The sequence below is a fragment of the Streptomyces sp. P9-A4 genome (genome assembly GCF_036634195.1).
Taxonomy (GTDB): Bacteria; Actinomycetota; Actinomycetes; order Streptomycetales; family Streptomycetaceae; genus Streptomyces.
Genome location: NZ_JAZIFY010000001.1, coordinates 6,802,371 through 6,842,853, shown reverse-complemented (window position 1 = coordinate 6,842,853; position 40,483 = coordinate 6,802,371). Strand labels below are relative to the sequence as shown.

General features: G+C 72.7%; 39 protein-coding genes and 1 pseudogene (1 of these 40 running past the window's edge). 17 read left to right on the top strand and 23 right to left on the bottom strand.

Features of this window, described 5'->3' with window-relative positions; genetic code table 11:
- Positions 1 to 38: 38 nt before the first annotated feature.
- On the bottom strand, positions 39 to 1,331 hold the full coding sequence (locus V4Y03_RS30685) for an IS256 family transposase (RefSeq protein ID WP_332437073.1): 1,293 nt from the start codon (positions 1,329 to 1,331) through the stop codon (positions 39 to 41).
- 436 nt (positions 1,332 to 1,767) lie between these two features.
- Positions 1,768 to 2,733: a pirin family protein gene (locus V4Y03_RS30680; protein WP_332437072.1), complete on the bottom strand. Its 966-nt coding sequence runs from the start codon at positions 2,731 to 2,733 to the stop codon at positions 1,768 to 1,770.
- Positions 2,734 to 2,809: 76 nt separating this feature from the next.
- Between V4Y03_RS30680 and V4Y03_RS30675 the strand changes: the two genes are divergently transcribed.
- From V4Y03_RS30675 to V4Y03_RS30660, 4 genes are all read left to right on the top strand, one after another.
- On the top strand, positions 2,810 to 3,184 hold the full coding sequence (locus tag V4Y03_RS30675) for a tetratricopeptide repeat protein (protein WP_442809480.1): 375 nt from the start codon (positions 2,810 to 2,812) through the stop codon (positions 3,182 to 3,184).
- A 51-nt stretch (positions 3,185 to 3,235) separates the two neighbouring features.
- Positions 3,236 to 3,727 carry a hypothetical protein gene (locus V4Y03_RS30670; protein ID WP_332437071.1) on the top strand — a complete coding sequence of 164 codons (492 nt, stop codon included), beginning with the start codon at positions 3,236 to 3,238 and terminating at the stop codon, positions 3,725 to 3,727.
- 93 nt (positions 3,728 to 3,820) lie between these two features.
- Positions 3,821 to 4,513: a DUF305 domain-containing protein gene (locus tag V4Y03_RS30665; RefSeq protein WP_332437070.1), complete on the top strand. Its 693-nt coding sequence runs from the start codon at positions 3,821 to 3,823 to the stop codon at positions 4,511 to 4,513.
- Positions 4,514 to 4,620: 107 nt separating this feature from the next.
- Complete coding sequence (locus V4Y03_RS30660; protein WP_332437069.1) at positions 4,621 to 5,496, top strand: F510_1955 family glycosylhydrolase; 876 nt, start codon at positions 4,621 to 4,623, stop codon at positions 5,494 to 5,496.
- A gap of 10 nt (positions 5,497 to 5,506) precedes the next feature.
- Here the strand turns inward: V4Y03_RS30660 and V4Y03_RS30655 are convergent, their stop codons facing one another.
- Positions 5,507 to 7,183 carry an amidohydrolase gene (locus tag V4Y03_RS30655; RefSeq protein WP_332437068.1) on the bottom strand — a complete coding sequence of 559 codons (1,677 nt, stop codon included), beginning with the start codon at positions 7,181 to 7,183 and terminating at the stop codon, positions 5,507 to 5,509.
- Between the two features lie 177 nt (positions 7,184 to 7,360).
- Complete coding sequence (locus V4Y03_RS30650; protein WP_443079850.1) at positions 7,361 to 8,764, bottom strand: purine-cytosine permease family protein; 1,404 nt, start codon at positions 8,762 to 8,764, stop codon at positions 7,361 to 7,363.
- Positions 8,765 to 8,950: 186 nt separating this feature from the next.
- Here V4Y03_RS30650 and V4Y03_RS30645 point away from each other — a divergent pair.
- Positions 8,951 to 9,544, top strand: a pseudogene (locus V4Y03_RS30645) (TetR/AcrR family transcriptional regulator); the annotation flags it as partial.
- Between the two features lie 145 nt (positions 9,545 to 9,689).
- Here V4Y03_RS30645 and V4Y03_RS30640 read toward each other — a convergent pair.
- A complete protein-coding gene (locus V4Y03_RS30640; RefSeq protein ID WP_332437066.1) occupies positions 9,690 to 11,138 on the bottom strand; it encodes a dihydrolipoyl dehydrogenase family protein in 1,449 nt (482 codons plus the stop codon).
- A gap of 115 nt (positions 11,139 to 11,253) precedes the next feature.
- Between V4Y03_RS30640 and trxA the strand changes: the two genes are divergently transcribed.
- Positions 11,254 to 11,625, top strand: coding sequence for a thioredoxin (trxA, locus tag V4Y03_RS30635; protein WP_317875066.1), 372 nt, complete (start codon positions 11,254 to 11,256; stop codon positions 11,623 to 11,625).
- A 68-nt stretch (positions 11,626 to 11,693) separates the two neighbouring features.
- On the opposite strand, the gene V4Y03_RS30630 is transcribed toward trxA, so the two are convergent.
- The 3 genes from V4Y03_RS30630 to V4Y03_RS30620 form a co-directional block, all read right to left on the bottom strand.
- A complete protein-coding gene (locus V4Y03_RS30630) occupies positions 11,694 to 12,881 on the bottom strand; it encodes a thiolase family protein (RefSeq protein ID WP_317875067.1) in 1,188 nt (395 codons plus the stop codon).
- Positions 12,882 to 13,056: 175 nt separating this feature from the next.
- Positions 13,057 to 13,326 (bottom strand): hypothetical protein, encoded by a 270-nt coding sequence (locus V4Y03_RS30625; protein WP_317875068.1) that lies wholly within the window; start codon positions 13,324 to 13,326, stop codon positions 13,057 to 13,059.
- A gap of 17 nt (positions 13,327 to 13,343) precedes the next feature.
- The gene (locus V4Y03_RS30620; protein WP_317875069.1) at positions 13,344 to 14,378 is read right to left on the bottom strand and encodes a LacI family DNA-binding transcriptional regulator; all 1,035 of its coding nucleotides are present in this window, start codon (positions 14,376 to 14,378) and stop codon (positions 13,344 to 13,346) included.
- A gap of 156 nt (positions 14,379 to 14,534) precedes the next feature.
- On the opposite strand from V4Y03_RS30620, the gene V4Y03_RS30615 reads away from it, so the two are divergent.
- The 4 genes from V4Y03_RS30615 (at position 14,535) to V4Y03_RS30600 (ending at position 18,265) form a co-directional block, all read left to right on the top strand.
- Positions 14,535 to 15,773 (top strand): MFS transporter, encoded by a 1,239-nt coding sequence (locus V4Y03_RS30615; RefSeq protein ID WP_332437065.1) that lies wholly within the window; start codon positions 14,535 to 14,537, stop codon positions 15,771 to 15,773.
- 40 nt (positions 15,774 to 15,813) lie between these two features.
- Positions 15,814 to 16,521, top strand: a complete 708-nt coding sequence (locus tag V4Y03_RS30610; protein WP_317875071.1) for an alpha/beta fold hydrolase — start codon at positions 15,814 to 15,816, stop codon at positions 16,519 to 16,521.
- 14 nt (positions 16,522 to 16,535) lie between these two features.
- A complete protein-coding gene (locus V4Y03_RS30605; protein WP_056561854.1) occupies positions 16,536 to 16,766 on the top strand; it encodes a hypothetical protein in 231 nt (76 codons plus the stop codon).
- An 83-nt stretch (positions 16,767 to 16,849) separates the two neighbouring features.
- Positions 16,850 to 18,265, top strand: coding sequence for a flotillin family protein (locus tag V4Y03_RS30600; protein WP_332437064.1), 1,416 nt, complete (start codon positions 16,850 to 16,852; stop codon positions 18,263 to 18,265).
- 148 nt (positions 18,266 to 18,413) lie between these two features.
- Here V4Y03_RS30600 and V4Y03_RS30595 read toward each other — a convergent pair whose 3' ends face one another.
- Together V4Y03_RS30595 and V4Y03_RS30590 are read right to left on the bottom strand one after the other, a co-directional pair.
- Entirely contained in the window at positions 18,414 to 18,584 is a 171-nt protein-coding gene (locus tag V4Y03_RS30595; protein ID WP_317875073.1) for a hypothetical protein, read from the bottom strand.
- A gap of 77 nt (positions 18,585 to 18,661) precedes the next feature.
- Positions 18,662 to 19,492, bottom strand: coding sequence for a TIGR02452 family protein (locus V4Y03_RS30590; protein ID WP_332437063.1), 831 nt, complete (start codon positions 19,490 to 19,492; stop codon positions 18,662 to 18,664).
- A 216-nt stretch (positions 19,493 to 19,708) separates the two neighbouring features.
- On the opposite strand from V4Y03_RS30590, the gene egtA reads away from it, so the two are divergent.
- The 4 genes from egtA to egtD are packed head-to-tail and all read left to right on the top strand — an operon-like array spanning position 19,709 to position 24,004.
- A complete protein-coding gene (gene egtA, locus V4Y03_RS30585; RefSeq protein ID WP_332437062.1) occupies positions 19,709 to 20,968 on the top strand; it encodes an ergothioneine biosynthesis glutamate--cysteine ligase EgtA in 1,260 nt (419 codons plus the stop codon).
- On the top strand, positions 20,965 to 22,290 hold the full coding sequence (egtB, locus tag V4Y03_RS30580) for an ergothioneine biosynthesis protein EgtB (RefSeq protein ID WP_332437061.1): 1,326 nt from the start codon (positions 20,965 to 20,967) through the stop codon (positions 22,288 to 22,290). Before egtA ends, egtB begins: the two co-directional genes overlap by 4 nt.
- Positions 22,290 to 23,042 carry an ergothioneine biosynthesis protein EgtC gene (gene egtC, locus V4Y03_RS30575; RefSeq protein ID WP_332437060.1) on the top strand — a complete coding sequence of 251 codons (753 nt, stop codon included), beginning with the start codon at positions 22,290 to 22,292 and terminating at the stop codon, positions 23,040 to 23,042. Before egtB ends, egtC begins: the two co-directional genes overlap by 1 nt.
- Complete coding sequence (gene egtD / locus V4Y03_RS30570) at positions 23,039 to 24,004, top strand: L-histidine N(alpha)-methyltransferase (RefSeq protein WP_317878760.1); 966 nt, start codon at positions 23,039 to 23,041, stop codon at positions 24,002 to 24,004. The genes egtC and egtD overlap by 4 nt, the downstream gene beginning before the upstream one ends.
- On the opposite strand, the gene V4Y03_RS30565 is transcribed toward egtD, so the two are convergent.
- The 3 genes from V4Y03_RS30565 to V4Y03_RS30555 form a co-directional block, all read right to left on the bottom strand.
- Complete coding sequence (locus V4Y03_RS30565; RefSeq protein ID WP_332437059.1) at positions 23,899 to 24,876, bottom strand: lysophospholipid acyltransferase family protein; 978 nt, start codon at positions 24,874 to 24,876, stop codon at positions 23,899 to 23,901. The genes egtD and V4Y03_RS30565 overlap by 106 nt on opposite strands.
- The gene (locus V4Y03_RS30560) at positions 24,873 to 25,784 is read right to left on the bottom strand and encodes a GNAT family N-acetyltransferase (RefSeq protein ID WP_332437058.1); all 912 of its coding nucleotides are present in this window, start codon (positions 25,782 to 25,784) and stop codon (positions 24,873 to 24,875) included. The genes V4Y03_RS30565 and V4Y03_RS30560 overlap by 4 nt, the downstream gene beginning before the upstream one ends.
- Before the next feature lie 137 nt (positions 25,785 to 25,921).
- Positions 25,922 to 27,172 carry an extracellular solute-binding protein gene (locus tag V4Y03_RS30555; protein ID WP_332437057.1) on the bottom strand — a complete coding sequence of 417 codons (1,251 nt, stop codon included), beginning with the start codon at positions 27,170 to 27,172 and terminating at the stop codon, positions 25,922 to 25,924.
- 306 nt (positions 27,173 to 27,478) lie between these two features.
- Between V4Y03_RS30555 and V4Y03_RS30550 the strand changes: the two genes are divergently transcribed.
- Positions 27,479 to 27,694: a dodecin gene (locus tag V4Y03_RS30550; protein ID WP_317878835.1), complete on the top strand. Its 216-nt coding sequence runs from the start codon at positions 27,479 to 27,481 to the stop codon at positions 27,692 to 27,694.
- 162 nt (positions 27,695 to 27,856) lie between these two features.
- On the opposite strand, the gene V4Y03_RS30545 is transcribed toward V4Y03_RS30550, so the two are convergent.
- The 7 genes from V4Y03_RS30545 to V4Y03_RS30515 all read right to left on the bottom strand — a co-directional run bounded on the left by V4Y03_RS30545 (position 27,857) and on the right by V4Y03_RS30515 (position 37,002).
- The gene (locus V4Y03_RS30545) at positions 27,857 to 28,345 is read right to left on the bottom strand and encodes a phosphatase domain-containing protein (protein ID WP_332437056.1); all 489 of its coding nucleotides are present in this window, start codon (positions 28,343 to 28,345) and stop codon (positions 27,857 to 27,859) included.
- Positions 28,346 to 28,488: 143 nt separating this feature from the next.
- Positions 28,489 to 30,555, bottom strand: coding sequence for a M48 family metalloprotease (locus V4Y03_RS30540; protein WP_332437055.1), 2,067 nt, complete (start codon positions 30,553 to 30,555; stop codon positions 28,489 to 28,491).
- 68 nt (positions 30,556 to 30,623) lie between these two features.
- Positions 30,624 to 31,223 carry a hypothetical protein gene (locus tag V4Y03_RS30535; protein WP_332437054.1) on the bottom strand — a complete coding sequence of 200 codons (600 nt, stop codon included), beginning with the start codon at positions 31,221 to 31,223 and terminating at the stop codon, positions 30,624 to 30,626.
- A 98-nt stretch (positions 31,224 to 31,321) separates the two neighbouring features.
- Positions 31,322 to 32,089 (bottom strand): ABC transporter ATP-binding protein, encoded by a 768-nt coding sequence (locus V4Y03_RS30530; RefSeq protein ID WP_332437053.1) that lies wholly within the window; start codon positions 32,087 to 32,089, stop codon positions 31,322 to 31,324.
- Positions 32,086 to 34,977: an ABC transporter permease subunit gene (locus V4Y03_RS30525; protein WP_332437052.1), complete on the bottom strand. Its 2,892-nt coding sequence runs from the start codon at positions 34,975 to 34,977 to the stop codon at positions 32,086 to 32,088. The genes V4Y03_RS30530 and V4Y03_RS30525 overlap by 4 nt, the downstream gene beginning before the upstream one ends.
- Before the next feature lie 13 nt (positions 34,978 to 34,990).
- The gene (locus V4Y03_RS30520) at positions 34,991 to 36,238 is read right to left on the bottom strand and encodes an ABC transporter substrate-binding protein (RefSeq protein WP_317875045.1); all 1,248 of its coding nucleotides are present in this window, start codon (positions 36,236 to 36,238) and stop codon (positions 34,991 to 34,993) included.
- Between the two features lie 113 nt (positions 36,239 to 36,351).
- Positions 36,352 to 37,002: a class I SAM-dependent methyltransferase gene (locus V4Y03_RS30515; RefSeq protein ID WP_317875046.1), complete on the bottom strand. Its 651-nt coding sequence runs from the start codon at positions 37,000 to 37,002 to the stop codon at positions 36,352 to 36,354.
- Positions 37,003 to 37,227: 225 nt separating this feature from the next.
- Here V4Y03_RS30515 and V4Y03_RS30510 point away from each other — a divergent pair, with 225 nt between their 5' ends.
- Entirely contained in the window at positions 37,228 to 38,058 is an 831-nt protein-coding gene (locus tag V4Y03_RS30510; protein ID WP_332437050.1) for a glycoside hydrolase domain-containing protein, read from the top strand.
- Positions 38,059 to 38,158: 100 nt separating this feature from the next.
- Here V4Y03_RS30510 and V4Y03_RS30505 read toward each other — a convergent pair whose 3' ends face one another.
- The 3 genes from V4Y03_RS30505 to V4Y03_RS30495 form a co-directional block, all read right to left on the bottom strand.
- Positions 38,159 to 38,332 carry a hypothetical protein gene (locus V4Y03_RS30505; RefSeq protein ID WP_332437049.1) on the bottom strand — a complete coding sequence of 58 codons (174 nt, stop codon included), beginning with the start codon at positions 38,330 to 38,332 and terminating at the stop codon, positions 38,159 to 38,161.
- A 335-nt stretch (positions 38,333 to 38,667) separates the two neighbouring features.
- Positions 38,668 to 38,793, bottom strand: coding sequence for a hypothetical protein (locus tag V4Y03_RS30500; RefSeq protein WP_332437048.1), 126 nt, complete (start codon positions 38,791 to 38,793; stop codon positions 38,668 to 38,670).
- Between the two features lie 45 nt (positions 38,794 to 38,838).
- Complete coding sequence (locus V4Y03_RS30495) at positions 38,839 to 39,519, bottom strand: response regulator transcription factor (protein WP_332437047.1); 681 nt, start codon at positions 39,517 to 39,519, stop codon at positions 38,839 to 38,841.
- A 264-nt stretch (positions 39,520 to 39,783) separates the two neighbouring features.
- Here V4Y03_RS30495 and V4Y03_RS30490 point away from each other — a divergent pair, with 264 nt between their 5' ends.
- Positions 39,784 to 40,483, top strand: the 5' portion of a protein-coding gene (locus tag V4Y03_RS30490) for an ABC transporter ATP-binding protein (RefSeq protein ID WP_332437046.1). Its footprint extends 296 nt past the window's final position; the window shows 700 of its 996 coding nt (coding positions 1–700); it begins with the start codon at positions 39,784 to 39,786; the stop codon falls past the right edge of the window.

Here is a 40,483-nt window from a genome sequence, read left to right as displayed (position 1 = left end):
GGTCTGTCAATCGAACGGTGTAACGAGGGTGGTTGGGGTTACTGACGAGCTGCGGAGAGCCGGCCGTCGAAGGTGATGTCGAAGGCGTTCAGAGCGGTCTTCCAGCGCAGGGTCCAGCGGGCCTGCCCCTTGCCGGTCGGGTCGAGCGACATGATCGCCATGTAGACGCACTTCAACGCGGCCTGCTCGTTCGGGAAATGCCCGCGGGCCTTGACCGCCCGCCGGATCCTGGCGTTCACCGACTCGATCGCGTTGGTCGTGCAGACGATGCGGCGGATCTCGGTGTCGAACCGCAGGAACGGGGTGAACTCCTCCCAAGCGTTCTCCCAGAGCCTGATGATCGCCGGATACTTCCGGCCCCACGTGTCAGCGAACTCGGCGAACCGTTCGAGCGCGGCCTCCTCGGTCGCGGCGGTGTAGACAGGCCTGAGGACCTTGGCGATCTTGTCCCAGTCCTGGCGGGCCGCATAGCGGAAGGAGTTCCGCAGCAGGTGGACCACGCAGGTCTGCACGATCGTCTTCGGCCAGACGGTCTCGACCGCGTCGGGCAGGCCCTTCAGCCCGTCGCAGACCAGCATGAGGACGTCGTTCACGCCGCGGTTCTTGATCTCGGTGAGGATGTGCATCCAGTGTTTGGCGCCCTCGCCGCCGTCCCCGGCCCACAGCCCCAGGATCTCGCGCCGGCCCTCGACGGTGACGGCCAGGGCGACATAGATCGGCCGGTTGGCGACGGCGCCGTCGCGGATCTTCACGTGGATCGCGTCGATGAACACCACCGGATAGACCGGGTCGAGGGGCCGGTTCTGCCATTCGGCCATGCCCTCGAGGACCTTGTCGGTGATCGTGGAGATCGTCTGGCGCGAGACATCGGCGCCATAGACTTCGGCCAGGTGGGCCTGGACCTCGCCGGTGGTCAGGCCCTTCGCGGACAGCGAGATGACCATCTCGTCCACGCCGGTCAGACGCTTCTGCCGCTTCTTGACGATCTTCGGCTCGAACGATCCGTCGCGGTCACGCGGCACGGTTATCTCCACCGGGCCGACGTCGGTCAGCACGGTCTTCGCACGGGTGCCGTTGCGGGAGTTGCCGCCGTTCTTCCCGGCCGGATCATGCTTGTCATAGCCGAGATGGTCGGTGATCTCGCCCTCCAGGGCGGACTCCAGCAGCCACTTCGTCAGCTGCTGCAGCAGTCCACCCTCGCCTGTCAGCTGCAGGCCCTCGGCCTGGGCCCGGGAGACCAGCTCGTCGATCAGCCGATCGTCCACCGCCCTCGCCGGCTGAGGCTCTATCGCCTCGCTGATCTCGGCCTCGGTCACGTTCTCACTGGTCATCGGTGCATCCTCCATGATCGGGAGTTACACCGAACGATTTACAGTCCCTCTGTCGGCCCATGTGCCGACGCGAGAGAGGCCCTTGCCGAGCATGACGCATCCGATGCCGCCCAGGGCGCATAGCAGGAGGGGCTCATACAGGACCTGCGTCTACCACGACACCTCGCCAGCCCATGAACGGCGCGGGCTACGGTGCCGAGACCGGCCCGCCCTCACCCTGCGCCGCACCGACGAGGCACCTGACGACCTGTCAGTAAAAGGTCAGCATTCAGCTGACCAGACCTGCTCGCACACGAGCACACTCTGGATACGCACCCGTCGACTGCGGTGACTGCGGGAGGCTGCGATACGTCCCCTCCCGCAGTCACCACGACAGCCACAGGCAGGGGTCGGACATTCCCCGACCCTGCATCGAATCAACAGAGAAAACCCCAGTTCAGCGCACCCTACCCCGCGCCTTCAGCTGGGTCGCCGGGACCTCCGGCGCGTCCAGGCGGGCGCCGCCGTAGCCCTTGACCTCGCCGAAGCGGTCGGACGTCATCCACGCCTCCCTCGCCTCGCGGATCTCCTCGTCCGCGCGGCCCACGAAGTTCCACCACATGACGATCTCCTCCTCGAAGGGCTCTCCGCCGAGGAGCATCAGGCCCGCGTCCGAGGCCGCGCGCAGCGGGAGCTCAGTACGGCCGCAGCCCAGGTAGAGCATGGAGCCGGGCAGGACGGGGACGCCGTCGACGTGGACCTCGCCGGACATCGCGAGGACCGCGTACTCGAAGTCCGGGTCCAGCGGAAGGTCCGTCTCGGTGCCGGCGGTCAGCGCGAGGTCGGCGCCGACGAGCGGGGTGTACGTGGTGCCGGGCGAGGCGGCACCGTCGAGGGCGCCCAGGATGACGGTGGCCGTGAGGCCCGGCGCGGTGACGCGGGGCAGCTCGGCATGGTGCTGGAAGTGCGGCTCGACATGGCGGTGGGCGTCGGGGAGCGCGACCCAGAGCTGGGCGCCGTGCAGGTAGCGGGCGTGCGGCCGGGGGCTCTCCTCGGAGTGGGAGATGGCACGGCCCGAGGTCATGAGGCCCAGCTCGCGCGGGCGGATGGTCTGGAGGCTGCCGGTGGAGTCGCGGTGCAGCACCTCGCCCTCGTGGAGCCAGCTGACGGTCTGGAGCCCCATGTGCGGGTGCGGCGGGACCTGCATGCCGGGTTCGTCGGCGATGTCGTCGGGGCCGTAGTGGTCGACGAAGGTCCAGGCGCCCACCATCCGCCGGCCGAGGTTCGGGAGCAGCCGGCGGACCTCGGTCGACTCGCCGAGGCGGACGTGCCGGGGGCTGAGGAGTTCCCGTACCGGCTCGGCGACGACGAAGCCGCGGCCACCGCACACGGTCAGGGCGGCCTGACGATCAAGATTGCTCATGACGCTCAACCCATCGTTGTGGAATGTTCAACCATCCAGGCTTGTTGACCTGGTCGACCGCCACACAGGGTGGCAGATGCGGGCCGCTGGAGAGGAAGACCAAGTGAGCGACACGTACTACGAGTTCGGAACGGCCGCAGAACGCTGGGACCGCGCCCGTTTCTTCTTCGACGCGAAGGAGTACGGAACCGCCGTCCGCATCCTGCGCGGCCTGGTCGCCGAGCACCCGGACCAGACCGCCCAGCGCCTGCTCCTCGCCCGTGCCTACTACCACTCCGCCCAGCTCTCGCGGGCCGAGACCGAACTGCGCGCCGTCCTGGAGCGCGACCCGGTCGAGCACTACGCCCGGCTGATGCTCGGGCGCGCCCTGGAGCGCCAGGGCCGCCCGGACGAGGCCGCGCCGCACCTGCGGATGGCCGCGGCCATGGCGGGCGAAACCCCGCCGTCCTGACGCGGGTCCGATACCCCGGCACGGTATATTCGGCAGCCAGGAGGCCTGGCTGTGCGTACACACCGAGCGGAACGCGGCAGACGAGCGGAAGGTGCCCTCGCGCACCTTCTGCTCGTCGTCGTGCTCGCGCTCGGCGTGTTCCTGATGCACGCCGTCGGACACCCGGAGGGCTCCGGCGGCGACATGGCGACCGCTCCCGCGTCGTCCACATCGTCATCGTCGTCGGTCGTGTCCTCGGCGACGGTCGCCGGTCAGTCGGCTCATACGTCCTCGTCGGCGGCCGTGACCACCGCCCGCGCCGCCGTCCCCCACGGCGGTGACAGCTCCGACGCCCGGCACGAGCCGGGTTCCGGGATGGACATGACCACCCTCTGCGTGGCCGTCCTCGCCGGGTGGCTGTTCGCGGGGCTCGTCCGCGCCGCCCTGGCGCGCCGCCCCGACTGGCTCACCCTCCTTCTCGCGCGGCTCACCCCCGCGCTCGGGCCGCACGCCCCTCCGGCCAGGCCCCCCGACCTCACCCGACTGTCCGTCCTGCGGATCTAGGCCGTACCGCCACCGCGGGCGCCTCGTGCTGCCCGTGAACGCTTCGGCCTGCCCTTTTCCGTCTGTACGAACAGCACACGAGGTCTCACCCACATGCGTACCTTCACGAACCGCACCGCCCGGAAGACGTCCCGGAAGACCGTCCGGACCACCGCCCGGAAGCTCGCTCTCGCCGGTGCCGTCACCGCTACCGGTCTCCTGCTCGCCGCCTGCGGCACCGACGACGGCATGAGCGGAACTGACCACGGCGGTATGTCCGCCTCCGCCACCACCGGCGCGCCCGCGTCCCCGCCCGCCGACGGCGCCGCCGCCCCCGCCCCGGGCGACTTCAACGACGCGGACGTCATGTTCGCGCAGATGATGATCCCCCACCACCAGCAGGCCCTGGAGATGGCGGAGCTCGCCGACGGGAGGGCGGAGGACCCCGAGGTCAAGAAGCTGGTCGCCGCGATCGAGCGGGCGCAGGACCCGGAGATCCAGAAGATGAAGGCCTGGCTCAAGGGCTGGGGCAGGCCCGAGTCCGCGAGCCACGGCTCCGGCGGCGGGCACAGCATGGCCGGGATGATGTCCGAGCAGGACATGAAGGACCTGGCCGCCGTCAAGGGCAAGGCCTTCGACCGCAAGTTCGCCGAGTTGATGATCGCCCACCACAACGGCGCCGTCGACATGGCGAAGGAGGAGCAGAAGAGCGGGACGAACGCCACGGCGAAGGCGCTCGCCGACGACGTGGTGCGGACCCAGTCCGAAGAGGTCGCCGCGCTGCGGAAGATCCTCGACCGGATCTGACCGGCCCGGACCCCCTTCCGCGCACCCGCACGCACGCGACACGCGGCCCGTCCCCTCGGGGGCGGGCCGCCCCGCCGCCGTACCCACTCTCCTCAGGCGAAAGAACGATGACGAAGCACTACTCCGGCCGCACGGCCGCCGCCCTCGCCACGCTGTCCCTCGCCGTGGCCCTCACCGCCTGTTCGGCCGATGCCGACACCGGCGCCGCGACGGACCCCGGCGCCGCCCTCAGCCACATCCACGGGCTCGGCCTCCGCGGCGACACCCTCTACGTCGCCACCCACCAAGGGCTCCACACCCCCGGCGCCGACGGCCGGCCCACACCGGTCGGCGACCGCCGGGACGACTTCATGGGCTTCACGGTCACCCCCGACGGCACCTTCCTGGCGAGCGGACACCCCGCACCGGGCGCCGCCGGGCCCGCCGACCTCGGCCTCGTCGCGTCGACGGACGCCGGGATCACCTGGCGGGAGAAGTCGCTCGGCGGCGAGGTCGACTTCCACGCCCTCGACACCGCCTCCGACTCCACCGTCTACGGATACGACAGCGCGAACGGACTGCTGCGGGTCAGCACCGACGGCGTCACCTGGGAGGACCGCGCCACCCTGCCCGCCCTCGACATCGCCGTCTCCCCCACCGCACCCGGGACCGTCCTGGCCACCACCGAGTCCGGCGTGGTCCGCAGCACGGACGGCGGCAGGACGTTCGCCCCGGGCGCGGGCCGGGTCCTCGCGTACGTCTCCTGGGGCGCCCCCGGCGCCCTCTTCGGCGTCGGTCCGGACGGCGTCCTCTTCCGGGGGACGGCCGGGGGCACCGTCTGGACCCGGGTGTCGACCGTCCCGGGCGGCGCCCCGCAGGCGCTCACCGTCGTCGACGCGCGCCGGCTGCTCGTCGCCACCCAGGACGGGGTGTACGAGTCCCGGGACGCGGGAGTCCGCTTCGAGCGGCGCGTCGCGGTGACCACCGGGGAGGGCGGCCACTGACGGGGGCGGGTCAGCGTTCCACGACGACCTCTCCGCCCACCACGACGGTCTCCGCGACCGTGCCGGGGATGTCCTCCGGCGCGATGCGGAGGATGTCCCGGGAGAGGACGACGAAGTCGGCGAGCTTGCCGACGGTGAGTGAACCCCGTTCGTCCTCGAGGAAGTTGGCGTAGGCGGAGCCCATCGTGTAGCCCTCGACGGCGGTGGCGACATCGATCGTCTCACCCGCCGTCCAGGCCTCCCCGCCGCCGGGCGGGCGGCGGGTGACGGCGGCGTGGATGCCGACCATGGGGTCCATCTCGGCGACGTTCCAGTCGCTGGAGAGGGCGAGGACGGCGCCGGCGGCGTGCAGGCTGCGCAGCGGCCAGGCCTTGTGCCAGCGGTCGGGGCCGACGTTCTCGGCCCAGTCCTGGCCCGGTCCCGCGATGTCCGGGGCGGCGTGCCGGGGCTGCATGCACGCGACGACGCCGAGCGCGGCGAAGCGCGGGGTGTCGGCCGGGTCGAGGCATTCGACGTGGACGATCTGGTGGCGGGCGTCGCGCGGCCCGTTGGCCGCGCGGGCCCGCTCGACGGCGTCGAGGACCGTACGGATGCCCCGGTCGCCGGTGGCGTGGACGAAGCACTGGAAGCCGCGCGCGTCGAGGCGGGTGAGCAGTTCCGCGAACTCCTCGGGAGGGTAGAAGGTGTCGCCGCGGTGGTGGGAGCAGCCCGCGTACGGTTCCAGGAGCGCGGCCGTACGCGGTTCCACGACGTCGTCGATGTAGAGCTTGAGCGGTCCGACGCGAAGCCGGTCGTCCGCGAACTCCTCGGCAGCCGCCCGGAATTCGTCGAGGTCGTGGTCGGTGGTGCCGCGCGGGTGGAAGAGCGCGGCGACGATCCGGGAGCGCAGCCGGCCCTCGGTGCGGGCGCGCTCGAAGAGGGCGAGGTCGTCCAGGGAGTTCTGGGGTTCGACGACGGTGGTGATGCCGAAGCCGATGGCGTCGTCGAGGCTCTTGGCGAGCCGGCCGTACTGCCGGTCCGGCGCCGCCCAGGGCAGGCCGAGCTCGCGCAGGGCGCGGTGGCCCTCGCGGGAGAGCCCCTTGACGGCGAAGTCCTTGACGAATCCGGTGGGTTCGCCGGTGGTGGGGTCGGTGACGGCCCGCCCGAAGGGCAGGTCGGTGTGGTCGCGGTCGACGCCGAGGCGCCGCAGCGCGGCGGTGTTGAGCCAGGCGGTGTGGACGTCGTAGCTGAGGACGAGGGCGGGGGTGTCGCCGGTGGCCGGGTCGAGGTCGGCGGCGGTGGGCATGCGCCCTTCGGGGATCGCGGAGTAGTCGAAGGCCTCGGCCTCGATCCACTCGGCGGCGGGGTGCGCGGTGTGCCAGGCGCGGATCCGGGTGTGGATCGCGTCCAGGGTGCGGGCGCCCGCGAGTTGGACGCAGGCGTCGTCGGAGCCGAGGCGGACGTGGTTGTGGGCGTCGACGAAGCCGGGCAGGACGAGCCGGCCGCCGGCCCGGAGGACCCGGGTGCCGGGCCCGGTCCAGGGGCCGGCCTCGGCGTCGGAGCCGATCCAGACGATCCGTCCGGCGCGGACGGCGAGGGCCTGGGCCTCGGGCAGTGCGGGGTCGACGGTGTGGATCCGGGCCCCGGTGAGGAGGAGGTCGGCGGGAGCGACGGGGGCTTCGGGGGTGGTCGGGGTGGCGCCGTTCATACGGGGTGACTCCGTGACGTTCGTACGAGGGGGGTCGGTGCGGTTCGGGCGGGCCGGCGGGCGGGGTGCCGATGCGGTTCGGGCACGGGCACGGGTGCCGATGCGGTTCGGGCACGGGCACGGGTACCGATGCGGTTCAGGCACGGGTACCGGTGCGGTTCGGGCGGGACGCCGGTCTCAGGCGCGGATCGGCGTCACGGTCCGGCGGGCGAGGAGCACGTACACCAGGGCCGAGACCGCCGCGCCGAGCAGGGTGAGGTCCGCGCCGCCGAGCGGGGCGACGAGCGGGCCGGTCCACAGCTCGGAGTCGCAGGTGAGCGCGGAGAACAGCAGTCCTGAGACGAGCGCGATCACACCGGCCGGGTGCCAGCCGGAGCGGTACCAGTAGGGGCCACCGCCGCTCGCGTGCAGGCCGGCGGAGTCGTAGGTGCAGCGGCGGAGCACCATGTCGGCGAGGAAGACGCCGCCCCAGGGGGCGAAGACGATGATCAGGAGGGAGAGGAAGGAGAGCAGCGAGGTGGTGAAGTCGGTGAGGAAGAGCGCGCCGAGGGAGCCGAGCGCGGTGACGGCGGCGCTGATGACGATGGCGCGGGCGCGGCTCCAGGGGATGCCGAGGACCTGGAGGTTCAGGCTGGAGGAGTAGAGCGTGATGATCGAGTTGGTGACGGATCCGCCGAGGACGAGGGCGAGGAAGAGCGGCTGGAACCAGCCGGGCAGCAGGCTCTCGGTGCCCGCGACGGCGTCGGTCATGTCGACCTGCGTCGCGGCGGCCACCCCGGCCACTCCGAGGGCGACGGAGGAGACGAAGCCGCCGAGGGCTCCGCTCCAGGTCACGGCCTTGAGGGAGGTCGTACGCGGCAGGTAGCGGGTGTAGTCGGCGGGCATCGGGAGGTACGAGAAGGGGCCCGCGAGCATGACGACGAAGGCGAGGCTCCAGCCGGAGGCGCCGGGCGCGGCGGCGGGGGCGGTGGTGTCGGCGCCGGGGAGGACGAGGACGAGCAGGACGGCGAAGCCGGCGGCGAGGACGTAGGCCATCCAGCGTTCGGCGAACTGGACGGTGGCGTGGCCCCAGAGGGCCACGGCGAAGGTCAGCGCGAGGGTGACGGCGAGCGAGAGGGCGCGGACGGCGCCGCCGTGCCAGCCGAGGTCGGCGAAGAAGGCTTCGAGGGCGAGGGTGCCGACCACCGTGTTCACGATGGTGTAGCCGATGCTGACGATCCAGTTGAGCAGGCCGGCGGGCCAGTTGCCGCGCGGGCCGAACGCGGCGCGGGAGATGACGAGGGTGGCGGTGCCGGTGCGTACGCCGCTGAGTCCGGCGGCGCCGATGGCGAGGAAGGAGAGGCCGCCGAGCACGACGACGGCGGTGGCCTGCCAGAAGGAGAGCCCGAAGGCGACGGCGAGGGCGCCGTTGATGACATAGGTGAAGGTGAGGTTCGAGCCGAACCAGAGCCAGAAGACCTCTTTGGCGCCGCCGTGCCGTTCGGCGTCGGGTATGGGGTCGATGCCGTGCTCCTCGACCCGGAAGACCTCGTCGGTCGCCGTCGGGCCTTTGGTCACTTGCTCCGTCTCGTGTCCGAGCACACCGCACTCCTGTCTTGGATGCCGCTTTTGTCTGGGATGCCATCTTGAGTGGTTTCTTGAATGCCGTTCTAAGTTCTAGAACGGCATTCAAGATGTGCGATGAGTCCGGGCCACGTCAAGACCTTCGGAGGTTGCGGTTAAGGTCGATCCCGGACACGGCGGAGCGGATGGACGGGGGCGGCGGCGATGGCGGGCGCGGCACGACGGCGGGACGGACACGTCACCCAGGAGCGGATGCTGGAGGAGGCCATGACGGCGATCGCCGAGGACGGCCTCGCCTCCCTCACCATGTCGGCGCTCGCGGAGCGGCTCGGCACGAGCGGCGGCCACATCCTGTACTACTTCGGCAGCAAGGACCTGCTGCTGCTCGCCGCCCTCCGCTGGAGCGAGGCCGCGCTCGCCGAGGAGCGCGCCGCACTGCTGTCGCGGCGGACCACGGCCGAGCGCAAGCTCGACCACTTCCTGCGGCTCTACCTTCCGCGCGGCCCGCGCGACCCGCGCTGGACACTGTGGATCGAGCTGTGGGCCCGCACCCCCGGCAACAGCGCGCTCCGGGAGGCCCAGGACGAGCTGGACCGCGCCTGGCGGGAGGACCTGGAGTCGCTGCTCTCCGCCGGTGTGGCGCGACGGCGCTTCGCGCCCCTCGACGCCGCCGCTCGCGCCTCCGAACTCCTGGCCTTGCTCGACGGGTTGAGCACCCGCGTGGTCCTGGGCCAGGAGTCCGGCCGGGACGAACGCACCGCCCTGGAGGTGGCCCGCTCGGCGGCGCGCGCGCTGATCACCCCGTACGCACCGGAGGGCGGCGACCCCGCCGACGACCCGGAGGGCGGCGCCGCAACCCGGACCCCCGCCGGACCCCAGGAGGGCGCCGCAACCACCCCAACCCTCGGCAACTCTCCTTCGACGGCAAGAGTCTGACGAACCCTCAGCCCCGGTACGCCTCCAGGAGCCGCAGCCACACCTCGCTCAGCGTCGGGTACGACGGGACGGCGTGCCACAGCCGGGCGATCGGGACCTCGGCGACGACCGCGACCGTCGCCGCGTGGACGAGTTCCCCGATGCCGGGACCGACGAAGGTGACACCGAGGAGCACCTCGCGGTCGAGGTCGACGACCATCCGGGCATGCCCCCGGTAGCCCTGGGCGTACAGTCCGGCGCCCGCGACCTGCCGCATGTCGAGGTCGACCGCCCGCACCCGGAACCCGGCCCGCTCGGCCTCCGCGAGCGACAGGCCGACGGCGCCCGCCTCGGGGTCGCTGAACACCACCTGGGGGACGGCGGCGTGGTCGGCGGTGGCCGCGTGCGGGCCCCAGCCCGCCCCGTCGAAGGCCTTGCCGTCCTGGGCACGGGCGGCGATGGCCGCGCCGGCGATCCGCGCCTGGTACTTGCCCTGGTGCGTGAGGAGCGCGCGGTGGTTGACGTCCCCTACGGCGTACAGCCAGTCGCTGCCCGTGACCCGGAGGCTGTCGTCGACGTCGAACCAGGAGCCGGGCTTCAGGCCCACCGTGTCCAGGCCGATGTCCTCGGTGCGCGGGGACCGGCCGGTCGCGAACAGCACCTCGTCGGCCTCGACGTGGTCGCCGCCCTCCAGGACGACGGTGACCGGTCCCGTACCGCCGTCGCGCACGACCGCGCTGACGGAGACGCCGGTACGGATGTCGGCGCCGCGGGCGGTGAGCGCCTCGGCCACGTGATCGCCGACGAAGGGTTCCATCCGGGGGAGCAGGCCCCCGCCCCGTACGAGCATCGTCACCTGCGCGCCGAGGGCCTGCCAGGCGGTGGCCATCTCCACGCCGACCACTCCCCCGCCGACCACGGCCAGCCGCCGGGGCACCTCGCCGGAGCTGGTGGCCTCACGGCTCGTCCAGGGCCGCGCCCCGGCCAGTCCGGGCAGGTCGGGGAGGACGGCGCGGGTGCCGGTACAGACGGCGACCGCGTGCCGGGCGGTGAGGACATGGCGCTCGCCCTCGGGACCTGTGACCTCGACCCGGCGGGGGCCGTGGAGACGGCCGTGCCCCCGGAAGACCCGTACGCCGATCGAGTCCAGCCAGTCCACCTGGCCGTCGTCCTTCCAGTGGCCGACCACCTCGTCCCGGTGGGCGAAGACCTCCAGGGCGTCCAGGGGTCCGTAGACCGACTCGCGCAGCCCTGCGACCTTTCGGGCGTCGGAGCGGGCGAGTACCGGCCGGAGGAGCGCCTTGCTGGGCATGCAGGCCCAGTACGAGCACTCGCCGCCGAGCAGTTCGCTCTCGACGATCGCCGCGGTGAGGCCGGCGGCCCGCACACGGTCGACGACGTTCTCCCCCACCGGGCCGCCGCCCAGGACCACCACGTCGTACGCGTACTCGTGTTCTACTTCGACCGTTCGTGTCATGGGCCCCAGTCTGCTCCAGGCAGCCGGAATAGCACGGCTCGATACGCCGTTGTGCCGGTCGAGTCCCCAGGGGACCGTGAGGACACCGCCAGGAGACCCCCGAAAGGTAGGCAGCATGAGCACCGTAACGCTCACCAAGGACAACTTCGACGAGATCGTCAGCGGAAACGGGTTCGTCCTGATCGACTTCTGGGCTTCCTGGTGCGGTCCCTGCCGTCAGTTCGCGCCGGTCTTCGAGGCCGCGTCGGAGCGTCACCAGGATCTCGTCTTCGCGAAGGTCGACACCGAGGCGCAGCAGGAGCTCGCGGCGGCGTTCGAGATCCGCTCGATCCCGACGCTGATGATCGTGCGGGACAACGTGGCGGTCTTCGCGCAGCCGGGCGCGCTGCCCGAGGCGGCGCTGGAGGACGTGATCGGCCAGGCGCGGAAGCTGGACATGGACGAGGTCCGCAAGTCCGTGGCGGCAGCGGCGGCCGAGCAGAAGTGACCCACGGCGAGGGGGGTACGGGAGAGGCTCCCGTACCCCCCTCGCGCCGTGTGTGAGGCCCTGCCGGCTCAGCGCTCCAGGACCAGGGCGAGGCCCTGGCCGACGCCGATGCAGAGGGCGGCGAGGCCGGTGCCCGAGCCGGCCGCCGCCAGCTGGTGGGCCACCGATCCGGCGAGCCGGGCACCCGAGGCGCCGAGCGGATGGCCGAGGGCGACGGCCCCACCGCGAGGATTCACGATCTCGGGGTCCAGTTCCGGCCATTCGGCGAGGCAGCCGAGCGCCTGGGCGGCGAAGGCCTCGTTGAGCTCGAAGGTCCGCAGGTCGGCGAAGGAGCGGCCGGACTTCTCCAGGGCCCGGCGGACCGCCGCTACCGGGCCGAGTCCGAAGAGCTGGGGCTCGATGCCGGTGACCGCGGAGGCGCGGATGCGGGCCAGCGGCTCCCGTCCGGTCTCGCGCAGTCCGTCCTCGTCGACCAGCAGCAGGGCCGCCGCACCGTCGTTGAGCGGCGAGGAGTTGCCCGCGGTGACGGTGCCGCCCTCGGGGCGGAAGGCGGGCTTCAGCCTGGCGAGGGTCTCCATGGTGGAGCCCTCGCGGATGCACTCGTCGCGGGCGAGGTCCACGCCCGGGTAGGGCACGACCTCGTCGTCGTAGAGGCCCTTCGCCCAGGCCTCGGCGGCCTTGCGGTGGCTGTCGAGGGCGAAGGCGTCCTGCCGCTCGCGGGTGAGGCCGTGCCGGTCGGCGATCTGCTCGGCGCCCTCGCCGAGCGCCACCGTCCACTCGGCGGGCATGCGCGGGTTGGTCATGCGCCAGCCGAGGGTGGTCGAGTGGAGCTGCTGGTGGCCCGCGGGGAAGGCCCGCTCGGGCTTCTGCAGGACCCAGGGGGCGCGGGACATCGACTCGACGCCGCCGGCGATGGCCACGGAGGCGTCTCCGAGGGCGATGGCGCGGGCCGCCTGGACGACGGCTTCGAGGCCGGAGCCGCAGAGCCGGTTGACGGTGACGCCGGGGACGGAGACCGGCAGTCCGGCGAGGAGGACGGCCATCCGCGCCACGTCGCGGTTGTCCTCGCCCGCGCCGTTGGCGTCACCGAAGTAGACGTCGTCGACGAGCGCGGGGTCGAGCGCCGGCGAGCGGTCGACGAGCGCCCGCACGACGTGTGCCGCGAGGTCGTCGGGACGGACGGAGGCGAGGGCGCCGCCGAACTTCCCGATCGGGGTGCGGACGGCGTCGACGATGTAGACGTCGCGGATGCTCATCGGTTCTCTCCCACGTGGCCTTCGGAACGACTCTGCTCGCCTGGTGAAAGGATTTTCGCCCCGGCGCGCGCAGAGTCTCTGCCCGGAGGCCCGCCGTGTCAACGGGCCCTTTCCCGACACGGCGACGCGCCGCGCCGGGCGGCACCGCGGGCCGAGGCGCGGAGAAGCCCCCAGGTCAGACGCGTGCGGCCGGCCGCACCAGGGCCGTCAGGCCGTAGTCGAGCTCGCGTCCGTCGACGAGCAGGGCCTCCACCGTCCGCGTCTCGGGGTCGATGTCGGCCCTGATGCCATGTCCCTCGTAGATCGGGTAGCCCGTCTCACCGTGCCGCCCGGTGGCCTCGACGACGGCGGATCGTACGGCGCTGTCCGTCACGGACGCGTCGCCCCGGTCCTCGACGTGCGCGGGCACCAGCAGGATCTCGAAACGCTTCGGAACAGTGCTCATGCACCGACGCTAAGCGCTCAGCTGGACTCCCGCCGGATGACCCGCGAGTCCGGCATGGCGCGGGTGCGCGGCGGCACCTCCGGCTCCCGTACGGCCCGGTCGACCAGCTCCGCCAGCTCACGGCCGCGCACCATGTCGAACCGTACGGTGCTCAGCCGGGGCCGCAGGAGACGGCCGAGGAGGAGGTCGTCGGCGCCGATGACGGCGGTGTCCTCGGGCACGGCGACGCCCGCGTCCTGGAGCGACCTCATCAGGAGCATCGCGTACTCGTCGTTGTAGGCGAAGACGGCGTCGAGGCCGAGCTCGCGCCAGCGCCCGGCGAGCGCGTCGGCCGACTCCTCGTCGTACCGCAGCGTCAGGGGTACGACGGTGGCGTCGGTGCCCTCGGCGGCGCGCCGGGCGCCTTCGAGGCGGGGGCCGGAGAACATCGCGAGCCCCGGCTCCTCCGGCACGACGACCCCGATGCGGCGCCGGCCGCTCTCGATCAGGTGGGCGGCGGCCACCTCGCCGACGCGTGTCTGGTCCGACACCAGGGTGTGGGCGCCCTCGACGCCGCCGGCGCCGAGGGTGATCACGGCCCTCGCCCCGGACCGCTTGAGGATCTCGACGCCTTGCGGGGTCAGCTGGATCTCGCCGAGCGAGACCACGGCCACCGGCCGCAGCTCGGCCCAGGCACGAGCGGCCTCGTCGGCTTCGAGGCCGACGCTGCCGTACTGGACCACGGTGTAGTCGAGGCGCCGCAGAGCCCATTGGAACTCGTTGAAGAGCTGGCTGTACAGCGGTCCGACCGGGACGTGGGAGCTGGGCATCAGCACCATGCGGCTGTGGCCGGCGCGCAGGCTGCGGGCGGCGGCGTGCGGCACGTACCCCAGCTCCTCGGCCGCCTCGCGCACCCGTTGCCGGGTGGGCTCGCTGATGCGGACGGCCGAGGTGTTGTTCAGGACGTACGAGACGGTGGCCCGGGACACGCCCGCGAGGCGGGCGACATCGGCGCTGGTCGGGACCGGCCGTCCGGCGGGACGTTCGGGGGAGTGTTCGCTTGGCTTGCTCATCGCTCCGGCATCTTTCCAGAACGATCCGGCTCAGGGGCTGGCGGATGGCCTGAAATGAGTGCTACACAGTGTTTACACGTGTCAGTGACACGAGTAATTCTCTCATTCGATTCCGCTTCTCGCCCGCCCCCCGGGCGATCTCCTCAGGAGGGCAACGTGGCCCTTTCTACGACCCAAGGCCCCGACTCCCCCTCGGCCACCGCACGGCCGACGCGGGGCCTGCTGCCTCTGCTCCTCGCCGGGAACACGGCCATGTACGCCCTGTACATCGGCGTCCCCGGCATGCTCCTCGCCCTCCAGATCGAGGAGATCGACCCCGTCGACAAGGTGGCGAACTTCGGCCTCGTCTCCGGCATCTCCGCGATCTTCGCCACCGTGTTCAACCCGGTGGCGGGCGCCCTCTCGGACCGCACCGGCCGCCGCAACCCGTGGATCCTCGCCGGCGGTCTGCTCGCCCTCCCGGTGATGTTCCTCCTCGGCAGCGTCCACACGATCCTGCTCGTGACCATCGTCTGGTGTCTCGGCCAGGCGGTCATGAACATCTACCAGGCGGCCCTGACCTCCGTGGTGCCCGACCGGGTCCCGCTCGCCGCCCGGGGCAAGGCCTCCGCGGCCGTCGGTCTCGGCCTCCCCATCGGCTCGACGATCGGCGCCCTCGTCGGCGCGGCCTTCTCCGAGCACTACCGCACCGGCTACCTCGTCTTCGGCGCGATCATCGCGGCCACCGCCGTGCTCTTCACCACCTGCGCCCGCGAGGAGCGGATGCCCGCCAAGGCACCGATGCCCGTCAAGGAGCAGCTCGCGGCCTTCGGCAGCGCCCTGAAGAACCACGACTTCCGCTGGGCCTTCATCGGCCGCGCCCTGCTCATCCTGGGCTACTTCTCGGTCGCCGGGTTCCAGCTGTACATCCTCAAGGACCACACCGAGCTGCCCGCCGGGCTGAGCGCCGAGGAGGCGGTGGCGATCCTCATGCCGCTCAACGCGGTCGCCATGATGGTCTCCACCGTGCTCGGCGGCTGGCTCTCGGACCGGTTCGACCGGCGCAAGCTCTTCGTCGGCGCCTCCGCCGCGCTCGCCGCCGTCGCCCTGCTCATCCCCGCCCTGTCGGCGAGCTGGACCGCGATGCTCGCCTTCTCCGCCGTCAACGGGCTGGGCTTCGGCTGCTACATGGCCGTCGACACCGCCCTGGTGACCATGGTGCTGCCCAAGGCCGAGGACGCCGCGCGGGACATGGGCGTCCTCAACGTCGCCAACGCCGGCCCGCAGATCGTCGCCCCGTTCGTGGCCTCGCTCATCGTCTCGCTCAGTGGCGGATACACGGTGCTGTTCCTGATCGCCGCCGTACTGTCGGTGCTCGGCGCGCTCGCCGTGCGCCCCATCCGCAGCGTGCGCTGATCCGCGTCGGCGCCCGCAGCACCGTCAGAGAGGCGGCACCGTGCGCCTGCACACCACCACCTGGGGATCCGGGGACCGGATCGCCCTGCTCGTCCACGGACTCATGGCCGACCACCGCACCTGGCGGCGGGTAGGACCGGCGCTCGCGGAGCGCGGCTACCGGGTGGTCGCGGTGGACCTGCGGGGGCACGGGGCCAGCGGGCGGGCCGCGGGCCCGGAGGCGTACCGGCCGGAGGACCACGTCGAGGACCTCGTCGAAACCCTTCCGGCCGGTGCGGAATTGGCCCTGGGGCATTCGCTCGGCGGGCTCGTGCTCGCCGGCGCCCTCGACCGGCTGGCGCCGGCCCGCGCGGTCTTCTCCGACCCGGCCTGGCACCTGGGCGCGGGCCCCGGCGGCTACCGGGCCGACCTCTTCGTCCGGGGCAAGTCGATGACCCGGGGGCAGATCAAGGGGTTCAACCCGCACTGGTCCGACGAGGACGTCGACACCGAGATGGCGTCGGTACGCGACTGGGACGAGCGGACGGCCCACGGTCTGATGGGGTCCGTGGGGGCCGACCTGTGGCCGGCGAGCGCGAGTGTCCCCTCCCTGGTCACCCTCGCCGATCCGAGCCTGCTGGTCTCCCCCGGGGCCGCCCGGATGCTGGAAGGCCGCGGCTTCACCGTCCGTACGGTGGCGGGGACGGGCCACACGATCCACCGGGACGACTTCGGCGGATTCATGTCCGCTCTGGACGACTGGATCTGACGTACCGTTCAGTCATGGACGACGCTTCGATGGACTCCGCGATGGTGGGACTGCTCGGCCGGGTGACCGGCACCGTGGGGCCCGGCCTCGTGGGTGAGGTGATCGTCCGGATCCGGGGCGGCGCCGAGCACTTCCTCGCCCATCCGGCCTCGGCCAAGGAGCGGATCGAGGTCGGGACGGTGGTGATGGTCATGGAACATCTCCCTCCTCGCACCGTCTATGTCACAGCCGCGTACGACAGTTGACCGAACCGTTGAGCCGCGGCGGTCGCGGGCGCACACTCCCTTCACCGGATCCACGTCGGCTCCGGTGAAGGGGGACCTTGCCCATGAGCTTCGGCATTCTGGCGGGCGTCGTCGTCGGCGCCCTCGCCGTTCTCATCATCGTGTTCAAAATGATGTGGCGCGTCGCGGAACCCAACGAGGCGCTGATCATCTCCGGTTCCAACCACAAGAACGAAGGCCTCGGCGCGGGGATGGGATTCCGCATCGTCACCGGGCGCGGCACGCTGGTGCTGCCCGGGGTGCAGGCGGTGCGCAAGCTCTCGCTCGACCTCAACGAGACCCAGCTGTCGGTGGAGTGCGTCACCCACCAGGGCATCCCGCTCAAGGTCCGCGGTGTGGTGATCTTCAAGGTCGGTGACGACTTCGTGTCGATCGCCAACGCCGCCCGCCGTTTCCTCGACCAGCAGAAGCTGATGTCGGAGCGGGTGCACATCGTCTTCGCCGGTCATCTCCGCGCCATCGTCGGCGGGTTGACCGTGGAGGACATGATCCGTGACCGGGAGAAGCTGACCGGGCAGGCGCGTTCGGCCTGTGGCACGGAGATGGAGAAGCTCGGTCTGATCGTCGACTCGCTCCAGATCCACGAGATCGAGGACCCGACCGGGTACATCAAGAACCTCGCCGCCCCGCACGCGGCGGCCGTCACGCGCGACGCCCGGATCGCGCAGGCCGAGGCGAACCGGCGGGCGACCGAGGCCGAGCAGCAGGCCGCGGCCCGGATGTCGGAGGCGACCCGCGACAGCGAGATCCTCCAGGCGGGCTACCAGGCCGAGCGGGACCAGGCGTCCGCGCGGGCCCGGCAGGCCGGTCCGCTGGCCGACGCGGCCTCCCGCCAGGAGGTCGTCGTCCAGGAGACCCGGGTCGCCGAGCTGGAGGGACACCGCAAGGAGCAGCAGCTCCAGGCGGAGGTCCGCAAACCGGCCGACGCGATGGCGTACGAGACCCGGACGCTGGCCGCGGCCGAGCGTGACGCCCGGATCTCGGCGGCCGAGGCCGAGGCGAAGGAGACCGAGCTGGCGAGCGCCGCCGCGGCGACGGCCACCCGGCTCACAGGTGAGGCCGAGGCCGCGGCGCAGCACGCCAAGGGGCTCGCGGTCGCCGAGGCGACCCGGGCGAAGGGTCTGGCGGAGGCCGAGGCGATCAAGGCGCGTGCGGCGGCGCTCGCGGAGAACCAGGAGGCCGTGGTCGCGCAGCAGTTGGCGGAGAAGTGGCCCGAGATCGTCCAGGCGGGCGCTTCCGCGTTCGGGAACGTGGACCAGATGGTGCTGCTGAACGGCGCCGACGGGATGGCGGACGTGTTCGCCAAGGCGCTGACCATGGGCGGGACCGGTCTCGGTCTGGCCCGGCAGCTGCTCGCCACGATGAACCCGGGCGCCCCGGAGCGGCTGGGCGGCGCGGTGCCGCCGGCGCCCCGGGCGTCGGGGGAGAGCGTGGAGATCACGGTCGGCGACGGGGAGTAGCCGGCGCCGGAGGCGGCTCTCCGGAACCGCGAGGTTCCGGAAGCCGTGACGTCGGTTCCGGAGACCGGAGCCGGTGAACACGCGGGGGCCCGGTGCCGTCATGGCGCCGGGCCCTCTCGCGTACCCCCGTAGGGCTTCTCGTTCCGGCTCAGTTGTGGCCGAACTTCCGTTCCTTGCGGTGGGACGCGTGCTCGACGAGTGGCATCGAGGTCTCGCTCTTGGGAGCCGTCGAGGTCTGTTCCTTCGCGGTGGCCTCGGTGCGGTGCTCATGGCCGCCGGTACGGGCTCCCCGGTTCGTGCGGGTCTGTTTCTTGCCCACGATCGTGCCTCCCGTGACGGGTGTCGGACGATGGTCCGTATCCCTTCAGCCTGGCACGGAGCCCCTGGCGCCGCATGTCAGGAGGCTGGGGCGACGACCCGGGCGAAGGCGGCCAGGGTGGGGGCGCCCTGGGCGCGGTCCAGGACGGCGAAGACGATCTCCTCGAAGTGGCCGGCGAAGCGGCCGTCACCGGTGAGCAGGGCCTTGAAGGCGCCGGCGACGTCCTCCGGGGCGTTCTGGAAGACCCCGCAGCCCCAGGCGCCGAGGACGAGCCGCCGGTATCCGGAGGCGGCGGCCGTCTCCAGGACGCGTTCGGCGCGGGCGGCCAGCGCGGCGGGCAGCAGCCCGGCGCGTTCGGGGGTGCTGCGGCGGACGACGCCGGCGTTGGGCGCGGGTGAGGTGAGGAAGCCGACGGTGAAGGGGGCGTCGAGGAGGGTGCCCCGGTCGTCGCGGAAGACGGGGACCCTGGGCGAGTGGATGACCCGGTCGGTGTAGAAGGCGTCCCTTTCCTCGCGGTGGTGGGCGTAGTAGGCGGGGGCGCGGAGCAGGGTGGCGTGGAGGGCGGAGGAGCGGCAGAGGGCCTCTTCCTGGGCCTGGGCGCCGTTGAGGTAGCCGCCGCCGGGGTTGCGGGCGGAGGCGAAGTTCAGGACGGCGACCGGGCGGTCGGCGTCGGCGCCGGTCATCCGGCGGGCGGCCCGGAGGCTGCTCTCGGGGGTGACGTGGAGGGTGGGCACGCGGTCGGTGTCCGGGGTGACGGGGACGGGCCCGGGGCCGTGGAGACGGGTTCCGGCCAGCGCGGCGGCCAGGTCCTCGGCGAGGGAGACGGTCCGGCCGTCCGGGGCGCGGTAGTGGCCCGCGGCGACGATCTCCTCGGTCTGACGCGCGAGGGCGCGCAGTCGTGCACTCATGGCCCCAGCTTCGTCTTCCGTGCCCGGCGGGGACAACGGATTTTCACCGGGTGCGGTGCCGCGTCCCGCCGGGAGCGGGGCGTGGGGTTTCGGTCGGGCGGGGGCACGGGGGGCGCGTCCGGGGGGCTCGGGGCGCTCTTGCACGCCGGTCGGTGGTGGCTTTAGGTGGAAGCAGCAACTCCCCGGGACCCGTCCCGATGACCAGGAGGTGTACGGATGTCGTCCAGCGGCATACCGCGCGGCGGCCCCCCTCTCACCGAGGGTGAGGCGGAGGATCTGCTGCGATGTATCTGCTTCAAGACCGGACCGCCCCGCACCGTCGGGGTGGAGCTGGAGTGGTTCGTGCACGAGCTGCGCGACCCCCGGCTGCCGGTCCGTCCGCCGAGGCTCGCGGCGGCCCTCGACACCGTGCGGTCGCTGCCGCTGGTGTCGTCCCTGACCTTCGAACCCGGTGGGCAGCTGGAGCTCAGCTCGCGCCCGGCCGGATCGCTCATGGAGTGTCTCGACTCGCTCGCCGCCGACCTCGGCGCGGTGCGGGCGGCGCTCGGGCCGCTCGGCCTGACCCTCAGCGGTTACGGGGTGGACCCGTGGCACGCGCCGCGCGGCCGGGTGCTGCACGAACCTCGTTACGACGCGATGGAGACGGCGCTCGACCGTACGGGTCCGGCGGGCCGGGCGATGATGTGCGACTCGGCCTCGGTGCAGATCTGTCTCGACGCCGGTCTGGAGGAGCCGGGCCCGCTGGGCTACCACCGTCGGTGGCGGCTCGCGCATCTGCTGGGCGCGGTTCTGGTGGCCGCCTTCGCCAACTCCCCGGTGAACGGCGGCCGTCGTACGGGCTGGCGCTCGACGCGGCAGTCGCTGTGGACGGACCTGGACCCGCTGCGGGCACTCGCGCCGTCTCCCGACGGGGAGCCGCGCGCGGAGTGGGCGGCACACGTCCTGGACACCCCGGTGATGTGCGTGCGGGCCGACGAGGGGCCGTGGGCGGTGCCGGAGGGGCTGACCTTCCGCGACTGGCTGCGTTCGGGTCTGCCCCGGCCGGCCGATGTGGACGACCTGCGCTACCACATGACGACGCTGTTCCCGCCGGTTCGGCCGCGCGGCCATCTGGAACTGCGGATGGTCGACGCGCAGCCCGGCCCGGACGGCTGGATGGTGCCGGTGGCGGTGACGACGGCGGTGTTCGAGGACCCCGAGGCGGCGGAGACGGTGTACCGGGCGGTGAAGCCGCTCGCGGAGCGGTCCGGTCCCGGCCGCGCGCCGCGCAATCCGCTCTGGCTGGCGGCGGCCCGCGACGGTCTCGCCGATCCGGAGCTGCACGCGGCGGCCCGCACGGTGTTCGCCGCCGCTCTGGAGGCGCTGCCCCGGATCGGGGCGGGCCCGGAGGTGCGTCGGGCGGTCGCGGCCTTCCACGAGCGGTACGTGATTCCCGGGAGCTGCCCGGCCGACGATCTGGAGGTGGTGACGTCATGACGGCGACCGAGGCGGAGCCGGACGCGGGTGCCCTGCGGCGGCGTGCTCTGGATGCCCTGACCTTGGCGCGGGCGCGTACGGCGCTGCTCACCTCCTGTGTCGAGGACGGTGAACTCACCGCCCAGCACTCCCCCTTGATGTCGCCGCTGGTCTGGGACCTGGCGCACATCGGCAACCAGGAGGAGCAGTGGCTGTGGCGGGCGGTGGCCGGGCAGGAGGCCCTGCGGCCCGAGATCGACTCGCTGTACGACGCCTTCGAGCATCCGCGTGCCAGCCGTCCTTCGCTGCCGCTGCTCGCCCCCGGCGAGGCCCGCGCCTACGCGGCGGACGTCCGGCTCCGGGTCCTCGACGTGCTGGAGACGGCCCGCTTCGAGGGGCGTCCGCTGCTCGACGCGGCTTTCGCCTTCGGGATGATCGCCCAGCACGAACAGCAGCACGACGAGACGATGCTGATCACCCATCAGCTGCGGAAGGGTCCGGCGGCGCTGACCGCTCCCCCGCCGCCTTCGTTCCGGGGTGGGCCGCTGCCCACCGAAGTCCTGGTCCCCGGCGGCCCGTTCACCATGGGGACCTCGGACGAGGCGTGGGCGCTGGACAACGAGCGTCCGGCGCACGCCCGGATCGTGCCCGCCTTCCATCTCGACACCACGCCGGTCACGAACGGCGCCTATCTGGCCTTCATGGCGGACGGCGGCTACACGGATCCGCGCTGGTGGCGGCCGGCGGGCTGGGCGCAGATCAGGGAGCACGGCATCGCGGCGCCGCTGTTCTGGCGGCGGGACGGCGGGCAGTGGCTGCGCCGCCGCTTCGGATTGACGGAGCCGGTGCCCGAGGAGGAGCCGGTCCTGCACGTGAGCTGGTACGAGGCGGACGCCTACGCGCGCTGGGCGGGGCGGAGGCTGCCGACGGAGGCCGAGTGGGAGAAGGCCGCCCGCTACGACCCGGTGTCCGGGCGGTCGCGCCGTTTCCCGTGGGGCGACGCCGACCCGGGGCCCGAACACGCCAACCTGGGGCAGCGGCATCTGCGGCCCGCCGCGGCCGGCAGCTACCCGGAGGGCGCGTCGCCGCTCGGCGTACGGCAGTTGATCGGTGATGTGTGGGAGTGGACGGCGAGCGACTTCATGCCGTATCCGGGGTTCCGGGCCTTCCCGTACAAGGAGTACTCGGAGGTGTTCTTCGGGCCTGAGCACAAGGTGCTGCGCGGCGGTTCGTTCGCGGTGGACCGGGTGGCCTGCCGGGGGACGTTCCGGAACTGGGACCTGCCGGTCCGGCGGCAGATCTTCTCCGGATTCCGTACGGCCAGGAACGCGGAGCTGGGCTGATGTGCCGTCATATCGCCTTCGTGGGCGAGCCGGTGGCGCTCGGCGAGCTGCTGGTCCGGCCGCCGCACGCCCTGCTGCGCCAGTCCTGGGAACCCCGTACGCAGACCAGCGGTGTGGTGAACGCCGACGGTTTCGGCGTGGGCTGGTACGCGGAGGGCGATCCGGTGCCCGCGCGGTACCGGCGGGCTGCTCCGATCTGGGGCGACCTGTCCTTCGCGGACCTGGCCCGGGTGGTGCGCTCCGGGGCGCTGCTCGCGGCGGTCCGCGGCGCCACCCTGCCGGGCGCCGACGGGGAGGCCGCGGCGGCGCCGTTCACGGCCGGACCGTGGCTGTTCAGCCACAACGGCGCCGTCCCGGGGTGGCCCGAATCGCTGGTGCCGCTCGCCGCGACGCTGCCGGCCGGTGAACTGCTCCGGGTCGAGGCCCGGACCGACTCGGCGCTGCTCTGGGCGCTGGTGCTGCACCGGCTGCGCGCCGGGGACGCGCCGGGTCCCGCGCTGGCCGACACGGTGCGGGAGGCCGCCGAGGCGGCTCCCGGTTCCGGTCTGAACCTGCTGCTCACCGACGGTGCGCGGATCGCCGCGACCGCCTGGGGGAACAGCCTCTGGTACCTGCGGGGTCCCGGCCGGGTGGTCGTGGCCTCCGAACCGTACGACGACGATCCCCGGTGGCGGGAGGTCCCCGAGCACACGCTCGTGACCACCGACCGCGCCGATGTCACCCTCACCCCGCTCAAGGAGCCGTCCGCGTGAGCCCGTTCCAGCTGACCCGTACCCTCGCCCCGGACGCCGCGGGCGCCGATCTGCGCGCCGATGTCCTGCACGGCCTGTCCCGCTCCCCCAAGGAGCTGCCGCCGAAGTGGTTCTACGACGCCCGGGGCAGCGAGCTGTTCGAGGAGATCACCCGGCTGCCCGAGTACTACCCGACGCGGTCGGAGCGGGAGATCCTGAAGGAGCGGGCAGCGGAGATCGCCGCCGCCACCGGGGCGAGGACCCTGGTGGAGCTCGGCTCCGGCTCTTCGGAGAAGACCCGGTTCCTGATCGACGCGCTGCTGCCGGGTCTCGACAGCTATGTGCCCGTGGACGTGAGCGAGACGGCGCTGACGGGGGCGGCGGAGTCGCTGCTCGCCGAGCGGCCGGAGCTGCGGGTGCACGCCCTCGTCGCGGACTTCACGCGGGGGCTCGGGCTGCCGGGGACACCGGGCCCGCGTCTGGTGGCCTTCCTCGGCGGCACCATCGGCAATCTGCTGCCTGAGGAGCGGCGGACCTTCCTGCGCTCGGTCCGGGCCATGCTCACGCCGGGTGACGCGCTGCTGCTCGGCACGGACCTGGTGAAGGACGAGGAGACCCTCGTCGCCGCGTACGACGACTCGGCCGGTGTGACGGCCGCCTTCAACAAGAACGTGCTGTCCGTGATCGACCGGGAGCTGGACGCTGACTTCGATCCCGCCGACTTCGACCATGTGGCGGTGTGGGACCGCGAGCGGGAGTGGATCGAGATGCGGCTGCGGGCCCGCCGCGCGCTGACCGTGAAGATCCCGGAGCTGGATCTCGTGGTGCCGTTCGCGGCGGGCGAGGAGATGCGGACGGAGGTGTCCGCGAAGTTCCGTCAGGCGGGTGTGCGGGCGGAGCTGGCCGAGGCGGGCCTCGATCTGGACCGCTGGTGGACGGAGAGCGGGGGCAGGTTCGCCCTGTCGCTGGCGATGGCCCGCTGAGCTGCCGCCGCCAGCGTGCGGCGGTCCGGGTGGCGAAGGGCGGGCAGCGGCTCCCCCGGCCGTACGACCGCGGTGAGCCGGCGGGTCGAGACGACCCGCCACAGCGAGGCCCCGAGGGGGTCGTCCGCGACGTAGGCGGCGCCGTCGGTGGGCCGGTAGTCGACGCGTACCGGCTGTACGGCGCAGCCGGCGTCCAGGGCGGCCTGGAAGGCGGCGGGCCGGAAGCGCCCCTGGGCCCGGCCGCACCAGGTCGAGCCCTCGGGGAAGACGATCACCCGGCCGCCGCCGGAGAGCACCTCCGCCATCGTCCGCACGGTGCCGGGCAGGGCCCTGAGCCGGTCGCGGTCGATGAAGAGGGTGCCGCCCATGGCGGCGAGGGTGCCGAGGACGGGCCAGCGGCGCACCTCGGCCTTGGCGACCATCCGGCCCGGCAGCACGGCCGCGAGCAGCGGTATGTCGAGCCAGGAGACATGGTTGGCGACGACGAGGAGCGGGCCGGTGGCGACACCCGTTCCCTCGTACCGGACGCGTATGCCGAAGGCGCGGACCACGGCGCGCGACCAGTGGCGGACGAGGGCGAGCCGGGTGGCGGCGGGGAGGAGACCGGTCGCCGGGGCGAGCAGGAGGCCGAGGAGGACGGTGCCGAGCCCGGCGGTCAGCCGGGCCACGGCCCGGACGGCCCCCGCCGGGTCCTCGGCGGGAAGCCGGCCGAGGTCGGGGTACCGGCCGTGGTCGGGGTACCGGCCGTGGTCGGGGTACCGGCCGTGGTCGGGGTACCGGCCGTGGTCGGAGTGGGCGGGGTGGGCTGCGCAGTGGCCCGGGGTGCAGGGCGCCGTGGGGAGCCACGGCGAGAGGGCCGTGGTCCGGTTCACCGTGCCGGGGCGAGCGACAGGAAGTGGTTGAGGTAGCGCGGGTTGGTGCGGCGCAGCGAGAGCAGGACGTAGAGGTCGGCGACGCCGAAGTCGGGGTCGTGCGCGGGGGCGCCACAGACCCAGGCCCCGAGCCGGAGGTAGCCGCGCAGCAGCGGCGGGAGCTCGGTGCGGCCCTCGGGGCGGGTGATGCCGTCGGGGCTCCAGAGCTTGTGCGGGGTGACCCAGTACTCCTCGGGGGCGAGGTGCTTGGCCTTGACGGTGTCCCAGGTGGCGGCGGCGAGGGTGCCGCCGTCGGCGAGCGGGAGGGAGCAGCAGCCGGCGAGCCAGTTGTGGCCGGTGGTCGTCATGTAGCGGGCGAGCCCTGCCCAGATGAGGGCGATGACGGCGCCGTTGCGGTGGGCGGGGTGGACGCAGGAGCGGCCGACCTCGACCAGGTCGTGGCGGATGGGCGCGAGCCGGGTGAGGTCGAACTCGCTCTCGGAGTAGAGGCGTCCGGCGACGGCGGCGCGGTCGGGCGGCAGGATGCGGTAGGTGCCGACGACTTCGCCGGTGGTCTCCTCGCGTACGAGGAGGTGGTCGCAGTACGCGTCGAAGGCGTCCGAGTCGAGGCCGGGCTCGGGGCCGTCGAGCCGGGCGCCGAGTTCTCCGGCGAAGACCTGGTGGCGCAGTCGCTGCGCGGCCCGTACCTCCTCCCGGTCGCGGGCGAGGCCGACGACGTACCGGGGCGCGGGCGGCTCGTCGGGGGCCTGCGGCGCGGGCTGCCGGGCGGGTGCCTGGGGCTGGGCGGGGACGGCGGGGGCCGAGGCGAGGGCGGGGACGGCGGGGGCCTGGGGCTGCGCGGGGCCGGCGAGCGGCTGCGCGGGGACGGTGAGCGTGGGGACGGTGAGCGTGGGGGTCGGTGCGGCCATGTCGGACTCCTCCGGCGTACGGAAGGGAAGGGGCGGAGCCGGGCCGTGTGAGCGGTGGCCCGGCTCCTTACTTCTTCCGTGACCGGCTGGATTCGACGTGACCGTCCGGGGGCTCGCGGGTGTGGAGGCGCTGAATGCTATTCGGCGAGGGTCTCCGTGATCGCGGCCGAGGCCAGCTTCGCGGCCCTCAGCGGGTCCTCGCCCTGGAGGACGGCCGTCATGTAGGGCTTGATGGGGTTGTCGGCCTCCACATCGGCCCACTGCGGGGAGTTCGGGGTGGCACGACCGCGCGCGGCGCCCTTGGCCATGACGGCGGTGGCCTCCTGGCCGGCGACGACGGAGGCGAGGCCCTTCTTGTTGGGCACGTAGCCCATGGAGCGGGCGAGTTCGGACTGCCACTTCTCGCCGGCGAGGGCCTTGACGACGTCGAGGGCGGCGCCGCGCTGGGGTGCGTTCTCCGGGATGATCAGGTCGGAGCCGCCGGTGAAGACGGCGCAGGGCTGGCCCGCCTTGGTGCCGGGTATCGGGAAGTAGCCCAGCTTGTCCTTGAGGGCCGGGTTGGCCTTGAGGATCGCGGCGACGGCGCTGGGGGCGGCGATGAGCTGGGCCACGTCGCCCTTGGCGAAGACATCGGCCTGCGGCGGGTTCTGCTCGTCGGCGTCCTTGGGCCCGGAGCCGAGGGACTGGAGGTCCTTGTAGTAGGTCATGCCGCGCCGGGCCGCCTCGCTGTCGAGCGCGCCGGTCCACTCCCCGCCCTTGTCGACGGCGAGTTCGCCGCCCTCGTCCCAGATGAACCCGGCCAGGGTGTACCAGTCCTGTCCGGCGAGGTAGATGCCCTGGGAGCCCTTGCTGTTGAGCTTCTCGGTGTCGGTGAGCCATTCGGCGCGGGTGGCCGGGGGCTTGTCGATGCCGGCGTCCTCGAAGAGGTCCTTGTTGTAGATGACGATGCGGTTGGCCGCGTACCAGGGGACGCCGTACTGCGATCCGCCGATGCTGCCGGGTTCGGCGAGACCGGGCAGCCAGTCCTCGCTGCCGAGGTCGCGGACCGACTCCAGGGTGAGGTCGAAGAGCTTCTCGGTGTCGGCGTACTGGGCGACCTGGGTGTTGCCGACCTCGATGACGTCGGGTCCGCCGGAGCCCTGGATGGCCTCGGTGACCTTCTTCCCGATGCCCGTCCACTCCTGGACGGTGACCTTGAGCTCGATGCCGTCGTGCTCCTCCTCGTACGCCTCGGTGAAGCGGTTGAGGAAGTCCTCGCTGACGCTGTCCCGCATGAGCCAGATGTTGACGGTCTTCGTCTGGCTTCCCCCGCCCGGCAGCATCCCGCAGCCGGCGAGGGCGAGCGCGGTGGCGGCTGCCAGGGGGCAGGCGAGATGGCGATTCTTCACGTAGGTCACCTTCTGCGGTTCAGCACAGGGTCGTGCGGCATGGGGGGCTGACCCGACATGGGGGGACCGAACGGGGTGTTCGCGCGGGTATGTGGCCTGGATTCTGGTCTGGACCAACGGGATGGTCAAGTCCTTGACCATCCCGTCCCGCGCGCCGGATACGTCCCCTGTTTCCTTACCTGCGGTAATTTCTCGTCGACCAGGGGGAATCGGCCGACCGGCGCCCGCGCGCCCCGTCCCGACTCGCGGCGGCACCCGCTTCCGGGCAGGGTGGGGGACGGAGTCGGAACGAAGGAGAGGCCCGCCATGGGAGACCACGTTTACCGCGTCACGGAGATCGTCGGATCGTCCTCGGACGGCGTGGACACCGCCATCCGCAACGGGATCACGCGCGCCTGCGACACGCTCCGGGCCGTGGACTGGTTCGAGGTCACGGAGATCCGCGGCCACGTCGAGAACGGCCAGGTCGCGCACTACCAGGTGGGCATGAAGGTCGGATTCCGGCTGGAGGAACCGAGCTAGGTTCCGGCTGGAAGAGCCGAGCCGGGTTCTGGTTGGAAGAGCCAAGCCAGGTTCCGGCTGGAGGAACCGAGCCAGAGGGAGGGCTTCGGCTCGGAGGACCCGAGCCGGACGGGCGCCTTCCGCCCGGCCGGGCCGACCACGCCCGTCGGTCGGCGAAAGCCGTCAGGTCCGGCCCTCCTTCTCCTGGGCGTCCCTCAGTTCCTGCGAGGGGGTGGCCCACCCGGCCCGTACGACGGTGAAGCCGGCCTCCTCCGCCGCGTCGCAGACGAGCAGGTCGTCGTCGACGAGCATCCGCACCGGACGGTCGGCGCCGAGCCGGCGCAGGATCTCCACCTTGGTCACCCGGGCCGGCCGGAAGTCCCGGTCGCGCCGCATGTGGACCGGGCCGTCCGGCAGCCCCTGGGCGGCCAGCCAGGCGAGGGTGTCGCGGCGGCACCGCTCCGGGCGGCCGGTGAGGTAGACGATGTCGCACTCCTCGGCCGCCTCGCGGCACAGCGCGACGCCCTCCGCCAGCGGCGGATCGTCGGGCGCCGCCGCGAAGAAGCCGTCCCAGTCCTTGGGCCGGCTCTCCAGGAAGTGCTGGCGGTGAGCGGTCGAGGCGAGCGTGTTGTCGATGTCGAAGACGGCCAGGGGCCGGATGTCGGCGGTCACGGGCCCAGCCTAGGAGGCGGCGCGGCGGCGCGGGGCGGATATACGGGGAGGTCCGGGCGGGCAGAGCGCGGCGGCCACGCCACCCGGCGGGCCGGCGGAACGGGCGACCCAGACGACGGCGCCGCCGCCACCCGGCAGGAGCGCTACCGCCACCTCGGAGCCCGCCGGGCTCGGACGGTGAGCGCCTGAACGGCCCAGGCCGGCAGCGTGCCCAGCGGGGCCACGATGAGGGCCAGCCTGAAGGAGGCCGCGCCGGGGAACGGGGTGCAGGCGTCCAGGCCCGAGACGAGGCAGCCCACGAGCCTCACCAGCACACCCCAGGCCGACATGCCGAGCAGGCCCGCACCGAACGCGGCCAGGGCGCCTCTGGCGAGCGGGAGGGGTGCGTGACCTCCGCCCGCCCAGAAGGCCGCCGCCACCTGACCGACGATCACCACCCCCATCGCCATCAGCGCGGGGGCGGGGACGCCGATCCACACGACCAGCAACGCCGTCACGGCGGACGCCAGCGCCACCGGGACGCCGAAGCCGACGAGGAAGCCCGGCGGCGGCCCCGGCGGCCCGAATCCGGTGAAGGTGTGCCGGGCGCCGGGGCGCCACGACACGTACTGCCCGACCAGCGGCACCACCGCGGCCGTCAGCACCGCCGGCGCGACCACCGTCGTGATCCGGGCGAGCGCCAGAACGGCCGCACTGCCGACGAAGACCACCGCTCCGGGCAGCGACGGCGCGATGAACGCCGCCGCGTACAGCGTCATCGTGGGAAGGGTGAAGAGGAAGCCGACCATCGGCAGCACGCCGGCCGTGGCCGACGCGAGAACCGTCCACAGCACCCGGCGCGGACGGCGGCTGCGGGCCAGGACCGGCCCCCACGCCCCCGCGACCAGCACCAGCCACCGCACGAGGGCCCAGCCGCACAGGCTTGTCAGCGCGAGGTACGGGAGGGCCAGCGACGCCCCTTGTCCGCCCACGCTCACCAGGCTGAACGCACCCGACGGGGCCAGCAGCCGGAACACGCCGAGGCCGAGGCCCAGACCGAGCCCGGCCTGCCGGATCCGTGCCGGGGTGGGGGAGCCCGGTGCGTGCGCCACCGCTTGCCACAGCACCGTGCCCGCCGCGCCCACCACCAGGCTCCCGGACAGGACCGTGGCAGCGAGCGCCGCCGTCGGTCCGGCCTGGCTCCCGCCGCCGATCGGCCCCAGCCGCACCATCTCGTGGAGGAAGGCGCCCGCCGCCCCGACCGCGCACATGTCCCAGAAGCCGACCTCGTACAGGACCCCTCGGTCGGTCAGTGCCCGCGCCCGCCTGGCGAGCGGCGGGTGGACACGCAACAGACCGCGGTCCGCCTTTCCGCCCTGCTGCGCGGGCGGCTCGACGAACAGCCTGCGCAGGCCGTCGGCCGAGCCCTCCCACTCCGTCACCCTCGCGTCGGCGTACAGCTCCCGGCTGCGCAGCACCGCGTTCTTGAGCAGGGTCACCAGTACGGCGAGCAACGGCACCTGGACGGCGAAGGCGAGGACGGAGCCCGCGAGCGCGGAGCCGAGGAGCAGGGCGGCCGGGGCCGCGACGGCGATCATGACCACCAGGGTCGGCACGCTCGCCCGCCACAGGATCAGTGTCAGGAAGGCGATGTCCAGATCCCGGTTGCGGATGTGCGCCAGTTCATGGAGGACGATGCTCCGGAAGGCCCGCCGGTCGAGGGAGTACAGGGTGAGCAGCCCACCGCTCAGGACCACCCGGCGCCGCCCCAGCCGCCCGAAGGCCAGGGCGTGGACCGTCGGGTTCAGTGGTTCGGCGAGGAAGCCGACCCGCGCCCGCACACCCGACTCGCCCAACAGGCCCGCCAGATACGCCGACAGCTCGGGCATGTCGGTGAGCGGGCCGTAGCCGCGCCGCCCGATCCTGCGGCGCGGGAGGCCCACGTAGGCGGCGAGCAGTGTCAGCAGCAGGGCGGCCGACGCACCTGCGGTGACCAGGGGGCTCGCATCGGCGCGCGGGTCCTCGCAGTCGCCCATGTCGAGCTCGGTCGGGATGCGGATGTCCGTGTCGGCGCCGCGTTCACGGACCGCCCGCCCCGTCGCCAGGGCGTAGCAGTCGTGGTACTCCTTCAGCTCCTCCCACCGTACCGAGGACAGGATGACGGACGAGGTGCCGTTCACCAGCAGGGCCGAGACGGCGGTCATCGCGGCGATCAGCAGCGCGAAGCGCACCGCCGTGCCGGAGGGAAGTGTGAACGGGCCCGGAGGGCTGTGTGCGGCCGGTCCCGGTGTCCGCCGCCTCATCCGGCGGCCTCGGCCGGCCCTTCCCCGCCCGGCTCCTGCTGCTCCTGCTGCTCCTGCTGCTCCTGGGACAGGGTGGCGAGTTCCGCGACGATCCCGTCCGCGATCGCCCGCGCCTGCGCCTCGGGTACGCGCCATCGCAGTGCCGCCCGCGTGGCCACCTCGCGCAGCCGGGTCAGCTGCTCGGCGGTCAGCCGTTCCGCCTCGGCGGGCGCCGTGGCCGGCTCCGCGGCCTGTTCGAGGGCCTGTCGCGTGCGGCGGCGCAACAGCCGAGGCAGCAGCCGGCTCCGGGTGGTGTCCACGGCGTGCGCGGTGGACTGCTGCACGAGGTGGTCGAGTACCTGGACCGCGGCGGAGAGCGCCGCGGTGCTGATGAGCGCGGCGACCACGTCGAGGCCTATCCCCAGTGGCTCGTCACGGTGGACCGGCCACGACCGGTCCTTCGCGGACGAGCTGTGGAAGGCCTGGGCCGTCATCGGGAACTGGGGCAGCTCGTGCGGTGCCACCGCGCCCACCGCGCGGCGGGCCAGCCGGGTCGCCGTCCCGCTGTCGTACTGTCCGACGCCGCCGTTCCCGCCCTGGTATTCGTATCCGCGCATGCGATCAGACGCCTCCCCCACCATCCGAGACTGCCTTCAACTCACCATGATGCCAGGTGAGTTGGCGGCGTGCGACGAGGCCGATCCCCACGCCGACATCAGTGATCCGGGGTGTGATCACCCTCCGCCCCGCCCGAACCGGCGCCGAGGTACGCCTCCCGCACCGCCGGGTCCGCGTGGACCTCGGCCGCGGTCCCCTCGGTGAGGACCCGGCCGAGGTCGAGCACCACGACGCGGGAACACAGCTCCATCACGAACGCCACGTTGTGCTCGACGAGCAGCACCGCGCAGTTCTCCTCATCGGCCATATGGCGTATGACGGAGGCGAGTCGGTGACGCTCCTCGGCGGTCGTCCCGGACGCGGGCTCGTCCAGGAGCAGGACCCGGGGCGGATCGGCGAGCGCGCGGGCCAGCTCGACCATGCGGGCCTGCCCGACAGGCAGGCCTCCCGCGTACGCGCCGGCGAGCGCGTCGAGCCCGCACGCGTGGAGCACAGCGGCGGCCCGCTCCCGGTGGCGGCGTGCCGCGGGCCGCACACCGCCCCGCCAGTCCTGCGCCACGACGAGATTGTCCGCCACGGTCAACTGACCGAAGAGCTGCTGGCGTTGGAAGGTGCGGCGGATGCCGTGCCGGGCCCGCCAGACCGGGGAACGGCGGGTGATGTCCGTACCGTCGTAGGTGATCGCTCCCGCGTCCGGTCGTCGCATGCCCGACAACACGTCGAAGAGCGTCGTCTTGCCCGCCCCGTTCGGACCGATGACGCCGCAGATCTCGCCCGGGCGTACGGAGAGGGTCACGTCCGTCAGGGCGTGGACGCCGCCGAACCGGACACCGATCCCGCTCGCGTGGAGCAGAGGGTGACTCATCGGCGGGCTCCCGTCCCCAGGTAGGCCTCGGCGAGCCGGGCCCGGTCCACCTCGGACCGCGGCCCGGACCAGACGATCTCGCCCTGCGCGAGGTACGCGACGGTGTCGGCGATGCCGAGTACCTCGGCCGCCTTCTCCTCGACCAGGACCAAGGCGGTGCCCCGGCCGCGGAGTTCGGTCAGGAGCTGGAAGACCTCGTCCACGACGCGCGGTGCGAGACCCAGGGACGGCTCGTCGGCGACGAGGACGGCCGGTGGACGCTGGAGGAGCGGGGCGAGGGCGAGGATCTGCTGCTCGCCGCCCGACAGGGAGCCGGCGAGGACGGTACGGCGAGCGGCGAGCGCGGGGAACCGCGCGTACACGGCGTCGCGGTCCTCGGCCCGCGCCAGCTGGAGGGCCAGGTTCTCCTCGATCGAGAGCCCGGCGAAGATCCCCCGCCCCTCGGGAGCCAGCCGCACCCCGCGACGCGCCCGGGTGACCGCCGCGTCGCGGGTGGCGTCCTCGCCCCGTACGCGCACGAGGCCGTCGGCCGGCCGCAGCAGCCCCGCGGCCACCCGGCAGAGGGTGGACTTCCCGGCCCCGTTGGGCCCGAGCAGCACCAGCGCCTCGCCGCCGCGCACCACGAGATCCACGCCGTGCAGCACGGGCGCGCCGCCGTACCCGGCGTGCACGCCGCTCAGTTCGAGCGCGCCCGGCGCGTCGCCGGAGCCGCTGCCCGTCCCCGTGGGAGCCGGGCTCGGATTCCCCTTCCCGGGGCCCCGGGGGCTTGCTCCCGCGTCCGGATCCGGGGAGCGGCTGATTCCCGAGACCGGCGGACGCGGGGAGCGGGTGTCCTCCGACACCGCCGGATCCGGGGAGCGGGTGCCCCCCGGCACCGCCGAACGCGGGGAGCGGGTCTCACCCGGCACCGCCGGATCCGGGGAGCGGGGTGGAGGAACGGCCGTCGGCAGCGGCGCCCGCGCCGCCGCCGCCCGTCTCGCGGCGCGCCGGGCCGCTCGTCTCGCCGGCAGCGCCGCGCAGTACCCGTCCGGGTCGTTCGCCAGCGCGAGCCCCGCCAGACCGAACAGGATCACCGGCAGATGGGCGGACTCCGTCACGTACTCCGACATCAGATGCGGGACCACCGCGTAGACCAGCCCCGCCACCACCGCGAACTGCGGCCTGCGCACCCCCGCCGCGACCACGACCGCCAGCCACACCAGGCCCGTCATCGCCGTGAAGTCCGTGGCCGTGATCCGGGTGTTGTACGAGGCGTAGAGCACCCCGCCGAAGCCCGCGAGTCCCGCCGACACCGTGAACAGCAGGAGTTTCGTCCGTACCACCGACACCCCCGACGCCGCGGCGGCCTCGGGGGCCGAGCGGACCGCCAGCACGGCCCTGCCCCAGCGGGAGCCGCGCAGCCAGGTCAGCAGCGCGACGAGCACCCCGCTGAGCAGCACGAGCGCGAGGCCCATCGCCCGGTCGTCGCCCAGGTCCACCGGGCCGGCCACCGGGCGGGGAATCTCCCATCCGGTGTCGCCGTTGCGCAGCCAGCCGAGCTGGAACAGCACCTGATCCGCCAGGAAGGCAAGCGCGAGGGTGGCCAGGGCCAGTGATCTGCCCCCGAGCCGCAGGGCGGGCAGTGCGACCACCGCGCCGAGCAGGGCCGCAGCCGCGGTGCCGACCGCCGCCGCCGCGACGAAGGGCCAGCCGTGGCTCATCAGCAGCCCGGCGACCAGGGCCGCGCCGGTCACGAACGTCGCCTGGGCCAGTGACACCATCGCGCCGAGGCCGGTGACCACCGTGAACGACATGAACACGAGCCCGATCGCCAGCCCTTGGGCCAGGATCCCGCTCCAGAAGGGTGTGGTGACGGTGTAGAACGCCGTGCCGAGCAGCACGCCGGCCACCACCCACGCACCCCAGCGGCGGCCCCACCCCATCCCGGCGAGGTAGTCGACGGGCGGTGGGTCCTCCGCGGCCGCCGTGCCCGCCGCGCGTTGCCGCCGCACCAGGACGACGAGGCCGGCGAAGAGGATGAGGAACGGCACGGCCGTACGGAAGCCGGTGATGTCGTCGGTGAACGAGGCGTACCCCGCCACCAGGTTCTGCAGTACGCCGAGCCCGAGGCCGCCCGCGAAGGCGAGGGGCACGGACACGAAGCGTCCGAGGACGGCGGCGGTGGCCGAGACGAACAGGAACAGGGTGTAGTCGTGCGCGGAGAGCCCGAGGAGCGGGGTCGCGAGGACACCGGCGAGGCCCGCGAGTCCGGACGACAGCATCCAGGCGATCGACGACAGCCGGTCCGCGCCGATGCCCCGCAGCTCGGTCAGCGTACGGTCGTCGACCGCGGCCCGCAGCCGCAGGCCGAGCCGGGTGTGCCGCATCAGCACCCACAGTCCGGCCGCCGCGAGGGCCGTGGCGATCCAGGTGATCAGCTGGTCGGAGTCGATGCCCACGCCGTCGAACGGCTGCCAGGACACGGCGGGGCTCGGCCCGACGCCGGGCAGTCCGAACTGGTTCTCGGCGGGCTGGACGGGGGCGCCCGCCCGCTCCAGGAGTTCGACCACCCATCGTCCGGCCGCGGGCAGCGCGACGAGCAGACCGATGGTGGCCACGATCTGAGCCGTCTCGCCGACCTTGGCCAGCTTTCTGAACATCAGCCGGTCCAGGCCCCAGCCGAGGCCGGGCGCCACCACGAACACCAGGAGCAGGGCGGTGGGGACGGCCGGCCAGCCGAAGCCGGAGTGAACCTCGTAGAACGCCAGCGCGCACAGATAGGCGGTGGCGCCGTGCGCGAAGTTGAAGAGCCCGGAGGCGGAGTAGGAGAGCACGAGCCCGGTCGCGAGCAGCGCGTACAGCGCACCCGAGACCAGCCCGCTCAGGACGAAGCCCAGCAGGTCACCCACGTGACGCGCCCCCTCAGCCGAAGGGGATCGGCGGATAGCACTTGAACGGCACCGCCACCTCGTACCGCCCGTTCTTCAGGCGGACGAGCGCCCCGCAGCCGAAGCTCTCCTTCTTCCCCTTCGGCTCGGCGCGGTCGCCCACGAGCGTGCCGGTGTCGGAGAAGCCGGCGGCGGCTTTCTGGAAGGACTCCACGGTGAGGTCCTTGCCGGCCCTCCCGGCGATCGAGAGGAAGAGGTCGGCGCTCATGTACCCCGTCATCATGTGCATGTTGAGGGGGACGTCCTTGCCTCCGGCGGCCTTCCTGATGTCGGCCTTGAACTGTTCCATCGCGGGGGTGTCCGCCTCGAAGGGCTGGAACTGCAGCAGTACGTGCACCCCGTCGAGGGCCTGCTTCGTCGCGTCCTTCGCGAGCAGTCCGGGATCGTAGTCCGTCGGGTCGGAGATGATCCCCTTGTAGCCGGACCGCTTGAGGGCGGTGAAGAGGCCGATGTTGTACGGCGTCTGCATCACGGAGACCACGGCGTCGGGCGCGCCGCCGCCGGGGCCCGAGCGGAGGATCTCCTTGGTGTACGCCGACCAGTCGCTGGGCATCGAGGTCGCCGGCACCACGGCCTTGGCGTACGGGACCTGGAAGCCGGCCGCCTTGAAGCCCTGGGTGAAGGTGCGGATGCCGAACTTTCCGGCGTCGTTGTCGCCGGCGATCAGCGCGACCGACTTGCCGCGGGAGCCGCCGAGGACGGCCGCGAGGCTCTCGGGCCAGGTCTGGTTGAGCGTGCCGCCCGGCGTCGGGACGAGGCAGCCGTTGAAGCCGTAGATGTGCTCCGGCCCGCAGAACGAGGGGAGCGTGCCCCAGCCCACCGTCGGAACCTTCTGGCCATCGAGGAAGTCGGCCCCGGCGAAGGTGACCGAGCTCATGGGCGAGACGGCGAAGACCTTGTCCTGCTGGACGAGCTTGCGGGCCGCGGCCAGGTTCCTGGCCGGGTCCTGGCCGTCGTCCTCGGCGCCCAGGTACTCGATCTTCCGCCCGTTGATCCCGCCCTCGGCGTTGGCCCGGTCGTAGCGGGCCCGGGCGCCGAGATCGGTGTCCTTCTTGGAGTATCCGCTGGCGGTCGTCATGGAGACGATGCCGCCGACCTTGATCGTGTCGACGGTGACTCCGCGTACGGAGGTGGCGGTGCTTCCGCCGCTGGAGGCGGAGTTGCAGGCGGTGACGAGGAGCAGGGCGAACGCGGCGGCGATGACGCGCAACGGTCGAGGCACGGGCGATCCCTCCGTCGGGTGACCGCATTCTGTGACCGAACTGATGAACCGTCAATAACTGATACAGCGTCAATTGACGGTACGTCAGGCACGGTCCGCCGCCGCGCCCTCCGTCAGGCCGGGCGGCGGGCGTAGGTGAAGAGGTGCTCCTCTGGGGCCGCGCGGTCGTCGTCCGGGGCGAAGACCGACACCGCGTGATGCAGGACGTCGAGGCCGCAGTCCTCCCGCTGGAGGCGCAGGTACTCCTCCGCCGAGAAGCTGGAGACCCTGACCGTGCGCTCCATCCAGACGATCTCGGCGTCCTCCACGTCCGCGGGCACCGTCGCCGTCACCAGGAAGCCGCCGGGCGCCAGCCAGCCGGCCATGCGCTTCAGGGCGTCGGCCGCCTCCGCCCTGCTCATCATCAGAAGGGGGAAGAACGCGCACACCGCGTCGAAGTGACCCTCCGGCGCGCCGAACGCCCGCACGTCGCACTGCTCGAAGCCCGCCCCGGGCACCTGCGCGCTCGCGAGGGCGACCATCTCGCCGGACACGTCGATGCCGGTCACCTCACAGCCGGCCCGCACGAGGAGGTCGGCCACCGGACGCCCGGTCCCGCTGCCCACGTCGAGCACCCTCGCCCCCGCGCCCAGCCGTGCGGTGAGCCACTCGATCGCCGCCAGCTGAGCCGGCAGACGAACGAAGGCGTGCTCGTAGTCGATCCCCAGCCCGTCGAACAACTCAGCCGCCGACACCGGCCGCACGTGCGCATCGTCGTGGTCCATCCCGGGTCCCTTCCGTCGCAAGGTGGGTCATCAGTGTTCGTACCACGCGGGACCCCACCCGCCCCGGCCTTTCCGACGACGCGGCCGAGAGCGGTGCCCGGCCCGGGGCGAGCGCTGTCGGCGCGTCGCCCCAGCCGTCGAGGTGTCGGTGCCGCTGGGTAGGGTGATCGCGCTCCGGCCGGACGGAGCGTGAACTCGAAGATGTCGTACGTATGGGGTGGGGAATTGTCCAAGCACCGGTTGTCCAAGAGAGGTCGCTACATCGCGTGGGCGGCGACGGGCGTGTTCGTCGTGGCCGGTGCCGGAGTCGCGGCGCAGACCTCGATGGCGGCTCCGGCGTGGCCGGTGCAGAAGACCTACACGGGCCGGGCGTTCGACGCCTGCACGGCGCCCTCGCTCACCGCGATGACGGCGTGGAAGAAGGACGGCTACTACGGCGGTGTCGCGGTCTACGTCGGCGGCAAGAACCGCGGCTGCGCCCAGCCCAACCTGACCAGGTCCTGGGTGAAGTCGGTCGACACGCTCGGCTGGCGGGTCATCCCGCTCTACGTCGGCGCCCAGCCGCCCTGCCAGAAGAGCGGGAACAAGGAGAGGTTCACCGCGGCCACCGCCGCCTCGGTGGGCGCCGCCAACGCCAACGACGCGATCGTCAAGGCCTCGGCCCTCGGCATGAAGGCCGGCAGCCCGGTCTACCTCAACATGGAGTCGTACGACATCGCCGACAAGGCGTGCAACGACGCCACCCTCACCTACGTGCGGTCCTTCACCAAGACCCTGCGCGCCAAGACCTACCGCGCCGGCCTCTACGGCTTCAGCGGCTCCGGCGCCAAGGCGATCGCCACCGCCACGAACCGCACCGACCTGCCGGGAAACCTCTGGTACGCCCTGTGGAACGGCCAGGAGACCACCACCAAGGACTGGCCCTGGAACCCGAAGCTGTACACGGACCACAGCCGCGGCCACCAGTACAAGGCCAACAGCAAGGAGACCCGCGGCGGCTACACCATCACCGTCGACCGCAACGCCTGGGACGCCCCGGTCGCCCTCATCGGCTGACCATGACCGGCTCCGGCCCGGTGCTTCACCGGTTCGGGCGGGCCAGGACCTTGCCGCGTGGACGAGGACGGGGCCTCCCGTCCTCGTCGACGACGAGGGTTCAGCTTGCGGACCCGCGGCCGGCGAACCGTACGACCGCTCCTGCCGCGATACCGGCGAGGCCCAGGAGCAGAACGGGAAGGCCGGGGCCGGGAAGGACGTACATGGCCGCTCCGGCCACCGTGAGGACGGCACCGATCGACATCACCACGACGCCGACGCGAAGCTGGGACATGCTGGTTCCTCCTTGGTCGTTCACTGTCGGAAGCGTTCGGGAGACCCGGGCGGATGCCCGGGTCCGCCGCGACGGCGGACCCGGGCATCCAGGGGCATATCACCCTCTGTGTCGGTGATCAGTATCCCCAGTAGATCTTGGACGAGTCGACGTACGTTCGCCGGTACGTGGTCCACCAGGACGACGTCTCGGAGAACCGGAAGTAGAGGCCGGGTCGTACAGGCGTACGCCCATCAGGACGAGGTTGCCGAGGGTGTCGGCGGACCGCTGCTCTCCGCCGAAGAAGCCGTAACGGGCCTTGTCCGTGCCGGTGCGCTTGCCGAACTCGTCGGTGGTCAGGGGGTGGTCAGCTGGGTGCCGGGGTCGGTGCCGTTCGACTTCGGCATGAGGGACTTGACGGCCCGTCTCCTGGCGTCGAACTCGGTGATCCGGGTGATCGCCAGGCCACCGGGGGCCTGCACGTTCTTCGTGGCCAGGCCAGGGGAGTGATGGCGTCCCCTCGAACGTCAGGCGCGGTGGGGCGGCGCCAAGCCCGCTTCGTACGCGACGATGGCCGCCTCCACTCGGTTGCGCGCGCCCAGTTTCGAGAGCACCGCGCTGACATGGGCCTTCACCGTGCCTTCGACCAGGTGCAGACTCTTCGCGATCTCCGCGTTGGACCGACCGGCCCCGAGTCCGGCCAGTACCTGGCGCTCCCGATCCGTGAGCCGCTCCAGTGAGCGGTGGGGGTGTGCCGCCCGGTGGGCGCGCATCCCGGTGATGACGCGGCCGGCGACTCTGGGGGAAAGATAGGCGCCGCCGGTGCCCACCGCCCTTACACCGTTGAGGAGTTCCCTCGGGTCGTCGGCCTTCAGCAGGAAGCCGTCGGCGCCTTCCTCCAGGGCGCGGGTGATGTACTCGTCCTGGCCGAAGGTGGTCAGCATGATCACACCGACCGTGGGCAGCTCCTGGTGGAGCCGGCCGGCCGCCGTCAGCCCGTCCATGCCGGGCATCTGGATGTCCAGCAGGACCACGTCCGGCCGGTGCCGGCGGGTGAGCGCGAGGGCCTCCTGCCCGCTGCTCGCCTCGGCGACCACTTCGACGTGCGGGTCCCTGGCCAGGACGGCAAGGACCCCGGCCCGGACCATCGCCTCGTCGTCGGCCACCAGGACCCGGACCGGCCGACTGCCGGGTGTCGTCTCTTCCACGCGGCGAGCCTACGGCCGGTGCGCCGCCGTCCGGACGTCGAAAGCCGCGGATCCGCCAGGCGGCGGAGGGCACCCCTGTCGAAAGGCAGGACACCGCTGCCGTTCGACCCATGGGAGTGGGCGCCGCGGACTCCTAGCGTCGCTTCCGTACGGGAATCGGGGCAGCCGCCCCGGGCCGACCGCACGTCGGTGTGCGCCCGTCACCGCCGCCGTCGCCTGTCGCGAGCTGCACTCCGCGGTCCGTGACCGACACGAAGGAATTCCGTGATCACCCTCCGAGGACTGACCAAACGCTACGGCGACACCCTCGCCGTGGACGAGCTGACGTTCGATGTCCGGGCCGGCCGTGTGACCGGCTTCCTCGGCCCCAACGGGGCCGGGAAGTCCACCACCATGCGCATGATCCTGGGCCTGGACCATCCCACCCGCGGGCGGGCCCTGATCGCCGGGCGCCCCTACGCGGACCTGCGCAGGCCGCTGTGTGCGGTCGGCGCGATGCTGGATGCCCGGGCCGTCCACCCGGCGCGTTCCGGCCGCACGCATCTGGTCGCCCAGGCCCGGTCGAACGGCATCCCGCTGCACCGCGTGGACGAGGTGCTGGAGCGGGTGGGCCTGGCCAAGGCGTCCCGTCGGCCCGCGGGCACGTACTCGCTCGGGATGAGCGGGCGGCTCGGGGTGGCGGGCGCCCTGCTCGGCGATCCGTCGGTGCTCGTCCTCGACGAGCCGGTCAACGGCCTCGACCCGGACGGCGTGCGATGGATCCGCGGGCTCGTCCGGGAGCAGGCGGCGGAGGGACGCACCGTGTTCCTCTCCAGCCATCTGATGAGCGAGATGCAGCTGACCGCCGACCATCTCGTCGTCATCGGGCGCGGGCGCCTGCTGAGCGACACCTCCATGACCGAGTTCCTGGCAGCTGCCTCTCCCGCGTCGGCTCGCGCCGTGGTGCCCGACGCCGAGGAGAGAG

Bases quoted from the DNA above. Each gene is read 5' to 3' on its own strand.
- V4Y03_RS30660 (WP_332437069.1), top strand. From the start codon at position 4,621: ATGACGAAGCACTACTCCGGCCGCACGGCCGCCGCCCTCGCCACGCTG.
- V4Y03_RS30620 (WP_317875069.1), bottom strand. From the start codon at position 14,378: ATGAGCAAGCCAAGCGAACACTCCCCCGAACGTCCCGCCGGACGGCCG.
- V4Y03_RS30550 (WP_317878835.1), top strand. From the start codon at position 27,479: ATGGGAGACCACGTTTACCGCGTCACGGAGATCGTCGGATCGTCCTCG.
- V4Y03_RS30600 (WP_332437064.1), top strand. From the start codon at position 16,850: ATGAGCTTCGGCATTCTGGCGGGCGTCGTCGTCGGCGCCCTCGCCGTT.
- V4Y03_RS30630 (WP_317875067.1), bottom strand. From the start codon at position 12,881: ATGAGCATCCGCGACGTCTACATCGTCGACGCCGTCCGCACCCCGATC.
- V4Y03_RS30505 (WP_332437049.1), bottom strand. From the start codon at position 38,332: ATGTCCCAGCTTCGCGTCGGCGTCGTGGTGATGTCGATCGGTGCCGTC.
- V4Y03_RS30605 (WP_056561854.1), top strand. From the start codon at position 16,536: ATGGACGACGCTTCGATGGACTCCGCGATGGTGGGACTGCTCGGCCGG.
- V4Y03_RS30685 (WP_332437073.1), bottom strand. From the start codon at position 1,331: ATGACCAGTGAGAACGTGACCGAGGCCGAGATCAGCGAGGCGATAGAG.
- V4Y03_RS30515 (WP_317875046.1), bottom strand. From the start codon at position 37,002: ATGGACCACGACGATGCGCACGTGCGGCCGGTGTCGGCGGCTGAGTTG.
- V4Y03_RS30625 (WP_317875068.1), bottom strand. From the start codon at position 13,326: ATGAGCACTGTTCCGAAGCGTTTCGAGATCCTGCTGGTGCCCGCGCAC.
- V4Y03_RS30655 (WP_332437068.1), bottom strand. From the start codon at position 7,183: ATGAACGGCGCCACCCCGACCACCCCCGAAGCCCCCGTCGCTCCCGCC.
- V4Y03_RS30680 (WP_332437072.1), bottom strand. From the start codon at position 2,733: ATGAGCAATCTTGATCGTCAGGCCGCCCTGACCGTGTGCGGTGGCCGC.
- trxA (WP_317875066.1), top strand. From the start codon at position 11,254: ATGAGCACCGTAACGCTCACCAAGGACAACTTCGACGAGATCGTCAGC.
- V4Y03_RS30560 (WP_332437058.1), bottom strand. From the start codon at position 25,784: ATGGCCGCACCGACCCCCACGCTCACCGTCCCCACGCTCACCGTCCCC.
- egtC (WP_332437060.1), top strand. From the start codon at position 22,290: ATGTGCCGTCATATCGCCTTCGTGGGCGAGCCGGTGGCGCTCGGCGAG.
- V4Y03_RS30535 (WP_332437054.1), bottom strand. From the start codon at position 31,223: ATGCGCGGATACGAATACCAGGGCGGGAACGGCGGCGTCGGACAGTAC.
- V4Y03_RS30530 (WP_332437053.1), bottom strand. From the start codon at position 32,089: ATGAGTCACCCTCTGCTCCACGCGAGCGGGATCGGTGTCCGGTTCGGC.
- egtB (WP_332437061.1), top strand. From the start codon at position 20,965: ATGACGGCGACCGAGGCGGAGCCGGACGCGGGTGCCCTGCGGCGGCGT.
- egtA (WP_332437062.1), top strand. From the start codon at position 19,709: ATGTCGTCCAGCGGCATACCGCGCGGCGGCCCCCCTCTCACCGAGGGT.
- V4Y03_RS30640 (WP_332437066.1), bottom strand. From the start codon at position 11,138: ATGACACGAACGGTCGAAGTAGAACACGAGTACGCGTACGACGTGGTG.
- V4Y03_RS30590 (WP_332437063.1), bottom strand. From the start codon at position 19,492: ATGAGTGCACGACTGCGCGCCCTCGCGCGTCAGACCGAGGAGATCGTC.
- V4Y03_RS30665 (WP_332437070.1), top strand. From the start codon at position 3,821: ATGCGTACCTTCACGAACCGCACCGCCCGGAAGACGTCCCGGAAGACC.
- V4Y03_RS30675 (WP_442809480.1), top strand. From the start codon at position 2,810: ATGCGGGCCGCTGGAGAGGAAGACCAAGTGAGCGACACGTACTACGAG.